Below are 51049 nucleotides of genomic sequence, written 5' to 3' on the forward strand. Positions count from 1 at the left end.
CACCGCATGGACGAGGTCGAGGCCGCCGAACTGATCGTCGACCTCACCTACACCCTGCCCAAACGCGCCTACAAACTCGATCAACGGCCCGCCTGGGCAAGGCCGGTTGTCGCCAAGACTTCACCTTAGCTTGACGCTCAATATTCAAACTATAAGATACTATTTCAGAATGTGAGACTTAAGATCTCACCGGAGGGGACGACGCCATGACACCCAACCCGCTGCTCGGCGTGCTCTTCCACTGGCTGGGCGGCCTGTCGTCCGCCAGCTTCTACGTGCCCTATCGCGGCGTGCGCCGCTGGTCGTGGGAGATCTTCTGGCTGACCGGCGGTCTGTTCTCGTGGCTGCTGGCCCCCTGGCTGTTCGCCGGCCTGCAGACCAACGACCTGCTGGGCGTGATGGCCCAGGTCCCACCCAAGGTCGCGGGCCTGTGCATCCTGTTCGGCGTGCTCTGGGGCTTCGGCGGACTGACCTACGGCCTGACCATGCGCTATCTGGGCCTGTCGCTGGGCATGGCCGTGGTGCTGGGCCTGTGCACGGTGTTCGGCACCCTGATCCCGCCGATCTTCCGGGGTCAGTTCGGCGAGACCCTGCTGGGCACGCTGTCGGGGCGGATCATCCTGGCCGGCCTGCTGGTCACCCTGGCGGGCATCGTGGTCGTCGCCTGGGCGGGGGCCAAGAAGGACGCCGATCTGTCGGCCGAGCAGAAGAAGGCCGCGGTCGCCGAGTTCGACTTCAGGAAGGGCGTCGCCGTGGCGGTGTTCTCCGGGATCATGTCGGCCTGTTTCGCCTTCGGGCTGTCGGCCGGCGAGCCGATCAAAGCGCTGTCGGCCGCCGCCGGCACCGGCCCGCTGTGGACTGGCCTGCCGACCCTGTGCCTGGTGATGTTCGGCGGCCTGATCACCAACGGCCTGTGGTGCGCCTGGCTGATCGTCAAGAACCGCAGCGCCGGCCAGTGGCTGGGCGCGGTCAGCCCGGCCGAGGCGGCGGACAAGCCGGAGACCGCGGCGCTGAAGCGCTCGCCGTTGGCGGCCAACTATCTGCTGTGCGCGGTGGCCGGCACCGCCTGGTACTTCCAGTTCTTCTTCTACACGATGGGCGAAAGCCAGATGGGCCGGTTCGGCTTTTCCAGCTGGACCCTGCACATGGCCTCGATCATCATCTTCGGCACGCTGTGGGGCTTCGCCTTCCGCGAATGGAAGGACGCCCGCCCCGGGGTCAAGGCCATGGTCTGGACCGGCGTCGCCCTGCTGGTCGGGGCCACGGTGATCATCGGCTACGGCAACCGGCTGGGGGCCTAACCCCCGGCCTCCAGGCTCAGCCTGGCGGGGTTGAAGCCCAGGGCCATGCCGATCTCCAGGGCGGCCTCGACCACCTGGGGCGCCAGCTCGGCCATCCGCGCCTCGTCCATGTATTGCGGGACGCTGGACAGGCTGATGGCGGCGACGATCGCGCCGCTGGCGTCGCGGATCGGAGCGGCGATGCAGCGGATGCTGTCGCCGCCGTCCTCCAGGTGCAGGGCGTGGCCCCGCCGCCGGGCCGCCTCCATGTCGCGCCGGAAGGCGGCCGCCTCGGGCGCGTTCGGATCGTCGGAAAACAGCGCAGCCCACCGCGCCGGCGGCGTGTCGATCAGCAGGGCGCGGCCCAGGGCGGTGTCGCGGATGCGGTTGCGGTCGCCGACCCGGTGGCGGATCTCCAGGCGCCGCCGCCCGGGGGCCTGGGCGACATAGAGCACATCGTCGCCGGCCGCGGTTCCCAGATTGGTCGCATCCTGGGTCTCGGCCGACAGCGCCGCCAGCACCGGCCGCGCCACGTCGCCCAGGCCCAGGCGCTCGCTCGCTTGATGACCCAGCTGCACCAGCCGGCCGCCCAGCCGGTAGTCGCGCCCAACCGCCGACAGCAGGCCGCGATCGACAAGGGCCGAGGCCAGGCGATGGGTGGTGCTGCGGGTCAGCCCGACCCGTTCCTCGAACGCCTTGAGGCTATGGGCGCCCTCGGCGACGGCCTCGAGAATGTCCAGGGCTCGGTGCAGGGTCTGACTGGCGCGATCCGCGGCGGCGGACGCTTGAGGCGCGGCTGTATCCGACAAGGCGGCATCCTATCCCGATCACGCCTCTAGATAGCATTGGAATGCCGATTCCAACGATGCCTCCTGGCCGATCCCGGACCGAAATCGTCTGAACTTCGGTCCGGAGGCGTCAGGTCAGCGCGACGCCGCGTCCCAGGCCGCGACGCGATAGCCGTTGGCGTCCAGGCAGCGATTCATGGCCGCCTTGTGGGCCTCGTCCTGGGCTGTGCGCGCGGCGCGCGATCCGCCCTTGGCCTTGTCGTAGGGGACCTTGAGAACCAGGCCCGTGGCGCCCGGATCGAGGTTGCGCGCCGTGGCGCTGGACGAGGAGACGTCGAACTTGTCGGTCTTGCCGGCCCGAACCTGGTCGCGGCACGCGGCGAAGGTGGTGGCGAAGGCCTTCTCGTCGGACGCCTTGGACTCCAGGCGCGGCGAATAGCCGGTCTCGCCGCCGCCCATCGCCGAGCAGGCGCCCAGGGACGCGGCGCAGATCGAGGCGGCGACGAGCGCCGACATCTTGGAATGGGTCATGAACTTGTCCTCCCAAAGCTTCGAAAGCCCCGAAGCTGAAGGAGCGCGGCGCGACCGTTCCGGTTCCGCTTGGCGGGCGGCCGGGAAGCTGCGCGCTAGGAACGCCCGTCCCGCCGATCGGTTTGAACGGGGCAGACATGGAGGAAACCAATGTCCAAAGCCCCGCCCATTCCGCCGGAACAACGCGCCTTCAAGGGCCAGAAGCCGGAGATCGAGGGCCAGTCCGGCCAGGACGACCTGCAGTCGCCCGATCCCGGCAACGCCGATGTGAATCTCAAGGAGCAGGGCCGCCACGGCAACCTGCGCCAGAACACCTCCCGCTCCGGCAACGTGCAGGACCGCTGACATGCCCGACAAGAACCCCGCCGCCGACCGCTGGGGAGGCCCCGGCGCCAGCCATGAGAACGCCAAGCGGCCGCGTCCCGACCCCACGGTCAAGGATCCGGACGATCCCGATCGCTACAGCCGCCACAGCAAGATCTCGGGCGGCGGCGGCGAGTCCGACGTCCACCACGCCCACGACCCGGACCGCAAGGCGGACTTCCAGGCGAACGACGCGCAGAAACGGAAGTCCTGAACGCCCGAAAGCCGCGCGTCCCGGCGACCACCAGGACGCGCGGCCTCATCTGAGGGTCACGCCGCGCGGCACATGGCGTCGAGGGCCTGGGGCGCGAAGTCGGGATAGTAGCCGGCCATCATCCGCTCGGCGTAGGCCACAAGATTGGGCAGGCTTTCGGCCCGGCGGCGCAGCGGGGAGTCGAAGAACGGCGTCAGGATCTGGGCCAGCATGGCGAAGACGATGGCGTCGACGCTGGTGGGCCGGTGGCCCATCATGAACGAGGTGCTCCCCAGCATCTCCGACAGGGCCGTCAGCGACCAGGCGCCCAATTCGACGATCTCGTCGGGCGAATGGCGGCCGAGGCCGACGGCCTTGAGGTTGGTCTGGACCGCGCCCAGCAGGCCGTCGATGGCGTCGGCCCGCGCCTCGCCCGGCAAGCCGTCGAACCAGCGGGCCGGGCCCTTGGCGAAGTTGTCGTCGTCGAAGAACCGGAAATGGCAGCTGGCCCAGCCCAGATGGTTCTCGACCATCCGCTCGATCGCCCAGGCCTGGCCGCGCTGGGCCTTGCTGAGGCCGGCGTCCAGATCGACGCCGTAGCTGCGCTCGATATAGGCGCGGATGAAGGTGGAGTCGGCGACCTTGATCCCGTCGTCGTCGATCCACGGCAGTTGGCCCTTGGGCGAGGTCTCCGGATGGGCCGGGACCTTCTCGTACCAGAGGCCCGCCATCTTCAGATGGATCTCGGTCTTGGTGACATAGGGGCTGCCCTCGGGGAGGCCATAGGCGGGTCCGGCGGCGTAGAGCGTGATCATGATGGTCTCTCCCTGCTGAGCCGCCTTCCGGTGTCCGTCCCAGAACCCGTATTGCGACAATCGGACGCTACCGCCATCCTGCTGCCAGCATGCTGTCAGCATCGACCGCGCAGAGTGATCCCATGAGACGCGCCGAACGCCTTTTCCAGATCATCCAGATCCTTCGCCGCAACCGGCAGCCAGTCACGGCCGACGCCATGGCGTGCGAACTGGAGACCTCCAAACGCAGCGTTTATCGCGACATCGCCGCCTTGATCGGCCAGAGGGCGCCCATCCGCGGCGAGGCGGGCGTCGGCTACGTGCTGGAGGCCGGATACGACATGCCGCCCCTGATGCTGACACCCGACGAGATCGAGGCCGCCGTGCTGGGGGCCCAGTGGGTCGCCGGACGCGGCGACCCGGTTCTGGCCACCGCCGCCAACGACCTGATCGCCAAGATCGCCGCCGCCGTCCCCGAACAGCTGCGCCCCTATGTGCTGACCCCAGCCACCGGCGCCTCGCCGGCCTGGAACCAGCTGCCGGACGGGATCGACATCGCCCAGACCCGGGCCTGGATCCACGCCGGCCGCAAGATCCGCCTGGACTATCGCGACGAGAAGGGCGCGGTCAGCCAGCGCGTCGTCTGGCCGGTGACGGTCGGCTATCGCGAGACCGTCCGGATGCTGATCGCCTGGTGCGAGCTGCGCAACGACTTCCGCAACTTCCGCACCGACCGGATCGAGGGCGCCGAGTTCCTCGACGAGCGCCACGGCCAGCGGCCCGGCGTCCTTCGGACGCGCTGGCAGCGGGCGCTGGAGGAGGAGCGCAAGCGGTGGGCGGCCAAGGGCGAGGGCTGCGCGCCCTAGCGAGGGTGGATGCTCCGCTTCGGGATACGAAAACCCCGTCCTTCGACAAGCTCAGGATGAGGTTTTCGAATGCCCGGGCCTGCAATGGTCCTCATCCTGAGCTTGTCGAAGGACGAGGGCCACGCACGGCGATTGGAGGTCGATAGCCCCTAGACCCCGTGCCGCTTGGCGAACGTCTCGAACAGGGAGGGCCAGGCGGCGACCGGCTTGTCGACGATCCCGCGCAGGCCGAAACCGTGGCCGCCCTCCTCGAAGATGTGCATCTCGGTCGGGATCGCCTTGGCCTTCAGGGCCGTGAACATCATCAGGCTGTTGGCCACCGGCACGGTCTTGTCGTCGGCGGCGTGGACCAGGAACACCGGCGGCGCACGGTCGGTGACGTTCTGCTCGGGCGAATAGAGGGCGATCTGCTCCGGGGTGGGCGACGGGCCCAGCAGTTGCTTGCGTGAACCGCCGTGGGCCGGCCCGTCGACCATGGTCACCACCGGATACATCAGGCACGACAGGTCGGGCCGGGCCGACAAGTCGTCGGCGGCGTCGACCCGGTCATAGACCTTGGCGTCGAAGCGGGTGGTCAGGCTGGCGGCCAGATGTCCCCCGGCCGAGAAACCCATGATCGAGACCCGCGCGGGATCGAACTTCATCGCCGCCGCCTTCGCGCGGACCAGCCGCACGGCGCGCTGGGCGTCCTGCAGCGGGGCGTCGGGACCCGCGCCCCAGTGGTCGCCCGGCAGGCGGTAGAGCAGGACGAAACAGGTGTAGCCGCGGTCGGCCAGCCAGCGGGCGGTCTCGAAGCCCTCCTTGTCGCTGACCACGCGCTCGTAACCGCCGCCGGGCATCAGCACCACCGCCGCGCCGTTGGCCTGGGCCGGGCGGAAGACGGTCAGGGTCGGCTTGCGGGTGTGGGTCGTGGCGCGGTCGCGCAGACCGCCGGCGACGGTGCGATCGACGACGGTCTCGACGACCGTGACGCCGGCCGAGCCGGGCGGGTCGCCGGGCCACAGGGGAAGGACTTCGGTCGGATCCATCGGGGCCTTCGCGGCTTGAGCGAGCTGGTCCGGCTTGGCTTGAGCGGCGCCCGCCAGCAGCGATGTCAGCAGGCCGCCCGTCAAGGCGCCCAGGGTTCCCCGGCGATTGAACATGCGACCTCCCTAAGCGACGCGAACGGACCCTAGGGCGGGCTTCCGGTCCCGACAAGTCACCGGTGTCAATCCTCGCGGATCAGGGCGTCGCGAACCTCAGGTGATGCAGCACGATCCCGCTGGTGGTGGCCACGTTCAGCGAGTCGAAACCGCCCGCCATCGGGATGCCGATGGTCCGCGCCCGGTCCATGACGGCCTGGGACAGCCCCGGTCCCTCCGCCCCCAGCAGCACCGCCGCGCGGGCCGGCGGGTCGAGCCGCGCCAGGGTCTCGCCGGCCGCCGGGCTCAGGGCCAGGCCCTGGAAGCCGTGGCGCTCCAGCAGGCCGACCACGTCCTCGCCCGGCGTCAGCCAGGCGGTCGGCACGCTGAGCGTCGCGCCGATCGAGACCCGGATGGCCTTGCGATAGAAGGGGTCGCAGCAGTCGCCGTCCAGGATCACCCCGTCGACCCCGAACGCCGCGGCGTTGCGGAAGACGCCGCCCAGATTGTCGTGATTGGCGATGCCCATCAGCACCAGCACCACCGCGCGCCGCGCCGCCTTTTCCGGGACCTGGGCCAGCAGCGCCTCGGCGGACAACGGCTCGGGCTTGGCGCCCACGGCCAGCACGCCGCGATGGAGGTGGAAGCCGGCGATCGCGTCCAGCACGGCCTGGCCGACGACATAGACCGGAACGCCGCGCGGCAGGCCCTCGAACACCTCGCCCAGCTTGTCGGCGCGCTTGCCGTCGATCAGCAGCGACCGGACCCGTTCGGGCGCGTCGCGGACGAAGGCCCGCAGCACCGTCTCGCCCTCGGCGATGAACAGCCCCTGGCGGCCGACCAAGTCGCGCTCCTTGATGTCCCGGTAGGCCGCGACGCGCGGGTCGTTCGGATCGTCGATGGGGATCAGGTCGGGCACGGGTCCCTCGGGGAAACGGGTTTAGCGCACGCCCCGTATCGGAAGGATGGCCAGACCGCCAGCCGCCGCCAGTCCCGCGGCCACCAGATAGAGGGCGTGATAGTTGACGTGGGCCGGACCCAGCACCCACATCGCCAGGATCGGCGCCATGGCCTGGGGCAAGGTGTTGGCCAGGTTGATCACCCCCAGGTCCTTGCCCGCGTCCTTCTGCGAGGGCAGCACCTGGCTGACCAGGGCGATGTCGACGGCGTAGTAGCAGCCCACCGCGCAGCCGAAGATCACGAAGCCGGCCACCACCACCGGCCAGCTGGGCACCAGCGAGAAGACGACCATCGCTCCAGCCAGCACCAGGGCCGCGCCGGCCGCGAACAGCTTGCGGCGCTTGAGGCGGTCGGACAGCATCCCGCCCAGCATGCCGCAGGCGACGTTGGTGCAGGTGGCCACCGTGGTCAGCAGCGCCATGCCCTGCTCGGCGCGACGACCGGGAAACAGATCCGAATAGTGCAGCGCGTCCTGCAGGTAGAACAGCATGTAGCACTGGGTCAGGGTGATCGCGACCAGCACCATGAAGCGGCTGACCCAGGCCAGGGCGAAGTCGGGATGGGCCCGCGGATTGATCCAGAACCCCGACAGGAAGTCGCGCCACTTGAACGGCGGCCGCTCGCCGGCGGGCAGCGGCGTGTCGTTCAGGCCCAGGGCGAACGGGGCGATGGCCACCAGAAGCACCACACCGATGGCGAAATAGCGCGAGGCCTCGCCGACCAGCAGCCCGCCGACCAGGATCACCCCGGCCATGGCGCCGATCGGGTGGCCCAGGCTGAGAAAGGCCGCCACCCTGCCCTTCTGGTCGTCGGGCACCCGGTCGGGCAGCACCGCCAGCAGGGCCGAGAACAGCACGTTGAAGGCCAGCTGGAAGCAGACGATTCCCGCCATCAGGTGGACCGTGCTCTTGGCCATCATGATCAGGAAGTACGAGGCCACCGTGCCCAGCGCGCCGATCACCATCCAGGGACGCCGGCGACCGAAACGCGACGTCGTCCGATCGCTGATGGCGCCCGCCACCAGGTTGGCGATGCTGGCGGTGACCGCGCCGAGGACGGCGACCTGGCTCAGCACCACGGCCTTGTTCGCCGAATCGATGGCCTCGGCCTTCAGCGGCAACAGCACCTGGAACAGGGGCATGAAACTGACATAGGCCCCGATCTGGGCCAGGGTGAAGGCGGCGATGAAGCTGGGCTTCACGGGAATTGTCGGTCTTGCCCTGTCGATTCCCACCGCCTCCGCCGTCGTCATCACGCCTCCCCGACAAGACGCGGTCTGCGCCGCGATTGGCTCGGACACTGGCCCCCCGCGCCAGGGGACACAAGCCGCCAGCGACGACAAAGCAGGCGTCACGGCTTGGGAACGCGCTTTTTTGAATCGGGAGCGTCGCCTTATGCCGCGCAGTTGCTCTAGGTTGGCGGGATGAAGATGAGTCCAAGCAACCAGGACCGAAGCAACCGGGCGGGCCCATGGCGTCGGTGACGATCTATGACGTTGCGGCGCGGGCCGACGTGTCGATCAAGACCGTCTCTCGCGTGATGAACAACGAGCCCAACGTGCGGCCGCAGATGCGCGAGCGCGTGCTCGAGGCGGCCGGAGCCCTGGGCTATGCGCCGAACCTGTCGGCCCGCAGCCTGGCCGGCTCGCGCTCGTTCGTGATCGCCGTCTTCGTCGACGCCTCCCTGACCCTGGACCACTGGCGCAGCGAGCGCGGTTCGGACTACCTGCAACGCATCCAGCTGGGCGCGACCGTCGAGACCCGCGCGGCCGGCTATCACCTGCTGGTGGAGTTGATCGACCACGACGGCCCGCGCGTGCGCCAGGAGGTCGGCGCCCTGCTGGCCGCCCTCAAGCCCGACGGCGTGATCCTGACTCCGCCCTCCTGCGACAACGAGGTGGTGCTGGAGCTGCTCGACAAGGCCGGCACGCCCTATGTGCGCCTGGGTCCGGAAAAGCCCGAGGGCGCGGGCCCCCGCGTGCACATGGACGACGTCGCCGCCGCGCGCGAGATGACCGAGCACCTGATCGACCTGGGCCACACCCGGATCGGCTTCATGGCCGGCGACCAGCGCTACGGCGCCAGCCAGGCCCGCCGCGAAGGCTACCTCGCAGCCATGAAGGCGCGCGGGCTGAAGGTCGACAAGGCGTGGGTCCGCGAGGGCGACTTCACGTTCGAGTCCGGGCACAAGGCCGCGACCGCCCTGATCGCCCTGCCCGAGCGGCCGACAGCGATCTTCGCGTCCAATGACGACATGGCCCTGGGGGCCCTGGCGGCGGCGGCCGAGGCCGACCTCTCGTGCCCCGGCGACCTGTCGGTGGCCGGCTTCGATGACAGCCCTGTCTCGCGCCTCAGCCGTCCGCAACTGACCACCGTCCGCCAGCCGCTGGTGGAGATGTCGACCCTGGCGACCAAGATGCTGATCAACGGCGGGGCCCGCAATTCGGAACCCGGACAGCGGCCCCGCGACGAACTCCTGCCCTTCACCCTGATCCACCGGGCTTCGACGGCGCCGCCGAGGGGGTGAGGTGAATCGCGGTTTCATGACCGTCCTGCGCCAGACCGCTAGAGGTACGAGCGAGTTCGCCCCCCAGGGACCTAGCCAGCCGGATCTGCGCAGACTTCCCGCACGCGCCCGCGCAACCAGCGATGAGCTGGATCGGCGTCCATGCGTGGGTGCCAGAGCAACGACACCGAAAACTCGGGGACAGGCATGGGCAGTTCAAAGCTGACGAGACCGTCTCTCAGTCCCTGCGTATGACGCTCAGGCACGGTGGCGACCAAGCCCGCCGACCTCGCCAGTGAGATCGCGGTGGCGAAGCCGCCCACGACCGTGGCCACTTCGCGGACGACGCCGATACGCGCCAGAGCGTCGTCGATGAGGCCCTTGGCGAGCGCATCTCGCGATACGGCCACATGGGGCGCGGCCGCATAGCGCGCCGGCGTCATCGCGCCCGTCGTTATCTCATGCCCCTGGCGCACCATCCCGACGTAACGATCGCGAAACAGGACCTGGGTGCGAAGTTCGGGTCCCGTATCGCCTTCCACCACGCCCGTCTCGAGGTCGATAAGACCGTCGCGCAGCGGCTTGCTGTCCTTGTCGGGCTTCTGGACGAAACGCAGCTGGACGCCCGGCGCCTCGACAGCCAGGCGCCCGATCAGCGCCGGGCCGAAGGTTTCCACGAAGCCTTCGCTGGTGCGCAGGGTGAAGGCGCGCCGCATCTGCCGGAGGTCCAGCGCTTCGACCGGTCGAAGCACGGCCTGCGCGTCCTGGACAAGTTGGGCGACGCGGTCACGAAGCTCAATCGCCCTGGGCGTGGGGACCAGCTCCCGCCCAGCCCGCACCAACAGGGGATCGCCCGTCACCTCGCGCAAGCGCGCCAAGGCGCGGCTCATGGCCGAGGGACTGAGCCGCAGGCGCGAGGCCGCTCGCGTGACGCTGCCCTCGGCCAGCAGCACGTCCAGCGCCACCAGAAGGTTGAGGTCCGGAATCTGCATTCGCGCACAGTAACACCCGCCCATGACATGGCGTCAAACGCAATGAATCAGTGAAATTCGTGCGCGTTCCGCCACACCTTGGCCAGCGCTAGCTTTCATCGAACGCCGCTCTCGGCGCGAGAGGAAAGCCGATGCACAGGAACTCGCTTCAAACTTTTATCGCCGATGTCCGGGCCAGCTGGGGTCCGCTTTCGAGCGACCTGATCGCCGATTGCCGGGGCCATCTGCGGGCCCTGCTGCACGCCGCCCCGACCGAGGACTGGCTTGCCGCGCTGCTCAACGAAAAGCCGGCCAGTCAGGAGCTTTATCGCGATCCCGACCATGGCTTTGTGCTCCTGGCTCATACCGAGCAGGAGGGCCTCTATCGCCAGCCTCATGACCATGGGCGTAGTTGGGTGCTGTACGGCGTCCAAAGCGGCGACGTCGAGATGGGCAGCTACGGCCGGACCGCGGATCCGGACGGACAGGTACGCCTTGTCAAACGGGACACGACCCTGGTTCGGCCTGGAACGGCCATGACCTACCTGCCGAGCGATATCCACGACACGCACTGCAGGACCGGCCCCGCCCTGCTCTTCCGCTTCACCGAGCGCGACCTGCAGGTCGAAGACAAGCAAGAGGGCCGGATCACCCGCTACGCCGATCAGGACGGCGTGTTCCGGATCGCCCGTCCATGACAGGGCGCGGTCGCTCGACGCTGGCGATCGCCTCGGTGTTGACGGCGCTGATGCTCGTGGTGCTGGACGCCTCGATCGTCAACGTGGCGCTGCCGACCCTGGCTCGCGACCTGCGCGTCTCGCCCGCCGCGGCGGTGTTGGTCGTCACGGCCTACCAGACTGGCCTCGTCATGGCGCTCCTGCCCTGCGCGGCGCTCGGCGAAAGCCTGGGCCACCGCCGGGTTTTCATCGGCGGCGTGGCGCTGTTCACCGTGGCTTCCGGCCTCTGCGCGATCGCGCCGAACCTGGCGTGGTTGGTGGTGGCCCGCCTGGCCCAAGGCCTGGGCGCCGCGGCGGTCATGTCGCTCGGCGTGGCGCTGCTGCGGACCGTCGTCCCAGCGCACAGGCTGGGCGTGGCGATCGGCTGGAACGCCTTGGTGGTCGCCCTGACATCCGCGGCGGGTCCGACGGTCGGCGCGCTCGTCCTGTCCCTGGCGAGTTGGCCCTGGCTCTTCGCCATCAATCTGCCGCTGGGTTTCTTGGTGCTTGCAGCGGCCAACGCCCTCCCGCTCGCGCCCGGCTCGGCGCGTCGCCTGGAGCGGGTGAGCCTGGCCCTGAGCATGAGCGCGTTCGGCCTGCTGATCGTCGGCGCGGAAATGATCGTGAAGGCGCCGGCCATAGCCGTGGTCGCTTTCGCCGGGGGCGTACTGGGCCTGACGACGCTGATCCGGCGCGAAGCGTCCCACGCCGCTCCGCTCCTGCCGCTCGATCTCCTTCGCGCGCCATCGTTCCGCCGATCCGTCATCGCGTCGGCCTGCTGCTTCATCGGCCAGGGCGCGGGGCTCATCGCCCTTCCCTTCTACCTCCAGCACGGCCTTGGTCTCAGCCCCCTGGATGCTGGCCTCTACATCACGCCGTGGCCGCTGATGGCCGCTGTGTCCGCGACGCTGGCCGGGCGCATGGCAAAGCCCTCCACGACGGCTCTGCTGTGCGCCACCGGCTGCGCCTTGCTATCCGCCGGCCTCCTCGCGGCGTCCGCCTGGCCGCTGGCCGAGGCGCCTGTCACGATCGTGCCCATCGTCATGCTCTGCGGGCTCGGCTTTGGACTTTTCCAGGTAACCAACAACCGCAACATGTTCCTTTCGGCGCCGATGGAGCGCAGCGGTGCGGCGGGTGGTCTGCAATCCATGGCGCGTCTGACCGGCCAGACAGCGGGGGTTGTCGTCATGACGCTGCTGTTCAGCCGGCTCACGCTCGACGCCGCCCCGCGCATCGGGCTAGCCATTGGCGCCCTCCTGACCCTGGCGGCCGGCCTGCTCAGCACACTTCATAAAACAGAGCGCGAGGCGCACCCGGCCTGAAGCGATGCGCTGCTGGAAAAGGCGTGAAGGCCATAAAGCTTCCTTCAGGGGGCCGCCACTTAGCGCCAGGAGCGGACGTTTGGGTCGGAGCGGAAAGCTGACTTTCCGTTCGCGCCGTCATTTGGCGATCTCTAGTGCCGCGCGCCGTCCTCGCGGCCGTACTCCATCCCCAGCCAAGCCAAGCGCGCCGTTTCGGGGCCATAACGGTGGGTCATTTCGGCCAAGGTCCAATCCAACACCGCGGCGGAGCCGCCGGCGGGGGTTGTGAGCACGATGGCATCGGCCTTGTGCGGCGCGTCCGGCAGGATCGTCAGGCCGTGGCGAGACCGGACCGGGCCAGAGCCGGCGACGACGACCTTCGTGCGCAGGCCGCGACGCCATGCATCAGCCTGGAGCGCCAGCGCGATCTCGTCGACGCCGGCCTGGAGCGGAGCTTCGACCGTTTCGTGTTTCCAGACGGCGGCGAGATTGGCCACGCCCACGAAATAGTCGGATCGCTCGACCTTGAACTCGGCGGTGCGATGGCGCGGGCTCCAGTCACCGGCTCCCAGTCGCGCCGCCGTCGCCTCGGCCGCCTGGCGGCCAGCGATCGCCTCGATCAAGGCCAACGAAGCGGGGATGGACGCCGAGACGCCGGTGGTGCTGATGACGCGGCCGTCCTGCACCCAGCGGCGGTCGCGCACCCAGGTGGTCTTTGGATAGGCCTTTTCGAGCTGTTCAAGCGCGGCGAAGTGGGTCGTCGCCCGCTTGCCGTCGAGGAGGCCCGCCGCCGCCACGACCCGGGCGCCCTCGCAGATCGAGACGATGACCGCGCCCTGGGCGGCCTGTTTTCGGATCCAGTCGACCAGCGCCGGGCTCTTGGGATGAAGTTGAGCGGGCACGATGACAATGTCGGCGCCCGCCGGCTGCGCGACGTCGAACCGCGCCGTCGTCTGATCGGGTTGAATCTTCACGGCCATCTTCAACTGCAGCGGCCCATCGGCGGTGGAGAGGCCCACCACATCGGCGACGCCGGAGTCCTTCAAGACGCCGTAGGGGATCAGGAAGTCAGTGGTCTCCGCCCCGGCCGAGTCCGCGATCACGGCTACCAGGGGCCGTGTCCGCCCGGCCTTGGGCGCGGGCAACACGATCACGGATCGAACCGCATCGGCCTGGACGGCGAGCGGGGCGGCCGCGGCGGGCGCTGTGGGCATGCCGGAGGAGGCTGAAGCAAGAAGGGCCGCGAAGGCGACGGAGAGGACAGGTTTGCGCATCGAAGACTCCGGGGGACTATGAGGCGCGAACCATAGGCTGGCGACAAATGGCGGAAATGTCATTTCCGTCGCGAATTCGGCCATCTCAATCATGCTCCGCATCGACGCGGACACATCCGTTCCGGCTAGGGACGAGCCTCCAGACGCGACAGCGACGGCGATAGCAGCCGCGCGGCGAGATAGCCGCCGGCCGCGACGTCGTAGGCGAGACAGAACATCGGCCACCAAGCCGGCGCGCCCGGATTTTCGACGAGCGTGGGATGCACGAGATCGAACATCCCGTGGCCCAGCAGCGCGGCCACGACCAGCCACAGGTTCGACTTGAAACCGACCACGGCCAGGGCGACGAACACGGCCAGGATCGCGGTCTCGGCGGGAAGCGCCTGAGCGCCGCCCATCACGGCGAAGAGGTCGTAGTAAGACGCGATCACCATCAGGACGACCGGATAGAACGCCCGACCGCGATCGAAACCGACAACGGTGGCGAAGACGCCCGCGCCCAGGGCCAGGCCTGCTCCGAAGAGATATTCCATGAGCGCTCCCTCGACCTTTGCCGAAAGCGGCGGAGCCCGCGAATGAGCCCCGGGACGGAGGTTCGAAGCTCGGGAACTTCGAACCTCGCGCTTCGGCTAGGCGGACTGGTCAGCGGTCGCGGGCGCACCGCAGGCGCAGCTTTCGCCGCACTTGCAGTTGGAACCGCATCCGCAGGCGCAATTTTCGCAGCCGCAGGGCTCGCAGGGGCATTGGGCAGGCATCTTGAATACTCCTTGTTCGGTTGTGGACGCCATCACCCTAGCCCGCGCCCCGCTTGGCTTAAATGTCAGATGAGCCGCATTTTCCGCCACGCCATTTCCGACCAAGCCAAGGGCCTGCTGTTTGGCGAAAATCGCGACAGTCTTGTCATTTAGGACAGGAACGCTCCGTGATCCGCTGCATCCCACACTCGATGTCGGGAGACCCAGATGCCCCAATTCGCTCGCATAAACCGTCGATCTCTCGCCTATCGCGTCCTTGGAGGCGTGGCTCTGCTGGCCGTCGTGCTCGCGGGTGGTGTGGCGGCGGCGAAACCCAGGGATCTGAACATATCGTTGGATCGCCCCAGTGACCGGGGCGTCTTCCGCGTTCGGATCCAAAGCCAGGTCGCGCCGATCCCGTTGTCGCGCGTGCATCCGTGGACGGTTCACCTGACCGATCAGGCCGGCCTTCCCGTCAGCGGCGCGGTCATCGCCATCGACGGCGGCATGCCCGAGCATCACCACGGCCTGCCGACCGCGCCGCGCGCCGCGTCCGCCGCCACGCCCGGCGACTACCTGATCAGCGGCATGAAGTTCTCGATGACGGGTTGGTGGGTGCTGAATCTGTCGATCAAGGCGCCGGATGGGCGGACGGACCGCATCACCTTCAATATGGTCCTGTGAGCCGCCCCTGGATCATGATGGGCGCGACCCTGGCGACGGCGCTGGCGCTCGTCGCGGCGGCCGAGCCGACCTGGTCCGCGGCGGACCTCAAGACGCTGCGGGGCCTCTGGATCGGCGCATTGAAGCCGCCTCCCCCCGATCCCTCGAACAAGGTCGCCGACAATGCCAAGGCCGCTGACCTGGGCCGTGCGCTCTTTTCCGATACGGGCCTGAGCGCCAATGGCCAGGTCTCGTGCGCCAGCTGCCATCAGCCCGGCCACGCCTTCACCGACGCCCTGCCCACCGGACATGGCGTCGGAACGGGAAACCGCCGCACCATGCCGATCGCTCCGGCCGTCTATTCGCCCTGGCAATTCTGGGATGGGCGCGCCGACAGCCTGTGGGCCCAGGCCCTGGGGCCGGTGGAGAACCCGGCTGAGCATGGCTTTTCCCGCACCGAGGTCGCGCGGGTTCTCGCCGCGCGCTATTCCGACGCCTACGAGCGCCTCTTTGGGCCGCTGCCGGACTTGGCGGATCGCAACCGATTTCCTCTCCGGGCCGCTCCGGGCGGCGATCCAGCGGCCAAGGCGGCCTGGGAGGGAATGTCGGACGCCGACCAGATCCTGATCAACCGCGTCTACGCCAATTTTGGCAAGGCCGTCGCCGCCTATGAGAGGACCTTGAAGATTCGCCCCAGCCGGTTCGACGCCTATCTGGCCGGTGTCTTCGGCGCGCCCGATCCGCATGCGCGGCTGTCACCCGACGAGTTGGCCGGCCTGCGGCTCTTCATCGGAAAGGGCCAATGCGCGAACTGCCACAACGGTCCCCTGCTCTCCAACCACGGCTTCGCCAACACCGGCGTCCCGGCCCATCCGGATCTGCCTCGCGATCTGGGGCGCGCCGCCGGCGTGCGCGCGGCGGTCGCCGATCCCTTCAACTGCAAGGGCGTCTACAGCGACGCCCCCGCGGGTTGCGAGGAACTGGAGTTCGCGGTCATCGACAATCCCGGCCAGGTTCGAGCCTACAAGGTCCCTTCGTTGCGCGGGGTGGGACAGCGCGCGCCCTACATGCATGCCGGGCAGTTCTCCTCCCTGGAGCAGGTTGTCGACCACTATAGCCGCGCGCCGCGCGCGCCCGACGGCGCGTCGGAGATCAAACCGCTCCGGCTCAGCGCCGATGAACGTCGGCAGATCGTCGCATTCCTTCGCACGCTGGACGAACAGCCCGCCCCCTCCCCGCACGGTTGATCATGGCGCCGACCTTTCGAGCGAGCCCCAAATCCCGTCCGCGCCCTACTGACGCTGATGGCGGCCGAACCTGGCGCGATAGTCGCCCGGGGTCGCGCCGACCCGCTTGTGAAAGGCCCGGTGCAGGGCGTCGAGGCTGCCAAAGCCCGAGCGATCCGCCACACGCGCCAGCGGCCAATCGGAGGTTTCCAGCAAGGCCTTGGCGCGGTTGACCCGGGCCATTTCCACGAACGCCGCCGGCGTTGTTCCGGTCTCCTTGTGGAAGACGCGGCTGAAGGTCCGCTCGGTCATGCCGGCCTTGTCGGCGAGGCTTGGCAGTGTCCGGTCCCCGCTCGGATCGGCGCTGATCTCGGCGATCAGGGTGCGCAGTTTCGGCGTGGCCGCGACCTGCACATTGAGGCCGGTGCTATACTGGGTCTGCCCGCCTGGCCGGCGCATGAAGAGGACGAGATTGCGGGCGATCGCCAGCGCCAGCTCGGGTCCGCAGTCCTCCTCCACGAAAGACAGACAAAGATCGATGCCGGCGGTCACGCCGGCGGACGTGTAGTACGGCGGATCGGCCACGAAGATCGCATCCGGCTCCAGCCTAACGGCCGGTCGAAAAGCGCGCATCTCGTCGCAGACTTCCCAGTGGGTCGTCGCGCGCCGACCGTCCAGCATCCCCGCCGCGGCCAGAACGAACGCGCCGGAGCAGACACTGCCTATGCGTCGCGTGAACCGTGCCCGGTCCGTCAGCCATTCGAGCACGCCAGCGTCGCGCATCCCCAGCAGACCGTCCTCGTCCCCGCCCGCGACCAGGATCGTGTCGAGGTCGGCGGGAAGATCGGCGAAGGCTACCGAACCGGTGATGCTGAGTCCGGAATTGCAGACGATCTCGCCGCCGTGAGGCGAGGCTAGGATCGGCTCGTAAGCGGTGACATCGCCGAACCGGTTGGCCATGGCGAAGACCTCGAAAGGTCCGTTGAGATCGAGCGATTGCGCGCCGCGATAGCCGACGATGGCGATCTTGCGTGGAGGGGTTGGGAAGGCAGGCATGGCGGAAAGTGCGGCTCATGCGACGTTTGCGCAAGCTCGTTGGGCTCCTCGGCGCCAGGAGCGGACTCTGAGGCCGCTCCGGCATCCGGACGTTCAGCCGAGACCGCGCCGCGGGGGCCCAGCCCCTTCCCGCGGTGTGATCATGTAACGCGTTCTCAAGTTCGCCGCCCGAAGCTATAGAACGACCATGCGTCGAACGATGACATGGTGGCGGAACCTGGGTGGCCTTATGGCCGCCTGCGTCCTCGCGCTGCTCGTCGTCGCCCCCACGGTCAGCATGGCGACTTGCCTGTGCGCGAATGACGCCGCCATCGTCAGTGTCGAGACGGGCGCGGTCATCGTCCAGGCCGTCCAGGGCGCTCCTCAGGATCACGGCGCGCCTTGTGAGGCGGCCTGCTGCGTGAGCGGCCACTGCCACCACGGCGGGGCCATGCTCGACGCACCGGTCGCGACGGTTCCTGCCCTGGCTCCCGTCGCCCCCCAGCACGCGATGACATCTGCCCACGCGCTCGCCTCGCGAACCATTTCCGGCCCCGACCGACCGCCTCGCGCCTGACGGCCTGCGCGCATTTCGCGCGCTGTCGTCCATCCTTCGCGAGGAATCCTCATGTCATCGAACCGATGGTCGCTGCGCGCGGCCTTGGCCTGCGTCGCTTCCAGCCTGTTTTGCGCGTCCGTCGCGGCTCAGACAGCACCGACGTTCCACGCCCTGTTGAAACAGACCCAGGCCTCCGCGCCGCGCCTGGCGCTAGGGGCCGCCGAGACGCGGGTGGCCGAGGGCCAGGCCGCGCAGGCCGCCGCTCGCCCCAACCCGACCCTTGGCCTGATGGTCGAGAACGCCGCCGGGTCCGGTCCCTACAAGGACTTCGACAGCGCCGAGACCACCCTGTCGATCGAGCAGCCGCTGGAACTGGGTGGCAAGCGCGCGGCGCGGATCTCGGCGGCTCAGGCTGATCTCGCCGTCGCCCAGGCGCGCGCCGCCTTGGGGCAGGTCGATTTTGCTCGTGATCTGGCGCTCGCCTACGCCAACGCCGAGGCGGCTCAGCAACGCCTCGCCATCGCCAGGGACAGCGTTGATCTGGCCCAGGCCGATGCCAGGGCCGCCCGCCTCCTCGTGGACAATGGAAAGGAGGCCCAGGTTCGGGCCGTCCAGGCCGACGCCGGGCTGGCCACGGCGCGCGCCGATCTGGCCACCGCCCAGGCTGAAGCCGAGACGACCCTGGCCCGCCTGAGCGCGCTGACCGGCTCCCCCGAGACCTACACCGCCGTCACCGGCGGTCTGCTGGACGCCGCACCAGCGACACCGCCAACGGGGGCGGCTTTCAGCCCGGCCATCGCGGCCGCCCGCGCCGAGCGGGACGCCGCCGAGCGTCGTATCGCCATGGAGCGCGCCCGTCGCGTTCCCGACCTGGCCGTCAGCTTCGGGGTCCGCCAGTTCCAGGGCGACGATTCCACGGCGGCCGTCTTCGGCATCTCCGCCCCGTTGCCGTTGTTCGACCGCAACCGAGGGGCGGTCGCGGCCGCCACCGCCAACGCGCAGGCCGCCCAGGCTCGGCTGGCCGTGGCGCAGGCTGAGCAGGATGGCGACCGCCGCGCCTCGACCGCCCAGGTCGCCGCCGCGGGTCAGACTTTGGAAGCCTCCCGGCAGGCGGAGAACGCGGCGTCCGAGGCCTATCGCCTGGACCGCATCGGCTACGACGCCGGCCGCCTTCCGCTATCCGAACTGCTCGCCGCCCGCCGCGACCTGATCGCCGCGCGCGGCCGGGTCATCGACACCAAGCTGGCGCGCGTCAAGGCGCTCGCCGACCTCGCCCGCACCCAGGGCGCTATTCCCTTCGGAGATCAACCGTGATCGCTCGTCGCTCCGTCATCGCCTCGGCGGTCGCCCTTATCGCCGCCGCCGGCCTCGGCTACGGCGCCTCCCAATTCGTCGAGAGCCGTTCGGCCGCGCCCGCCCATGAAGAGGAGGGCGCGGAGCACGAGGAGCACGGCGCAACGGACCTGGTGCCGCTGAAGCTCGCCGACGCGGCCGCGGCCGGGGTCTCCGTTGTCACGCCAGGACGCGGCGGCGGCGCGGATATCCTGTTGCCCGGGCGCGTGACCCTGGCCGCCAACGCCCTGGCCGCCCTGGGCGCGCCGGTGTCGGGCACGGTGGAGCGGGTTCACGTCTCGGCCGGCTCCAACGTCGCCGCCGGATCGCCCATCGCCACCTTGCGCAGCGCCGACGCCGCCTCTGGCCGCGCGAGCCTCGACGCCGCCGGAGCCGGGGTAAGGGCCGCCCAGGCCGCCGCCAGCCGCGATCACCGCCTGTTCGACGCCGGTGTCGTCGCCCGCCAGGATTGGGAAGCCAGCCAAGCCGCCGCCGACAAGGCGCGGGCCGACTATCGCGCCGCCCAGGCCCAGGTTCGCGCCATGGGCCAGCCGGGAGCCGACGGCGTCACTGTCCTGCGCAGCCCCATCGCCGGGGTCGTGACGCGGATCGAGGCCCAGGTCGGCGGCTTCCTCACCCAGGGCGCGCTTGTCGCCGAGGTCGCCGACCAGAGCCGTGCCGAATACGTCTTCGACGCCCCCGCCGCCGCCGCCCGCTCTATCCGGCTCGGCCAGATGATCCACGTCCAGACCCCTGACGGCCAGGAAGCCCCGGCGACCATCAGCGCCGTGGCTCCCGGTGCGTCCGGGGGCAACACCGCCACCGTCCGGGCGACGCCGTCGAGCAGGACCGCACCCGCCGGGTCGGTCGTTTCCGCGCGGGTGATGATGGGGGCAAGCGCTAGTTCGGAGGGAGGCGGCGCGATCATCGTGCCCAGCGAGGCCATCCAGACGGTCGAGGGCCGCCCGGTCGTCTTCGTGGTCGAGGCCGGCGGCTTCCGCGCCAAGCCCGTGACCCCCGGCCGCGTCGCCGCCGGTTCCACCGAGATCCTGCGCGGCCTGACCGGCGCCGAGCGCATCGCCGGCAAAGGCGCTTTCCTGCTCAAGGCCGAACTCGGCAAGGGCGAAGCGGGACACGAGGACTGACCATGCTCGCCCGCCTGATCGACCTCTCCGTCCGCTTCCGCTGGATCGTGGCCCTGCTGGCCGCGGCCTTGCTGGCCTATGGCGGCGCGCAACTCTCCGGTCTGCCCATCGACGCTGTTCCGGACATCACCAACCGTCAGGTGCAGATCAACACCATCGCGCCCGCCCTCGGCCCGGAGGAGGTCGAGCGCCAGGTCACCTTCCCGGTCGAGACCGCGCTGGCCGGCATCCCTGGCCACGTCGAGACCCGCTCGCTGTCGCGTCACGGCTTCTCGCAGATCACCGCCGTCTTCACCGACGCCACCGACCTCTATTTCGCGCGCAACCTGATCAACGAGCGCCTCCAGGCCGCCCGCGCCACCCTGCCTGACGGACTGGAGCCCAGCATGGGGCCGCCGGTCACGGGGCTCGGCGAGGTCTATATCTGGACGGTCGAACTGTCGGGTCCAGCGGCGCGCCCTGGCGCGGTCTATGTCACCCCGGAGGGCGACCGCCTGACCTCCGACATCGAGAAGGCCACCTATCTGCGCACGGTGCAGGACTGGATCGTCGCACCGCAGCTGAAGACGCTGAAGGGCGTGGCCGGCGTCGATGTGCTTGGCGGCTACGTGAAGCAGTATGTCGTCCAACCCGATCCGGCCAAGCTGTCGGCCTTGGGCATCAGCCTGCCCCAACTGATCGACGCCTTGGAGCACGCCAACCGCGTCGAAGGCGCGGGCTACGTCCAACGCGGCGGCGAGGCCTATATCGTTCGCGCCGATGCCCGAGTGAAGACCCTGGGCGAACTGGCCGAGACCCCCGTCGGGCGGCGCGGCTCGGCGGTGGTCCGCGTCTCCGACGTCGCCACCGTCGTCGTCGGCCAGGCCCCGCGCCTGGGTTCGGCCAGCGAGGCGGGCCGCGAGGTCGTCATCGGCACGGCCTTGATGTTGGCCGGCGAGAACAGCCGCACCGTCGCCGCGCGGGTGGGCGAGCGCCTGAAGGACATCCACGCCAGCCTCCCAGCGGGCGTGGTCGTCAAGCCGGTGCTGGACCGCACCGACCTGGTAGACGCCACCATCCGCACGGTCGAGCACAACCTGGCCTTCGGCGCGCTGCTGGTCATCGCCGTGCTGTTCGTGGCCCTGGGCGACATCCGGGCGGCGATCATCACCGCCCTGATCATCCCGCTGTCGTTCCTGTTCGCAGCCATCGCCATGCGGCGGTTCGGGATCAGCGGAAACTTGATGAGCCTGGGAGCCTTGGACTTCGGCCTGATCGTCGATGGCGCGGTGGTGGTGATCGAGAACACCTTGGGCCGCCTGACGCTCCGGCGGAGCGAACTGGGGCGGTCTCTGGACGCCCGCGAGCGGATCGAGATAGCCGCGTCCTCGGCTCGCGAGATGGCGCGGCCCGCCGCCTTCGGCCAGGCCATCATCCTGATGGTCTACGCCCCGTTGCTGGCCTTCGAGGGGGTCGAGGGCAAGATGTTCGGCCCCATGGCCGCGACGGTGATGTTCGCCCTGGCCGGAGCCTTCCTGCTATCCCTGACTTTCGTGCCGGCGATGGCGGCCTTGCTGATCGGCGACCCGAAGGGGCATAGCGAGACCCGCCTCATGACAGCCGCCCGCGCACGGTTCGAACCTGCGTTGCGCCGCCTTGTCGCTCGGCCCGTCGCGGTGGCGGCGGGCGCGGGCGTGGCGCTTCTGATCGGCGTCGTCGCCTTTCTGAGCCTAGGCCGCGAGTTCATTCCCACGCTCGACGAAGGCGACCTGATGGTTCAGGCCTCGCGCGTGCCGTCGATCTCGCTGGAGCAGAGCCAGGCCATGCAGTTCCGGGTCGAGAAGACCCTGGCGGCCATGCCGGAGGTCGCCCTGGTGTTCACCCGCACGGGCACCGCCGAGATCGCCTCGGACCCGATGCCGCCCAGCGCCTCGGACACCTTCGTCATCCTCAAGCCACGCAAGGACTGGCCCGATCCGCGCCTGCCCAAGGCCGAGCTGGTCGAGCGCATGGAGAGCGCGCTGGGCCAGCACCTGGGCAACGCCTACGAGTTCACCCAGCCCATCCAGATGCGGTTCAACGAGTTGATCGCGGGAGTCCGTTCGGACGTGGCCGTCAGCGTCTATGGCGACGACTTCGCCGTCATGGATCAGACCGCCCAGAAGATCGCCAAGACGCTGCGCGGCGTGCGGGGCGCGGCCGACGTGAAGGTCGAGCAGGTCTCCGGTCAGCCGACCATCACGGCCACGGTGGACCGCACCGCCGCCGCCGCCCTCGGCGTTCACGCCAGCGACGCCGCCGACGCCCTGGCCATCGGCCTTGGCGGACGTGAGGCCGGGCATATCCTTGAAGGTGACCGGCGGTTCGATGTCGTCGTCCGCCTGGACGAGCAGCGGCGCAACGATCCGGCTGTCATGGGCCAGCTGCCGGTCATGCCCGAGGGCGCGCCGCCCGGCACGGCGGCGATCCCGCTCTCGAGCCTGGCCCGATTTGACGCCACCGAAGGCCCCAACCAGATCAGTCGCGAGAACGGCAAGCGCCGCATCGTCGTCCAGGCCAATGTCCGAGGCCGTGACCTGGGCGGCTTCGTCGCCGACGCCAAGACCGCCGTGCGCGAAGAGGTTCCGCTTCCCGCCGGCTCATGGCTCGACTGGGGCGGCCAGTTCGAGAACCTGGAGCGGGCCTCCGCGCGCCTGGCGGTGATCGTGCCGGTCGTCTTCCTGGTGATCGTGATCCTGCTCTACTTCGCCCTCGGCTCGGCGGCGGAGGCGGCCCTGGTCTTCGCCTGCGTTCCCCTGGCCCTGGTCGGCGGTGCGGTGGCCCTAGCCCTGCGCGGCACGCCGTTCTCGATCTCCGCCGCTGTCGGCTTCATCGCGGTGTCGGGCGTGGCGACGCTGAACGGCCTGGTGCTGATGCAGAGCATCAAGCAACGGCTGGCGATCGGGTTGGAGCCGGTCGAGGCGGTGGTCACCGGCACTGTCAGCCGCCTTCGGGCGGTTCTGACGACCGCTCTCGTCGCCATGCTCGGCTTCCTGCCCATGGCGGTCGCGATCGGTTCAGGGGCCGAGGTGCAGAAACCGCTGGCCACCGTCGTCATCGGCGGCCTGCTGACCTCGACCGCGCTGACCTTGCTTGCCCTGCCGGTCTTCGCGGTGTGGCTGGCGGCGCGAGGGTGGATGCGGGGCGACCACGTCGCACAGTGTAGCCGATCACCTCAGCCATAAGCGAAAACGCGCCAAACCCAGTCGATTGACTTCATCAGCGCCAAGTCGACTCCCCCTCACCCCCGCACGAAGATGTTCCGCAGCCACTGCGACCCCGCCTTCGCCGCCAGGCCCCAGTCTTCGCTGTCGTCCACGGCCTCGGGCTTGTAGCCCCAGGGATTGAACAGCTTCAGCCGGTTGACCTTGAAGGCCGAAAGGTCGCGGGTGACCAGGGTCAGGCCGTGCTCCAGGGCGGTGGCCGCCAGCAGGGCGTCGCGGGTGTCGGTCAGGTGCAGCCGGGCGCGCCCGCGCACCACGGCCGCGTCGACCGGCAGGACCCGCCCTTCGAAGGCGCCGGCGACCTGATCGTTCAGCCAGGTCCGCAGGGCCAGGCCCGCGGTCTTGTCCTTGCGCTCGACCCGCGCCGCGCCGGTCTCCAGCTCCAGCAGGGTGATCGCCGAAATGAACAGGCTGGACCGGGCCACGCCGGCGGCCCAGCCGGCCAGGCCCGCGTCGGTCCCGCCGGTCTTGGCGTTGCGCAGCTCGAAGACGATATCGGTGTCGAGCAGGTACATCAGCTTCGCCGACCCATGGGCCGATCCCAGGCTTCGTCCGACCGGACCTCGGCGACGTCCAGGGCGACCGGCGCGGCCATGGCCAGCAGGTCGACGATCGTCTCGCTCTGGCCCGACAGCTTGCGATAGGTCTCGATGCTCATCAGCACGTGGGTGGTCTTGCCGCGGTCGGTGACGAACACCGGCTCGATCCGCGCCGCCCGCTTGGCCTGGCTGACATCCTGATTGAAGTCACGGCTCGAGATGACTTTCATGTGCCTACGTACCTACATTGACAAGGCTGTCTTGTAGGCACGTTACTACATTGTGGCGTTCGGGCAACAGGAAATTAGCTAGCAAAAACAATCTTCTGCGCGCCGGTGTCAAAAACGCTTTTTGGCCTTGTCTCGAAAACCCAACTCTGCGCGGCTTGAGCTCAACGGCGGTCAACGCCGAAGGGATTCAACAGGGGGGACACGCGTGTCCGACATCATTTCGAGCCTCATCGCCACGGCGGGGGGCATTCTCTCGCCGCATGGCCCGGCCACCAAGGTCGCCGCGCACAGCTACACGCCCGGCGACTTCAGCGTGCACTTCTTCCTGCAACTGGCCGTCATCATACTGGCCTGCCGCGTGGTCGGCTGGCTGGGCCAGAAGGTCCTTAAGCAGCCGCAAGTCGTGGGCGAGATGATCGCCGGCGTGGTGCTGGGCCCGTCCCTGCTGGGCCTGCTGTTCCCCGACTTCCAGACGATGCTGTTCCCCAAGGAAACCAAGAACATCCTGTATGTCGGCGCCCAGCTGGGCGTGGGCCTCTACATGTTCATGGTCGGCACCAGCTTCCAGGCCGACCACTTCAAGGCCAAGGCCAAGAGCGCGATGAGCGTGTCGTTCGCCGGCATCGCCGCGCCGTTCCTGATCGCCGCCCTGATCACGCCGTTCCTGCTGAAGGTTCCAGGCTTGTTCGCCCCGACCATCGGTCAGGGCGCGGCGACGCTGTTCATGGGCGCCTGCATCGCCCTGACGGCCTTCCCGATGCTGGCCCGGATCATCAATGAGCGCGGCCTGGCCAAGACCTCGCTGGGCACGCTGTCTCTGACCGCCGGCGCCTTCGACGACGCGGTGTCCTGGTGCGTGCTGGCCGTGGTGCTGGCCACCTTCGGCGGCGGCCCCGGCGTGGCCTTCCTCGCGATCGGCGGCGGCCTCGCCTGGGTCGCGTTCGTCACGACCTTCGGCCCGAGGATCCTGGCGCCTCTGGGCCGCATGGTCGAACGCGAAGGCGAGATGAGCACCACGGTGCTGGCCCTGGTCATGCTGGCCTTCTGCGTCTCGGCCTTCCTGATGGACGCCGTGGGCATCCACGCCATCTTCGGCGGCTTCATCCTCGGCGTGGTCATCCCCCGCGGCAAGCTGGTCGAGGAACTGAAGAAGAAGGTCGAGCCGCTGGCGGTGATCCTGCTGCTGCCGATGTTCTTCACTTATTCGGGCCTGAACACCCGGATGGACATGGTCAACTCGCCCACCCTGCTGCTGATCGCCCTGGGCATCCTGGCCTGCTCGATCCTGGCCAAGTGGGGCGCCTGCTACGCCGCCGCCCGCCTGACCGGCGAGAACCACGCCACCGCCATGGGCATCGGCGCCCTGATGAACTCGCGCGGCCTGATGGAGCTGATCATCATCAACATCGGCCTGCAGAAGGGCATCATCGGCCCGACGCTGTTCTCGATGCTGGTGCTGATGGCCATCATCACCACGGTCATGGCCAGCCCGCTGTTCGAGATGGTCTACGGCAAGAAGGCCCGAGAATCCGGCGAGCTGGACGCCGTCGACGGCGTGATCGCGAAAGCCGCCGCCTAAACCTCCGAAGTCGCCTCCCTAGGCCCTCGCTCCCCTGCCGGAGCGAGGGCTTTTTTTTGGGGGGGCGTGAAGGCTACCGGCCGAGTGCGGACATTTTCTGGCGCCATGCAGTCGCTGAGCACCTTCCCTCTGATGTCCGCTCCTCACCACGACGGCCTTTCAGGACCCGTGAACGCGCCCCTTCAGGCCGGTTCCAGCGAACGGTCGAAGCCGAAGCGGTTGATCTGGGCGATCAGGTCGCGGTGGCTGGGCAGGTCGTGGGTGGCGCGTTCGCCGAAGCTCTTGATCTTGGCGAACAGCTTGTCGGCCGCCGCCACGTCCGGAAACTCGCTGCGCCCCGGCGACAGGTCGGTTTTGAAGCCCATGCCGTACAGGATGTACTGGTAGTTGAAGAAGGCGAAGGTCTCCAGATCCAGGATGAAGTCGTAGCGGGTGGGCGGACGCCACCGCCACTGCTCCAGCAGGTCGACCAGCCGCTCCGGCATCGAGGCCGGGTCGGCGTTTTCCCGCCAGAACGGCTCGGTCCGCTGACTCAGGCAGTAGTGCAGCTTCAGGAAGGTGATGATGTTGTCAAAGCGGGCCGTCATCAGTTCGTTGAAGCGGAAGGCCGGGGCGCTGATCGGACCGTTGTGCGGGAACAGCTCGGCGATGATCGCCACCGCCGCCTCGATCAGCACCACGCCGGTCGATTCCAGCGGTTCCAGGAACCCCGCCGACAGGCCCACGGCCACGCAGTTCTTGACCCACTGCTTGGTGCGATAGCCGGCCTCGAACGACAGGGCCCGGGGCGCGATCTCCACGCCCTCCCCCACATAGCCGCGCAGGATCGCCTGCGCCCGGTCGTCGTCGATGTGGTCGCTGGAATAGACCGTGCCGACGCCGCGCGCGCCGTTCAGGCCGATGTCCCAGGTCCAGCCGGCCTCGTGGGCGGTGGCGATCGTGAAGCTCTGGATCGGCGCGTCGGGACGGTCGTAGGGGATCTTGCAGGCCAGGGCCCGGTCGGCGAACAGGATCGGCCGCGCCGACTTGAACGGAGCCTTCAGGGCCTGGCCGATCAGCTCGGCGTGGAAGCCGGTGCAGTCGATATAGAGGTCGGCGTCCAGGCGGCCGTGCTCGGCGCAGATCACGTGGTCGATGGCCCCGGTCGCGTCCAGCTCGACGCCGGTCAGCAGGCCCTGCAGGTGGCGCACCCCCAGCTCGCGGGCCCGCTCGGCCAGCACCTGGGCGAGCTTGGCGGCGTCGAAGTGGTAGGCGTAGTTCAGGGGCCCGGAGAAGTTGCCCTCGTGCGGCCGCTTGGGCGCGCGCTGGGCGTCGGCGACCCGGGCCTGGATGGTCATGGCCTCGGCGAACGGCGCGCGCGTCGCCTCGTTCTGCAGCAGCCAGTAGGGCGCCAGGCTCGCGCCGTCGGTCGAGAACGGGGCCTCGAACGGGTGGAAGTACTGGTGGCGTTCACCCCCGTCCCCTCCCTTGCCTTCTCGGGGCGCCCAGGCCCAGTCGTTGAAGCGGATGCCCTGCTTGAAGGTGGCCGAGGTCTCGCGGATGAACCGGGCTTCGTCGATCCCGAGGAACCGCAGGGTGGTGCGGATGGTCGGGAACGTGGCCTCGCCGACGCCGATGATGCCGACATCGGGCGATTCCAGCAGGGTGATCTCCAGGTGCGCCTGCTCAGCCACCCGCAGGGACTTGGCCAGATAGGCCGCGGTCAGCCACCCGGCCGTGCCGCCCCCGACGATCAGGAGTCTTCGTCTACGATCCATGCCGCCTTGATAGCGCCCTCAGCGGCAAAAACGGAAAGCAAAGTTCAACGGACGAGGACAGGCGCGTGCGCCCGCCCCCGATCGATGTTCGGCGCCCCTACCGACCCGGTCGCCCGGAAGCCGCCACGCGTTCGCGGACCTGGTGCACCGGGCTTTCGCGCATCGAACCCGTGCGGAAGCCGCCCACGTGGTTGGACAGGTCCGCCGCCTCGGCGCGCAGGGCGTGGGCGGCCTCGGTCGATTGCTGGACCATGGCGCTGTTGCGCTGGGTCACCTGGTCGAGCTGGTTGACCGCCACATTGACCTGGCCCAGGGCCGAGGCCTGCTCATTGGCCGAGGCGGCGATCTCGTCGACCAGCGTGTCGATCACGCCGACCTTCTCGACGATGCCGCGCAGGGCCGCGCCGGTCTTGCCGACCAGATCGACGCCCTCGCCCACCTGGCGGCTGGAATCGACGATCAGGGTCTTGATCTCCTTGGCCGCTTCGGCCGAGCGCTGGGCCAGGGCCCGCACTTCCTGAGCCACCACGGCGAAGCCGCGGCCGGCGTCGCCGGCCCGGGCCGCCTCGACCCCGGCGTTCAGGGCCAGAAGATTGGTCTGGAAGGCGATCTCGTCGATCACGCCCAGAATCTGCGAGACCTTGGCCGAAGAGCTCTCGATCTGGGTCATGGCCTCGGCGGCGCGGGTCACCACCACGCCCGAGGCCTGGGCGTCGTCGGCCGCCTCCCTGACCTGGGCCGAGACGGCCTTGGCGCTCTTGGCGGTCTGCTCGACCGTGGCGGTCAGCTGCTCGACCGCGGCGGCGGTCTGCTGCAGCGTCGCGGCCTGCTGCTCGGTGCGCTCGGCCATGTCGTCGGCGGCGCGGGCGATGTCGTCGGTTCCGGTCCGGATGCCCATGGCGCCGCGCGACACCGCGCTCATGGTCTTGTCGAGCGCCGCGGCGGCGTTGTCGAAATCGGTCTTCAGGCGCTCGAACTCGGGCGACAGCGCGCCCTCGATGCGCACCGACAGATCGCCCGCCGCCAGTCGCGACAGGGCCACGCCCAGGGCGGCGACGGCGGCGGCCTGCTGCTGCTCGGCCGCCTGACGCCCGGCCTCCAGGCGGTCGCGCTCTTCCAGCAGGACCGAGAAATAGGCCGAGACGGCCAGGTCCATGTCGAGGAACACCGCCTTGGCCAGGGCCGAGACCTGATCGGCCGCCGCGCTGTCGGCCTTGCCGCCGCCGAACGGACCGCTCTTGACCCGCTTGCCCAGCACCGCGTGGATCAGCTTGTCCAACACCAGGGCGTAGCCGCCGATCGACCAGCGCGGCTCGAGACCGGCGCGCGCGTTGGACTGGCCGATGCGCTCCACCGCCGCCACGTAGTCCGCGCCCTGGTCGCCCGACAGCATCCGCCGCCAGTGCGCCACCTGCCGGGCCTGGGCGCCGTCGCCCCGTCCGTCCTTGAACAGGGCGCGCGTTTCGGCGAAGCCGCGCAATTGTTCGTAGAAGCTGTCCAGCGCCCCCGGGATGGCCTCTTCCAGCGCCGGCTTGGCCGCCTGCAGCGCCGATCGCGACCGCTGGTCGAACCGCATGAAGCTCAAACGTTGGTCGAGCTGGTGTTTGTCGCTCATGCGGCGGGCCCCGAGTCACAGAAAACCATTAGGCCAACAGCCGTGACGGGAATTTGTTAACCGAGATTGAAGCGCGGCCCCGGACCGGCGCGCGGCATTTGCGCATAGGGCGAATCTTATATAAGATGCGACTTATATAAAAACCCAACCGATCCGGAGGACATCGCATGACATTCGACGCTCACCGTCTTGTCGGCGCCGTGCGGCGCAAGGTCGAAAGCCGCGAATGGAAAGGCAAGACCGCCCGCGTGGTGATCGCCGACCGCACCTATCCCACCGACGTCGACGACGTCTGGGACGCCCTGACCAACCCCGAGCGGATCCCGCGCTGGTTCATGCCGATCAGCGGCGACCTGCGCCTGGGCGGCCGCTACCAGCTGCAGGGCAACGCCGGCGGCGTCATCGAAGACTGCGACGCGCCCAGACGCCTGGCGGTGACCTGGGAAATGCGCGGGCAGACCAGCTGGGTGATCGTCGTCCTGACCGCCGAAGGCGAAGGCGAAACCAGGCTGCGGCTCGAACACATCGCCCACGAGGACGAGCAGTTCCTGGGCTTCTGGGACCAGTTCGGCCCTGGCGCGGTGGGCGTCGGCTGGGACCTGTCGCTGCTGGGCCTGGCCGAGCATCTGGAGACCGGCGGCGCCCCGGCGACGGCCCGCGACGCCGCCGTCTGGCTGACCCAGGGCGACGGCAAGACCCTCGGCGCGGCGGCCAGCAACGCCTGGGCCGAGGCCGCGATCGCGTTCGGCACGGACCCCGAGGCCGCCCGCGCCGCCGCCGACCGCACCACCGCCTTCTACACCGGCGGCGGCGAGGGCCAGGGCAAGCGCGACTGATGCACGCCTTCGACGTCCTCGGCGACCCGGTCCGCCGCCGCATCCTGGAACTGCTGTCGGCGGGCGAGCTGGCCTCGGGCGACATCGTCGCGGTCGTCCAGAAGGAGTTCGCGATCAGCCAGCCCGCCGTCTCCCAGCATCTGAAGGTGCTGCGCGACAGCGGCTTCGCCACCGTGCGCGCCGACGCCCAGCGACGAATCTACGCCATGGACGCCGCGCCGCTGCAGGAGGTCGACGCCTGGCTGGACCCGTTCCGCCGCTTCTGGGACCACAAGCTGGACGCCCTGGCCACGGAGATCGCGCGCGGAAAGCGGGATCGGAAATAAACAGGCTCGCCTGACGAAGTCGGGGCGCCGCTTTTCAACGGCGCCCCGCGCTGGCCTCGATGGCGGTTTCGGGACCAATCGTCAGTTCAGATCCAGGCGATCGGCGTTCATGACCTTGTTCCAGGCCTTCACGAAATCCTTGACGAACTTCTCGCCCGAGTCCGCGCAGGCATAGACCTCGGCGAAGGCCCGCAGTTCGGCGTGCGAGCCGAAGATCAGGTCGACGCGCGTGGCGGTCCAGCGCGACTCGCTGCTCTTGCGGTCATGGCCCGCGAAGGCGTTGACGGCCGTGGGGCTCCACGTGGTGCCCATGTTGAGCAGGTTCACGAAGAAGTCGTTGGTGAGCACTCCCGGGCGATCGGTGAACACGCCGGCCTTGGAGCCGCCGGCGTTGGCGCCCAGCACCCGCAGGCCGCCGACCAGCACCGTCAGCTCCGGTCCGGACAGACGCAGCAGCTGCGCCCGATCGACCAGGGCCTCCTCGGGCGCCATGAACTGCGTGACGTCGCGGCGATAGTTGCGGAAGCCGTCGGACAGGGGTTCGAGCGGCGCGAAGGAGTCGGCGTCGGTCTGCTCGGCCGAGGCGTCCATGCGTCCCGGCGTGAAGGGAACATCCACCGGCGTGCCGGCGTCCTTGGCGGCCTTCTCGACCGCCGCGGCGCCGCCGAGCACGATCAGGTCGGCCAGGGAGATCTTCTTGCCGCCCGCGGCCGAGGCGTTGAAGTCCTTCTGGACGCCCTCCAGCGTGCTCAGCACCTTGGCCAGGACGGGCGGATCGTTGACCTCCCAGTCCTTCTGCGGGGCGAGACGGATCCGCGCGCCGTTGGCGCCGCCGCGCTTGTCCGAGCCGCGCCAGGTCGAGGCCGAGGCCCAGGCGGCCCTGACCAGCTCGGACACCGAAAGGCCCGAGGCCAGGATCTTGGCCTTCAGCGCGGCGATGTCCTGGGCGTCGACCAGCGGGTGGTCCACGGCCGGGATCGGGTCCTGCCAGATCAGATCTTCCCGCGGCACCAGGGGACCCAGGTAACGCGGCTTGGGACCCATGTCGCGGTGGGTGAGCTTGAACCAGGCGCGGGCGTAGGCGTCGGCGAACTGGTCGGGATGCTCGAGGAAGCGGCGCGAGATCTTCTCGTACGCCGGGTCGAACCGCAGGGCCAGGTCCGTGGTCAGCATCCGCGGCACGTGCTTCCTGGAAGCGTCATAGGCGTCGGGAATGTCGGCCGGAGCGTTCTTGGCCCGCCACTGCTTGGCGCCGGCCGGGCTCTCATGCAGCTCCCATTCGAACTTGAAGAGGTTCTCGAAGAAGTGGTTGCTCCAACGGGTCGGCGTCTGGGTCCAGATGACTTCCGGGCCGCCGGTGATGGCGTCCGGACCGATCCCGGTCCCGTGCTTGCTGCGCCAGCCCAGGCCCTGGTCCTCGATCTCGCCGCCCTGCGGTTCGGGTCCGACGAACGAAGGATCGCCGGCGCCGTGGGTCTTGCCGAAGCTATGGCCGCCCGCGATCAGGGCGACGGTCTCCTCGTCGTTCATGGCCATGCGCGCGAAGGTCTCGCGGATGTCGCGCGCCGAGGCCACCGGGTCGGGATTGCCGTTCGGGCCTTCGGGATTGACGTAGATCAGCCCCATCTGCACGGCGCCCAGCGCCGGGTGCAGCTGGCGCTCGCCGCTGTAGCGCTCGTCGCCGAGCCAGCTGCCCTCCGGCCCCCAATACAGCTCCTCAGGCTCCCAGGTGTCGGCCCGGCCGCCGCCGAAGCCGAAGGTCTTGAAGCCCATCGACTCCAGGGCGACGTTGCCGACCAGCACGTAGAGGTCGGCCCAGGAGATCTTGCGGCCGTACTTCTGCTTGATCGGCCAGAGCAGCCGGCGCGCCTTGTCGAGGTTGGCGTTGTCGGGCCAGCTGTTGAGCGGCGCGAAGCGCTGCTGCCCGCCGCCCGCGCCGCCGCGCCCGTCGCTGATGCGGTAGGTGCCGGCGCTGTGCCAGGCCAGACGGATGAAAAGACCGCCGTAGTGGCCGAAGTCGGCGGGCCACCAATCCTGAGAGTCGGTCATCAGGGCGTTCAGGTCGGCGATCAGGGCTTTGAGGTCGAGGCTCTTGAATTCCTCGGCGTAGTTGAACGCCTCGCCCATCGGGTCGGATCGCGGCGAATGCTGGTTGAGGCTTTCGAGACTAAGGTTCTGGGGCCACCAATCGCGGTTGCCTCTGCCGCGGCCGTGTCCCACGGGGCACTGACCTTGAACGCCGCCCTCGACATTCCCATCCATCGCTGTTCCTCCGGTTGGCTTATGGCTGCTCGAACCCGACGCGGCCTAGTCAACCTCGATCCACCGATAGGTAAAATTGATTGTTCCTATCATCACGATAGGCGCCGCCACTCAGGGCGGGGGCGAGGCGCCGATCGGGTCGCCGGCTAAGGTCAGCGCACGGCGCAAACTGGACTTGGGCGGGGGAACGAAAACCTCGTCCTTCGACAAGCCCGGGATGAGGTTTTCTAGCGCCGCCGCCTGCACTTGGTTCTCATCCTGTAGCTTGTCGAAGGACGAGGACCACGCACCAGACTTGAAAATCGATAGGCCCTAGGCCGTCCAGAGATACCGCCAGGTCTCCGAGATCGCCTGGTCGCCGCGGGTCAGGCGCAGGGACAGGTCCATGCTCGCCGCCTTGGGCCGCACGCCGAACGCGACGCGGGCCGAGGCCTCGTCCGGATAGGGCGACAGGTCGCGCCAGACGATCTCGCCGCCCTGGGCCTGGAGGTCCATCGCCACCCCGTCCAGCCCCTCGGCCAGGGCCCCGCCCTGCAGATCGACGGTGAACAGCCGCAGGCCGGCCTGGGCGTCGGCCCCGGTGCGGGTGCGGAACACCCGAGCGTCGGGGCTGGCGAAGCGCTCCTGGCCCCAGTGCAGCCGATAGCGCAGGTCGACCTGGGTCCCGGCCGTCCACGGCGCCTTGGGCCGCCAGAACATGGCGATGTTGTCGTCGCTCTCCTTGGTGGTGGCCAGCTCGGCCAGGTGCACCGCGCCCTCGCCCCAGGCGTCCAGGGGCTCGACCCACAGGCTGGGCCGCAGGTCGTAGCGGGCCTGCAGGTCGCCGAAGTCCTCCAGCGCCCGGGCGCGCTGCACCAGGCCGAAGCCCTTGGGGTTCTCGTCCGGAAAGTTGCTCAGGCGGTGGGCCTTGGGGTTCTGCAGCACGCGCCAGATGTGCTCGCCCCGCCCCGTCCAGATCGCCAGGCCGTCGCTGTCGTGCACGGCGGTGCGATAGTCCTGGAGCGGCGACGGATCCGCCACGTTGAACAGGAACATGCTGCTCATCGCCGCCACGCCCGCCTTGGTCACGGCCGTGCGCGGGAAGACGCTGGCGGCGACGTCGAACGTCACGTCCTCGCCCGGGCGGATCGTGAAGCTGTAGACGCCCGCGCAGCTGGGACTGTCCATCAGGGCGTGGACCAGCACCGCATCGCCATCAATGGCAGGACGTTCCAGCCAGAAGGCGGTGAAGTCGGGGAATTCCTCGTTCGGCTCGCCGGCCCCGATCGCCAGGCCGCGCGCCGACAGGCCGTAGCGCTGGCCCCGGCCCAGGCTGCGGAAATAGCTGGCGCCCTGGAACACCGCCACCTCGTCCATCTTGTCGGCCTCGTTCAGCGGCCACAGCAGGCGAAAGCCGGAGAAGCCGCTCCAGCTCTTGGCGACGTCGGCGTGCTCGCCGGGGATGTCGAACATCGCCGGGTCGAAGACGATCGGCCGCGCCAGGCCGGCGGCGACCTCGTAGATCGGCAGCGGACGCGGATACAGCCACGCGGGCGGAAAGAACTCGGCCCGGAACGCCGGCCGACGGTCCTTCCAGAGGTCGGCTTCCTGCCGGAAGCGGATGCGGAAGTAGTCGTCGTAGGACAGGCCGGTCATGGTCGGCGGCGCGGGCGGCTTGGCGTAGGGCGCGGCGGCCAGGCTCCGGGCCCGGTCGCGCAGCCCCTCGACCGAGAACGGCTGGCTGACGGCGTCGTCGACGGCGGGCGTCTGCGCCGCCGCGGCCAGGCGCGGCGCCAGGGCGAGGACCGCCGACAGCGAAAGACCGCGCAGCGCCGCGCGGCGGTTGACCAAACTTGAGACCATGCGGGCCTTCTAGAGCAACGCCCCCGTTGCGCGCCATAGAACGCACCTTTAGCGACAAGGGTTCGCGGTTTCGCCCCGATCTGGACATGCCCGCTGGCGCGACGCGGCGCGCCCGCCTATTTCTAACGCTGCAAGCGTTGCAACAAGCCTGGCCTTGGCACGTTTGGGCTTGGTCGGGCGACTTGATAAGGTTCGGCGGCGGACAGAGGGACCGACAAGACTTCATGGGCGCTCCGGCTGATTTCACCCTCAAGGAGACCGCCGGCCACAAGACGGCCGTGCTCTCGGGGGACTGGACCGCCCGCGGCATGGTCGACGCCGGCGAGCGCCTGGTCCAGGCCATGGAGGGCTCCAAGGCCGTCGACCTGGACCTCAGCGACATCAGCCGCTGCGACACCGCCGGCGCCTACGCCATCATCCGCGCCGCCGACGGCCGGATCAGCGCGGGCAGAATCAAGGCCGGTCCCCGGGTCCTGCGGCTGCTGCAGCTGGTCGACGACGCCATCCAGGTCGAGCCCGAGGCCGCGCCGGCGCGCAAGGGCTTCACCGCCCTGCTGGAGCGTATCGGGCGCGGCGTCTACGGTCTGGGCGACGATCTCTACGGCACCCTGGCCTTCCTGGGCCACCTGCTGGTCGCCATCGGCCGCTGCATCGTCAAGCCAAGCCGGATCCGCTGGGCGCCGGTCGTGGCCCTGTCCGAGCGCGCCGGCCTGGACGCCATTCCGATCGTCGCCACCACCACCTTCTTCATCGGCGCGGTCGTCGCCCTGCTGGGGGCCAACCTGCTGACCCAGTTCGGGGCCCAGGTGTTCGCCGTCGAGCTGATCGGCATCTCGGTGCTGCGCGAGTTCAACATCCTGATCACCGCCATCCTGCTGGCCGGCCGATCGGCCTCCAGCTTCGCGGCCGAGATCGGCTCGATGAAGATGAACCAGGAAATCGACGCCATGCAGGTGATGGGGGTCGATCCCTACGAGGCCCTGGTCCTGCCGCGCTTCGCCGCCCTGCTGCTGACCATTCCGCTGCTGACCTTCGTGGCCACCCTGGCGGGCCTGGCCGGCGGCATGCTGGTCACCTGGGCCGTGCTCGACCTGTCGCCGACCTTCTTCCTGCAGCGCATGCAGGACTCCGTCGGCGTGCAGCACTACTGGATCGGCCTGTCGAAGGCGCCGGTGATGGCCATGGTCATCGCCGCCATCGGCTGCCGCCAGGGCATGGAGGTCGGCAACGACGTCGAGTCGCTGGGCCGGCGGGTCACCGCCGCCGTGGTCCACGCCATCTTCGCGATCATCGCCATCGATGCGGTGTTCGCCCTGATCTACATGGAACTGGACCTGTGAGCGCGGCCAAATCGTCCCAATCCAAGGCTCTGGCCAAGGCCCAGTCGACGGCCGCCCCCCAGGGCGAGGACGAGACCGCGTCGACGGCCGAGGCGCCGCCGATCCGGGTCACGGGCCTGGTGTCGCGGTTCGGCGACAACGTCATCCACGACGGCCTGGACCTGACCGCCAATCGCGGCGAGGTGCTCGGGGTGGTCGGCGGCTCGGGCTCGGGCAAGTCGGTGCTGCTCAACACCATCATCGGCCTGAAGATCCCCGACGGCGGCTCGGTCAAGCTGTTCGGCCAGGACATGGCCGACGCCTCGCGCAAGCGCTGGAACATCATCGAGCGCCGCTGGGGCGTGCTGTTCCAGCAGGGGGCGCTGTTCTCGAACCTGACCGTGCGCGAGAACGTGGCCGCGCCGCTGCACGAGCACACTCGCCTGCCCAAGGGCGAGATCGAGCACCTGGCCGACCTGAAGATCGCCCTGGTCGGCCTGCCCGCCCGGGCCGGCAACCTCAAGCCCGCCGAGCTGTCGGGCGGCATGCGCAAGCGCGCGGGCCTGGCCCGCGCCCTGGCCATGGACCCCGAGCTGCTGTTCCTGGACGAGCCCACCGCCGGCCTCGACCCGATCAGCGCCGCGGCCTTCGACACCCTGATCAAGGACCTGTCCGACAGCCTGGACCTGACGGTGTTCATGATCACCCACGACCTGGACACCCTGTACGAGATCACCGACCGCATCGCGGTCATCGCCGACAAGAAGGTCGTCGCCACCGGCTCCGTCCACGAGCTGGAGAAGAACGACCACCCCTGGATCCAGGAATACTTCATGGGGCCGCGCGGTCGCGCGGCCGCCAGCCATTCGACGCCCCGAGCCCCTACCGAGCCGGCGCCCCAGGCGACACCGAGGACGAGCTGATGGAAAGAAACGCCAACTACGCCTTGGTGGGCGCGGCCACCCTGATCCTGTTCATGGGGCTGCTGATCTTCGCCGTCTGGCTGGCCAAGCTGAGCTTCAACCAGGAATACGACCTGTATGACGTCCTGTTCGTCGGGCCCGTGCGGGGCCTGTCGGACGGCGGCGAGGTGCACTTCAACGGCATCAAGGTCGGCGAGGTCACCAAGATCGCCCTGGACAAGTCCGACCCCAACCGCGTCATCGCCCGGGTCCGCGTCACCTCGGACGTGCCGATCAAGACCGACAGCTTCGCCACGCTGGAGCCCCAGGGCATCACCGGCGTGAACTACGTGCAGATCACCGCCGGCGCGCCGGCCAAGCCGCTGCTGAAAAGCACCGTCAAGAAGGACGAGGTGCCGGTGATCCGCAGCCAGCGCAGCGCCCTGTCCGACCTGCTGGAAGGCGGCGGCACGGTGCTGACCCGCACCATCGAGGCCCTGGACCGCGTCAACCGCGTGCTGTCGGACGACAACGTCAAGACCTTCAGCGCCTCGCTCAGCGACATCCAGTCGGTCACCGCCGAGCTGCGCGAGCGCAAGGCGATCATCGCCGACGCGCAGAAGGCCCTGCAGAGCATCGAGACCACCTCGACCAAGATCGGCGAACTGTCGGACTCCGTCAACGGCCTGGCCAACGGCGACGCCAAGCGCACGCTCAACAACCTGGCCGAAGCCGCCGACGAGCTGAAGGCCACGGCCAAGGACGTGCGCGGCATGGTCGGCAAGCTGGAAGGCCCAACCAGCGATTTCGCCACCACCGGTCTGCCGCAGCTGTCGTCGGCCGTCGTCACCCTGCAATCGGCCGCCGAGTCCCTGGACCGACTGGTCAGCGAAGTCGAACAGAACCCGCGCGCCCTGGTCGGCAAGGCGCCGGCCAAGGAACTGGAGGTCAAGCCGTGAGCACTCTTCCCATGAGCCTTCCTCCTGTTGGTCGCCCTCCCGCGAGCATCGGGCGCGCCGTCCTGCGGTCGCTGGCGGTCGCCGTCGTCGCCGTGGCGCTGACCGGCTGCATCAGCCTGTTCCCCAAGACCAAGCCCGCCGGTCTCTACCGCTTCGGCCATGTCGCGGCGGAGAGCTCCAGGCCCGCGACCGAGAAGAGCTTCGGGGTCTTCAAGACCCCGACCGTCTTCAACCGCGCGGCGATGAGCGACCGCCTGCTGTCGGTGACCGACGGCGAGGCCGCCTATATCTCGGACGCCCGCTGGGTCTCGCCGGCCATCGTGCTGTTCGACGAGGCCGTGGCCCGGGCCTTCGAGGGCGACAACAGCCGCGCCCGGCTGGTCACGCGCGGCGAGGCCCTCAAGGCGGCCATGGCCCTGCGCCTGGAAGTCCGCTCGTTCGAGACCGTCTATGTCGACGGCCCCAAGGCCCCGCCCGAGGTGCTGGTCGAGATCCGCGCCGTGATGACCCGCAGCAACGACCGCGCCCTGCTCGGCGACCAGGTGTTCGTGGCCCGGGTCAAGGCCGCCGACAATCGCCTCGGCGCCATCGTGCCGGCCTATGACCAGGCCGTCACCCAGGTGCTGGCGGAGATCGTGACCTGGGTCAGCGACGCGGGCGGAAAGCTCCCGCCGGGCTGAGCAAGATCGACCTTCACGCTGGTTCTCCAATTTGCTCGTCATTCCCGCCCTTGTGGCGGGAACCCCTTTCTCCGCCGCACGAGCGTTGATGTGGCGCGCCAGCGCGCCAAGGCGCTTCACCGTCAGCTGAACGAGGGGTTCCCGCCACAAGGGCGGGAATGACGGTTGAAGGATGGTTCAAAGTTGGTCGAGCGGCCTGAAACGCTGAATGTCGATGCGCTCTAGACGTCCCTAGGCTTAGGACTCCGGATCCTGCCCGGCGCGGTCGACCGCGATCCTGACCGCGGGCGCGGGCGCCGTCGCCGGATCACGGCGAAAGCGCACCGTGATCTCCACGCTGTCCGGCCGCTTGGCCAGGGCGTCGCGGACCATGGCCAACAGGGTGTCGGCCGAGACGTGCAGGTCCACGACCTGCCCCGACTCTTCGTAGACGAGGTGGGAATGCGGCTCGGGCACGGTGTCGAACGCCAGCTCCGTCGTCGTCGTGGGCAACCGGCCGACCAGCCCGTGGTCGGCGAGCAGCTCCAGCTGGCGGGCCAGTTCGCCCGAGGTGATCGCCAGGCCCGCCTCGGCGACCAGGTCGGCCACCTCCGCCAGGGTCAGATGCACCTCCGGCGAGGCGCGCAACAGGGCCAGCAGACGCGGCAAGGCGCCGTGCCCGGCCAGGCCGGCGCGGCGCAGCTCCTCCCGCAGCACGGCTTCCACCGTATGGGGCATCCTAGCGTCCTCCCAAGGCGCCGGGGATTATCACGGTCGCGCGTCGCCGCGATCTTGCAGACTGGAACTCAGGCGCCGTCGAAACGATCCGGATCCGCCGCCGGATCGGGCCGCCGCGAAAACCTCGACAAGGGCTTCCACGATGGCCTGGCTCCCAATTTGCCCATGATCGTGATAAAGAGAAGCAACAAATCTCAATCGATCCTATAGGCCAGGCCTATGAACCTTCGAGATCTCAGCTACCTGTTGGCCGTGGTCGAGCATGAGCATTTCGGGCGGGCCGCCCGGGCCTGCGGCGTCAGCCAGCCGACCCTGTCGGTGCAGATCCGCAAGCTCGAGGACCTGATGGGCGTGGCGCTGTTCGAGCGCACCAGCAAGACCGCCGCCCCGACCGCCGCCTGCCTGCAGCTGGTCGGCCACGCCCGCGACGCGGTGACCTCGGCCGAGGCCATCCTGGCCACCGCGCGCAACCTGCGCGACCCGCTGTCGGGGCGCTTCCGCCTGGGCATCATTCCGACCCTGGCGCCCTATCTGCTGCCGCTGATCTTCGCGCCGCTGCGCCAGGCGCTGCCGATGCTGGAGCTGGAGCCGTGGGAAGACCAGACCGACGCCCTGCTCGAGCGGCTGCGCGCCCACGAGCTGGACGCCGCCCTGCTGGCGACCGAGGTGGACGGACCCGACCTGGTCAGCCGGCCGCTGTTCGCCGAACCCTTCCTGGCCGCCCTGCCCCCCGAGCATCCGCTGGCGGGGCGCTCGGTGATCCGGGAGACCGACCTGGCGCGCGACATCCTGGTGCTGGCCGACGGCCACTGCCTGCGCGACCAGACCGTGGAGGCCTGCGGCGGCGACGCGGCGCTGGGCGGCCCCCTGCGGGCGGCCAGCCTGCCGACCCTGCTCAACATGGTGGCGGCCGGTTACGGGACGACGCTGATCCCCGGGCTGGCGGCCGGCGCGGCCCAGGACGCCGGCATCGTACTGCGGCCCCTGGCGGCCCGGGCCGGCCGCACCGTGCGCATCGCCTGGCGCGCCCACTTCCCGCGCCGCGCGGCGGTCGAGGCGGTGGGCGAGGTCATCGCCACACGCCTGCGCGGCTTCGCCGAGGGCGCGGCGGCGGGGGCGGTTTAGGGGGGGGTCCGAAGTCGGCTTTTCGCTTCAACGCGGACATCCGTCGCGCTGGGTTGGATGTCTGCCTCTGGCGCGACTCGGCCTGATGCAGACCTTCGGATCGGCGGAGAAGGGTGTTTGCGAGGAGCGGAACTACTCTGCGGCGACCGCCTCGCTTGGACCCTCCGACGCCTTCGCCTCAGCCGGCACGTACTGCACCTTCATGGTATGGATCGCGCCGTTGAACGCAAACGGCGCGCGGTCGTAATAGTCCTCCGATACCGGCGACCCTAGGCACAGGCCAACGTCCAGGCAGTCGTTGGCTGTGAACAACAGCGGCGCGCTCATCGGCACGACGCCTTCGCCGACAATCACGTCGTTGACCTTGATCGTGACGTTCAGCGGCCCGGCGGGACGGGCTTCCACATAGGACGTCTCAATCTGGATCTTGGTGCGCCCGGTCGGAAGCGGGCCGATGGACCTGATCTTGGTCCGCTGGATGATGAAGAGGTTGTACTCGTAAGTGATCTGACCGTTGTCGATATAGCAGGTGAGCCCACCTGAACCGCTGCCCAGGGCATAGAGAACGCCCTTCGGATCAGCGGGCAGATCGGCGTCAATGGTCACGATGTTTGGCTTGTTGCCCAAGGTGGGCGCGGCGACTTCCGGAATGCGGTTGATGTCGCCGGTGAACGTCCATTCGTGATACGGCGAAGCGATCCTAAGTTCGGGATGCAGGAAGGGCACCCACAGTCCTCCGCCGACCGGGTAGACCTTGTTCCTCGCCGCCTCCATGGCGAAGAGCTCCTTCATTTGGGCCAGCTTGGCGGGCATCTCCTGGGCCAGGTCCTTGGCCTGGGACCAGTCCTTGGTCAGGTCGTAAAGCTCCCAGGCATCGTCGTCAGGGCTCCAGTTGGGGCCGCCCTTGGGCGCGCCCGAGGCCCAGGGCTCACGCGGTCCGAACGCCGAGGCCATCCAGCCGTCGTGATAAATCGAGCGGCTGCCCATGATCTCGAAATACTGGGTCAGGAGCCGACCGGGCGCAGCACCATCGTTGAACGAATAGGCCAGGCTCACGCCGTGAATTGGGTCCTGGGGGAAGCCGTTGACGACGCGTGGCGGTGTGATGCCGACCACCTCGTAGATCGTCGGAACGATGTCGTTGACGTGATGAAACTGGCTGCGCGGCGTAGCGTCAGGCTTGATCTTGCTGGGCCAACGGACGGCCAGCGGGTTGCGGGTGCCGCCCAGATGCGAGGCCACCAGCTTCATGCCCTTGTAGGGCGTGCTGCCCGCCCAGGCCCAGGCCGCATGATACTGGTTGTCGGTCTTGGGAGACCCCAGCATATCGAGCCCGCCCAGTTCGTCGAGCGCCCGAATATGGTCCGACACCTTGGTCGGGATCATGTTCTGGGCCAGCAGCTCGCTGATGGTGCCCAGCTGCCCCTCGCCGGACGAGCCGTTGTCACCCCACATGTAGAAGACCAGGGTGTTGTCGTCGTAGCCCAAAGCTTCGAGTTCATCGAGCAGACGGCCGACCTGATGGTCGACGTGCTCGGCGAAGCCGGCCGCGACTTCCATCAGCCGGCGCTGGAAAGGCTTCTCGTCCTCGGGAATCTCGTCCCACCCCTGAAGGGTTTCGGCCCGGGCGGTCAGTTCGGCGTCGGCCGGGATCCAGCCGCTATCCTTGGCTCGTTGATGGACGCGTTCACGATAGGCGTCCCAGCCATCATCGAACTTACCGGCGTACTTGTCGGCCCACTCCTTCATGACCTGATGCGGGCCGTGGATGGCGCCGCTGGCCCAGTACATCATGAACGGCTTGTCCGGCCGAAGGGCCTTGTGCTGGCGCAGCCAGTGGATGGAGTCGTCAGCCAGGTCTTCGCTGAGGTGATAGCCTTCTTCCGCCGTTTTCGGCGGCGGGACCACGGTTGTGTTGCGGACCAGATGCGGCTCGTACTGCGACGCCTCACCGGCCAGGAAGCCGTAGAAATACTCGAACCCGAGCCCCGTGGGCCAGTTGTGGAACGGGCCGGCGGCGGTTGTCTCCAGCGCGGGGGTGTTGTGCCATTTGCCGAAGGCGGAGGTGGCGTAGCCGTAGTTCTTCAGCACCTCCGCCACCGTGGCGCAGCTCATCGGGATGGTGCCCGCGTAGCCGTCCCAGTCATTGGCGAGCTCGGCGATCTGGCCGTTGCCGATGTGATGGTGATTGCGACCGGTGAGCAGGGAGCCCCGCGTTGGCGAACACATGGCAGTCGAATGGAAGCGGTTGTAGGCCACACCGCCGTTCATCACCCGCGCCAGGTTCGGCGTGGCGACTTCCCCGCCCAACGGTGTGGGCAGCCCCGGGCCGGCATCGTCGATCAGCACGAACAGGATGTTCGGCGCGTCCGCCGGCAGCCGGGACGCAACAGGCTTGGGGCTGTACACGGACTCCTGCATCGTCCGCCCGGCTATGCTGCCCGACAGCGGCGACGGAAACGGCAGAACGTCTTGCGCGGCCATGCGCGGATGGGTTTCGTCGGTCATGGTCGGGCTCCGCGTGTTGGCGCTCATCGACGCTCAGCCATCCTGCCTCGGCCGACAGCGGGCGCGATAAGGGTTGTCGAAGGAAGCTGCGCGGGACGACCTTCTCCGCTTCGGACTGAGCTGGAAATCGGGGAGAACCCTATGTCCGGGGCCCAGACACCCTGCCTCTGGAGCGAAACCGCCGGCTCTCGGAGCGGCTTCCACCGCGTAGTTCCGCTTTTTGCGGAAGACACCAGTTATCGATGCCAACTTTGTTGGCTGAGCACAGCCCGCTTCGGGTCGTTCAGTGCCTTGGCGGGGAGTGGCTGAATGTCGAGTTTCTGGAGCGATGCTCGAGTCCGCTTCTGGCGCTCGGCAGCCGCTTAGGTCAGCCGCCCCTCACCGCCCGCCTACAGCGCCGTCAGCGGCTCCGCCACCGCCCCATAGCCCGCGTCCGGCTGGATGCGCAGCGACGGCCCGTCGACCCACGGCTCCACCGTCACCAGGGGCCGCGCCCGCGCCGTTTCGATCGCCGCCGCCGCGTGCGGGCTCTCGGCCAGCAGCTGCAGGTTCATGCGCGTGGGGAAGATCACCTTGCGCTGGCCCGAGGCCGCCAGCGCCAGGGCCTCGCCCGGCGCGATCCATTCGGCGTCGACCGCCTCGTGGCCGTCGCAGATGGCCAATTGGGCCAGGGGCGCGTGGGCGACGTAGAACCAGGTGTCGAAGCGCTTGGCCATCAGCGGCGGGGTGATCCAGCGGGCGAAGATGGTCAGGGCCGCCAGGTCCAGCTTCAGGCCCAGCTCACGGACCACGTCGAGGAAGGGCATGCGGTCCTCGGCGACCGCCGCCCGCACGTCGATCGCCGCCTCGCCGGCATAGATCTCGCCCGCCGCGTCGCGGGCCAGCAGCACGCCGGCCTCCTCATAGGCTTCGCGGATGGCGGCGATGCGCAGCGGCGCGCCGTCGGTCTCGACGCTTTCCCAGCCCGTGGCGTGGTCGGTCCAGGCCGGGTCATGGTCGCCGGCGTGGCTCTTGCCGCCCGGGAAGACCAGGGCGCCGGCCGCGAAGTCGATCTGATGGTGCCGCTTGACCATCAGCACCTCGAAGGCCGGCTCGTCGCGCAGCATCAGGATGGTGGCGGCGGGGCGGATCGGATCTTCGACGGGCTCTGACATCGGACGAGGTTGGCGCCGATGCGCCGCGTTGCCCAGATGATTTCGAACGCGCGTTTAGCTCTCAACCCGCTCATCCCGGCGAACGCCGGGACCCAGATCCCATAGCGGTGTGGATGATTGGAGAAGCTCGGAGCCTTTGGCGTCAGCCTCAAAGCCATTCCATCTGGGTCCCGGCATTCGCCGGGATGAGCGGAATGATGGGGAGATCTACCCCGCCACCGCGGTCCGGGCCCGTTCGGCCAGGCGATCGGCGCGGTCCAGCAGATAGTCGGAATCCTCGCGCGACACGGCCGGCGAGGCGGTCAGGAAGCGCTGGATCATGTGCTCCTGGAACCGTTCGCGGTCGCCGGGGCGGCCGTCGTATTCCAGGGCGTGGAAGGCGTCGACGCCGGCCCGGAAGGCCGGGAACAGGCGCGGCGGCAGGCCCGCCCGCTCGCAGATCGCCTTCAGGCCCAGGATCCCGGCGTCGTGGATCATCAGCCAGGTGCGGTGATGCGGCACGCCGGACAGCTCGGCCACGCCCCACTCGAAGAAGGTCATGTGGCCATGGGCCAGGGCCCGCAGCAGCAGGGACGGCGAGAGCCGGTCCACGCCGTGGAGGTGGGCGGCGAAGGCCTTGACGTCGGTGGCGCGGCCGGCCTGGTCGACCAGGTCGATCGTCGCCCGCTCCTTGGTGTCGAGGATCAGTTCAAGCGTGCGCTCGGCCGACAGCGGGTGCGTGGCCAGGATGTGGTCGCGCAGCTGGTCGCCGACCATGTCGATCAGGCGCTCGGTCACCGACAGCGGCAGGACCGAGCGGTAGGCGACGGCGGTCAGCACCTTCTCGGACTTGGCGAAGCGTTCCAGGACCCGCTGCAGGGCGCTCTCGGACATCCGCGCGCTGTCGTTGGCGCAGAGCGCGACGACGACGTCCTCGCCGCCCTCCTCGACCAGCAGCGCCGCCACCTTGCGCGACAGCCTGGGGCGTTTGGCCACGGCCAGCTGGCGCACCGGACCGCCCAGGCGGATGATCTCGGCCAGGTCGGCGTCGCTGAACACCGGCGAGAAGCTGATCACCGGCAGCGACACGCTCTCGACGTCGCGGGCCAGGCGGTTGGCGACGTCGGGCGGCAGGGTCGGCGAATTGCGCAGGGTCACGGCCATGGCGCGGCGGACCAGTTCGGCGGCGTCGGCGGCCATCACCCGCAGGATCTCGCCCGCCAGGACGCGCTGCTCGTCGTCCAGTTCGGCGCGGTCGATGGTGCGGCACAGCTTGTGGGCGGCCAGGGCCCGCTCGTCGGGCGTCGCGCCCTTCACCAGCATGCGGATGTCGTGTTCGGTCAGGGCGGCGCGGGTGGTGGCCATCGATCTCCCCCAAGGCCCACGGAACGGCGGGGAATCGGATCATCTCCCGTTATGCTTAACGATTGTTTGCCCTCAAAGGTGTGGAGATTAACGATAAGCCGTAACTCGGCGCAAACCGTGATCCCCTAGGGTTCCGGCTCACCAGCCGAGGAATCAGTCCTTGTTCGCCGAGCGCCGACAAAACATCCCCGCGGACGGCGGCGCCGACGCCCGCCTGGCGCTCGACGCCCAGACCGCGCTGCTGCCCTACGCGCTGGCCGTCTTCGCCGTCAGCCTGCCGATCTATGTCTGGGCCTGCTCGTTCGCGCGCAACGCCGGCTGGATGGCGATCAGCTTCGCGGTGTTCGCGATCAACTGGGGCGTCTTCTACGCCGTGGTCGCCTGGCTGCGCACCGACGCGGCCCGGGACCTGACGCGCCGCGCGCGGGTGCACGTGCTGTCGGGCCTGCTGTGGGCGCTGGCCGTCTGCCAGATGGCCGCCTTCGCCAACGGGGCGGGCGGCGTGCGCGAGACCCTGCTGCTGCTGTCGGCCGGCGCGGCCGTGGTCTGCATCTTCTTCGCCGCCCCCTGCCTGCTGGCCCTGCTGCTGACCGCTCCGCTGGCGGCGGTCGGGCCGCTGTACCTGCTGTTCTCGCGGCCGCAGAGCGAGCGGGCCGGCGTCATGGCGTTCGGGGCGATCGCCCTGGCCATGGCCCTGTCGCTGGTCCTCAACCGCATGCTGCGCCGCCAGCACGCCCTGGCCCTGGCCCACGAGGCCCTGCTGGAGGACCGGCTGATCGTGCTGGAGGCCGCCGAGCGCTCGGCCCGTTCGAAGTCCGACATCGTCGCCACCCTCAGCCACGAGATCCGCAACGGCCTGACCGGCGTGACCCATGTGCTGGCCGCCGCCGCCGGCAAAGGCGGCCGCGCCGCGCCGTCGCGCGAGCAGCTCAACGCCGCCCTCGACGCCGCCCAGGACCTGGTCGCCGTGCTCAACGCCACCCTGGATTCCGAGACCGCCGAGTCCGGCCGCCTGGCCGTCGAGAGCGTGGCCTTCGAGCCCGTGCGCCTGATCCGCGACCTGGTGCTGCTGGACCGCCCGCACGCCGTGGCCAAGGGCCTGGAGCTGGTCGTCCACGTCGAGCCGGACCTGGAGCACCGCCAGCTGGGCGCGGCGATCGGCGATCCCCTGCGGACCCGCCAGATCATCGCCAACATCGTCGGCAACGCCGTCAAGTACACCGTCCGCGGCCGGGTCGAGGTCCGGGTCGAGCGCCGCGACAACCTGATCGCCATCGAGGTGGCCGACACCGGTCCTGGCCTGTCGCGCGAAGAGATGGACCAGGCCTTCCAGGCGTTCCAGCGCGTCGAGCGCACCGGGGCGGGCGTCAACGGCGCGGGCCTGGGCCTGTCGCTGTCGCGCCAACTGGCCAAGCTGATGGGCGGCGCGCTGGAGGCCACCAGCGCCGTCGGCGTCGGCAGTTGCTTCACCCTGACCCTGCCCTTCGACGAGAACGCCCCGAGCGCGGTCGAACCCGACACCGGCGAGCCCCCGCAGCCGGTCGAGGCCGCCGGCGCCCCGCCCCGCAACCTGCGGATCCTGATCGCCGAGGACGACGCCCTCAACGCCGCCATGCTGCGCGCCATCCTCGAGCAGCTGGGCCACCAGGTGGTCCACGCCCAGAACGGCCGCCGCGCCCTGGACCTGGCCCGGGTCTGCGACTTCGACCTGGTGATGCTGGACGGCCGCATGCCGATCCTGGACGGTCCGCAGACCGCCGCGGCCCTGCGCGCCCTGGACGGCGGCAATCGCGACGTGGCCATCGTGGCGGTGATCGGCGGCGACGCCGACGAGGCTCGCGAGTGCCTGGACGCCGGCGCCGACACGGTGCTGCGCAAGCCCGTCAGCGTCGCGGCCGTGGCCCGCGCCGTGGCCGACGCGGCGACGCTCGAGCGCAAGAGCGTCTCCAGCCAGGCGGCCGTCGCCTAAACCGCTTCCCAACAGCCGTTTGACTCGTCCACACTCCGCTCAACGATAAGAAGCGGGAGGACGGGATGCTGCGCGGTCTGCGGGTCATCGAGTTGGCCACCTACATCGCCGCCCCGGGCGCGGCCGGGATCATGGCCGACTGGGGCGCCGACGTGATCAAGATCGAGTCGCCCGACGGCGACCCGATGCGGGGCTTCTTCGACACCCTGGGCTCGGACCAGGCCGCCAACCCGATCTTCGAGCTGGACAACCGCGGCAAGCGCTCGGTCGTGCTCGACATCCGCACCCCGGCCGGCCGCGACGCCGCCAAGGCCCTGGTCAAGGACGCCGACATCTTCCTGACCAATGTCCGCCCCGCCGGTCTGGCGCGAGCGGGCCTCGACTACGATGCCCTCAAGGCGGTCAACCCGCGCCTGATCTATTGCAGCCTGACCGGCTATGGCCTGGAGGGTCCCGACGCCGACCGGCCGGGCATGGACGTGGCGGCCTTCTGGTCGCGGGCGGGCGTGGGCGCGATCACCGGCCCCAAGGGCGCCGAGCCCTTCCCGCTGCGCACCGGCATGGGCGACCACGTGACCTCGCTGGCGACGGTGTCCGCCATCCTGGCGGCCGTCCACGAACGCCACCGCACGGGTGTCGGCCGCCTGGTCGAGACCTCGCTGCTGCGGGCCGGCGTCTATGCGATCGGCTCGGACATGGCCATCCAGCTGCGGTTCGGAAAGCTGGCCTCCACCCGGCCCCGGCGCGAGGCGATCCAGCCCCTGGCCAACTTCTTCCAGACCCGCGACGGCCGCTGGATCTGCCTGCTGGCCCGCCAGGGCTCCAGCGACTGGGCGCGGATCGCGACGGCGGCCGGCCGCCCCGAGCTGACCGAGGATCCTCGCTTCACCAGCGCCCGCCTGCGCCGCGAGAACGGCGGGGCCCTGGTCGACATCCTGGACGCGGCGTTCGGGGCCATGGATTACGCCGAAGCGGCGAAGGCCCTCGACGCCGGCGACCTGACCTGGGCCCCCTGGCAGACGCCGCGCGACCTGGTCACCGATCCGCAGGCGGCGGCGGCCGGCTGTTTCGTGGAGACGCCGGACGGCAAGGGCGCGACCTTCCCCGCCCCGGCCGGACCGGCGCGGTTCCCGGGCGCGGAGGACGGCCCGCGCGGCCCGGCGCCGGGCCTGGGCGAGCACACGGCGGCGGTGCTGGCGGAGATCGGGTGGTCGGAGGACGAGATTGAACGCGTCATGAGCGCCCCTTCCTAGCTCCCCTTTTCAGCCGTCATTCCGGGCCTTGTGCCCGGAACCCCTCTGTCCGCCGCAAGTGCGGGGGTGTGGCGCGCTGGCGCGCCATTTCGCTTCACCGTCGGCTGAACCAGGGGTTCCGGGCACAAGGCCCGGAATGACGGTGCTATTTGGGAAATGGTGGTGGAGGGAAAGCCCCTACCGCTTGCTCTTCGATCCATCACTCGCGTCGGACAACACGCGCAGCATTTCCGACGAGAACATCGAACTGGTCATTCGCGAGGCCGACGAGCCGCCGCTCGAGACGAGACTGAAGCCGTCGTCGGCGTCCTGCGAGCCGCGCAGGATCAGGCTGACCAGCGCCTGCTGCTGCTGGATGCGCTCCAGCCGGCGGCCGGTGGCGTACTGGACGAAGCCCTGGTCGGTGTCCGACGACGCGGTCGCCGGCATGGAGGGAACCTCGCCGCCGCCCCCCGTCCGGGTCAGGTTGGCGTAGACCTCGCTGACCGTGGCCGGTCGGCCCTCGCGATAAAAGATCGACCGGTTGGCGGCCGCGGCGTCCGGGAACATGGCCGCGGCGCTGGCGCCGGGCGAATTGCCGACGGCCTCGATCAGCCGGGCCGAGCCCTGGGGGCCCAGGAAATGGGCGGCGTAGAGTTCGCCGGACGTGGGCGTGCGGCCCACCCGGCCGCGCAGATACGAGGCGTGGTCGCTGGCCAGTTCGCCGGCCATCAGCGAGGCGGCGTGCGGGTCCAGCTTCAGGCCCAGCACCGCCTTGCGGGCCTCGTCGCCGCTGACCCGGTACTTGCCGTCCGCGCCCTGCTGGATCAGGTCGGCGTAGCGGGCGTAGCCGTACTTGGCGCCGTGCTTCTTCAGGGTCGACAGCCAGGTCTGGTCCACGAACTGGAACAGGCCCGAGGCCGACGAGGTCCGGGCCCGGGCGGCGGGATTGTAGCCGCTCTCGCGCTTGGCCGTGCCCATCAGGAACGTGAAGTCCACGCCCGTCGCGCTGGACGCGCGCTGGATCGCCGACTCGACGACGCTGCGGATGGAGGTGACGTTGGCCATGCCCGAAGATGTGAACGCGCATGGTTAATCGCGCCTTAACCAAGCCGGAAGGCTCGGCAGAATTTGCCTGTGGCGGCTCGCCGCATATCCCCCTCCACCGTGGGAGAAGGCGCAGACCTAACTTCAGAAAGCTACACGCGTAAAAAATCTACGCCCGTAATATTTACAAACGTAATTCGACGTGACAGGCTTCCTCCATCGACCCCGGTTTCATCAAGCGGTCGGTGCTGAAGGAGGTTGTCATGGTTGCGTACGAAGGCGCGGTCGGTTCCTACATCCCTGGCTTGGACGCCCCGCGCGGCAAGCCGTCCAAGGCCCTGTTCGCGGCCCTGGTCGTGGTCTCGGCCGCCCATGCGGGCCTGTTCGCCTACCTGGCGTACCAGAAGTGGGTCGAGCCGACCAAGATCGAGTACATCGACCCGACGCCGATCCTGATCGATCCGGTGACTCCCGATCCCCCCAAGCCCGACAAGCCGGTCCCGCCCAAGGCGACGTCGAACCCGCCGCTGATCCACAGGCCGACGCTGGTCACGACCCCAACGGTCGATCCGCTTCCCGTCAAGCCGGTGGAAGGCCCACGCGATCCGCCCGGACCGGGCCCGGTGGACCTCAAAACTGACCTGCCGCCCGGACCTCCTGCCGTGGTCGAGCCTCCCCAGCCCAGGGTGGTCACCCGCCCCAACTGGCTGAAGAAACCGGGGGCCTCGGAGTTCAGCCGTTTCTATCCGGAAAGCGCCATGCGGCGCGGCGTCGGCGGCATGGCGACCCTGAACTGCACGGTGGCCGCCAACGGCTCGATCCAGGCCTGCAGCGTGCTGGACGAGACCCCGTCCGAGGAAGGCTTCGGCAAGGCGGCGATCAAGCTGTCGCGGTTCTTCAAGATGAGCCCGCAGATGGAGAACGGCCAGGCCGTCGACGGGGCCAGCGTCCGCATCCCGATCCGCTTCAACGCGGCCGAAGGCTAGGAACGCGTACGCCGGCCGGGCGTACATGACGGCTGGCGATGTCTCTTCGGTCACGGGGGAGCCCCGGGTCGCCGCGCGCCTTCCAGCGCGGCGGCCCGGGGTTTTTGTTTGGAGGCGGCGCGTTCTTCACCCTCTCCCGGAGGGGAGAGGGAGGGACCCGCGCCGCAGGCGTGGGAGGGAGAGGTGTGACGCCCTCTCTGGTTTCACGCGGGCGCTCTGCCGGCACGCCGGTTGGTTCAGAACCCCCTCACCCTCCCACCGCTGCGCGGCGGGCCCCGCCCTCTCCCTCTGGGAGAGGGTTTCGAGCACTTACGCTCGGCGGATAGCGAATGAAGTCCAAGGATTTCAACGCCCTGAACTTTCTCGACCCGATTTGGTCCTCACCCTCCAAACCGCCCGTATCCTTGTCCCACCTCGTCGCAGGGAAAGGGCGCATGGCCAGCGACCGATGCGGCGGCGGGGGGCGATCGAGCGGGAAGCTCTGTCGGCGGCGGGATCCGCGTGCGTAGGGACCTCGTCAAA

Annotated in this window: 46 protein-coding genes and 1 pseudogene; 25 read left to right on the forward strand and 22 right to left on the reverse strand. The window is 69.3% G+C overall.

What is annotated here, in order from left to right; translation table 11 throughout:
- Positions 1-129, forward strand: a 129-nt coding sequence (locus tag ASD38_RS24510; RefSeq protein ID WP_235523786.1) for a hypothetical protein, incomplete at its 5' end; no start/stop codon positions are given.
- Between the two features lie 77 nt (positions 130-206).
- The gene (rhaT, locus tag ASD38_RS06780) at positions 207-1301 is read left to right on the forward strand and encodes an L-rhamnose/proton symporter RhaT (RefSeq protein WP_056458765.1); all 1095 of its coding nucleotides are present in this window, start codon (positions 207-209) and stop codon (positions 1299-1301) included.
- Here the strand turns inward: rhaT and ASD38_RS06785 are convergent.
- Both ASD38_RS06785 and ASD38_RS06790 read right to left on the reverse strand, forming a co-directional pair.
- Complete coding sequence (locus ASD38_RS06785) at positions 1298-2089, reverse strand: IclR family transcriptional regulator (protein ID WP_056458768.1); 792 nt, start codon at positions 2087-2089, stop codon at positions 1298-1300. The genes rhaT and ASD38_RS06785 overlap by 4 nt on opposite strands.
- Before the next feature lie 114 nt (positions 2090-2203).
- Positions 2204-2599, reverse strand: coding sequence for a hypothetical protein (locus ASD38_RS06790; RefSeq protein WP_056438892.1), 396 nt, complete (start codon positions 2597-2599; stop codon positions 2204-2206).
- 150 nt (positions 2600-2749) lie between these two features.
- On the opposite strand from ASD38_RS06790, the gene ASD38_RS06795 reads away from it, so the two are divergent.
- Both ASD38_RS06795 and ASD38_RS06800 read left to right on the forward strand, forming a co-directional pair.
- Complete coding sequence (locus ASD38_RS06795) at positions 2750-2944, forward strand: hypothetical protein (RefSeq protein WP_056438889.1); 195 nt, start codon at positions 2750-2752, stop codon at positions 2942-2944.
- Between the two features lies 1 nt (position 2945).
- A complete protein-coding gene (locus tag ASD38_RS06800; RefSeq protein WP_056438886.1) occupies positions 2946-3176 on the forward strand; it encodes a hypothetical protein in 231 nt (76 codons plus the stop codon).
- A 56-nt stretch (positions 3177-3232) separates the two neighbouring features.
- Here ASD38_RS06800 and ASD38_RS06805 read toward each other — a convergent pair whose 3' ends face one another.
- A complete protein-coding gene (locus tag ASD38_RS06805; RefSeq protein WP_056458771.1) occupies positions 3233-3970 on the reverse strand; it encodes a glutathione S-transferase family protein in 738 nt (245 codons plus the stop codon).
- A gap of 122 nt (positions 3971-4092) precedes the next feature.
- On the opposite strand from ASD38_RS06805, the gene ASD38_RS06810 reads away from it, so the two are divergent.
- Positions 4093-4815, forward strand: a complete 723-nt coding sequence (locus ASD38_RS06810) for a helix-turn-helix transcriptional regulator (RefSeq protein WP_056438880.1) — start codon at positions 4093-4095, stop codon at positions 4813-4815.
- 149 nt (positions 4816-4964) lie between these two features.
- On the opposite strand, the gene ASD38_RS06815 is transcribed toward ASD38_RS06810, so the two are convergent.
- From ASD38_RS06815 to ASD38_RS06825, 3 genes are all read right to left on the reverse strand, one after another.
- A complete protein-coding gene (locus tag ASD38_RS06815) occupies positions 4965-5957 on the reverse strand; it encodes an alpha/beta hydrolase (RefSeq protein WP_056458774.1) in 993 nt (330 codons plus the stop codon).
- 79 nt (positions 5958-6036) lie between these two features.
- Positions 6037-6855 carry a TrmH family RNA methyltransferase gene (locus tag ASD38_RS06820; protein ID WP_056438874.1) on the reverse strand — a complete coding sequence of 273 codons (819 nt, stop codon included), beginning with the start codon at positions 6853-6855 and terminating at the stop codon, positions 6037-6039.
- A gap of 21 nt (positions 6856-6876) precedes the next feature.
- Complete coding sequence (locus ASD38_RS06825) at positions 6877-8148, reverse strand: MFS transporter (RefSeq protein ID WP_056458777.1); 1272 nt, start codon at positions 8146-8148, stop codon at positions 6877-6879.
- Between the two features lie 218 nt (positions 8149-8366).
- Here ASD38_RS06825 and ASD38_RS06830 point away from each other — a divergent pair, with 218 nt between their 5' ends.
- Complete coding sequence (locus tag ASD38_RS06830; protein ID WP_056438868.1) at positions 8367-9422, forward strand: LacI family DNA-binding transcriptional regulator; 1056 nt, start codon at positions 8367-8369, stop codon at positions 9420-9422.
- Between the two features lie 71 nt (positions 9423-9493).
- Here the strand turns inward: ASD38_RS06830 and ASD38_RS06835 are convergent, their stop codons facing one another.
- Positions 9494-10393, reverse strand: a complete 900-nt coding sequence (locus ASD38_RS06835) for a LysR family transcriptional regulator (RefSeq protein WP_056458780.1) — start codon at positions 10391-10393, stop codon at positions 9494-9496.
- Between the two features lie 131 nt (positions 10394-10524).
- Here ASD38_RS06835 and ASD38_RS06840 point away from each other — a divergent pair, with 131 nt between their 5' ends.
- Positions 10525-11070, forward strand: coding sequence for a hypothetical protein (locus ASD38_RS06840; RefSeq protein WP_056458784.1), 546 nt, complete (start codon positions 10525-10527; stop codon positions 11068-11070).
- Positions 11067-12410, forward strand: coding sequence for an MFS transporter (locus tag ASD38_RS06845; RefSeq protein ID WP_056458785.1), 1344 nt, complete (start codon positions 11067-11069; stop codon positions 12408-12410). Before ASD38_RS06840 ends, ASD38_RS06845 begins: the two co-directional genes overlap by 4 nt.
- Before the next feature lie 131 nt (positions 12411-12541).
- Here ASD38_RS06845 and ASD38_RS06850 read toward each other — a convergent pair whose 3' ends face one another.
- Positions 12542-13756: a DJ-1/PfpI family protein gene (locus ASD38_RS06850; protein WP_162252127.1), complete on the reverse strand. Its 1215-nt coding sequence runs from the start codon at positions 13754-13756 to the stop codon at positions 12542-12544.
- Positions 13757-13788: 32 nt separating this feature from the next.
- Complete coding sequence (locus ASD38_RS06855; RefSeq protein WP_056458792.1) at positions 13789-14196, reverse strand: hypothetical protein; 408 nt, start codon at positions 14194-14196, stop codon at positions 13789-13791.
- A gap of 486 nt (positions 14197-14682) precedes the next feature.
- Between ASD38_RS06855 and ASD38_RS06860 the strand changes: the two genes are divergently transcribed.
- Together ASD38_RS06860 and ASD38_RS06865 are read left to right on the forward strand one after the other, a co-directional pair.
- Complete coding sequence (locus ASD38_RS06860; protein WP_162250216.1) at positions 14683-15081, forward strand: FixH family protein; 399 nt, start codon at positions 14683-14685, stop codon at positions 15079-15081.
- Positions 15082-15095: 14 nt separating this feature from the next.
- Entirely contained in the window at positions 15096-16307 is a 1212-nt protein-coding gene (locus ASD38_RS06865; protein ID WP_056438913.1) for a cytochrome-c peroxidase, read from the forward strand.
- 45 nt (positions 16308-16352) lie between these two features.
- Here ASD38_RS06865 and ASD38_RS06870 read toward each other — a convergent pair whose 3' ends face one another.
- On the reverse strand, positions 16353-17342 hold the full coding sequence (locus ASD38_RS06870; RefSeq protein ID WP_056438842.1) for a GlxA family transcriptional regulator: 990 nt from the start codon (positions 17340-17342) through the stop codon (positions 16353-16355).
- Between the two features lie 229 nt (positions 17343-17571).
- Between ASD38_RS06870 and ASD38_RS06875 the strand changes: the two genes are divergently transcribed.
- From ASD38_RS06875 to ASD38_RS06890, 4 genes are read left to right on the forward strand one after another with little or no spacing between them, the layout of a single operon-like run.
- Positions 17572-17898 carry a hypothetical protein gene (locus ASD38_RS06875; protein WP_056458795.1) on the forward strand — a complete coding sequence of 109 codons (327 nt, stop codon included), beginning with the start codon at positions 17572-17574 and terminating at the stop codon, positions 17896-17898.
- Positions 17899-17949: 51 nt separating this feature from the next.
- Positions 17950-19194 (forward strand): TolC family protein, encoded by a 1245-nt coding sequence (locus tag ASD38_RS06880; protein ID WP_056438837.1) that lies wholly within the window; start codon positions 17950-17952, stop codon positions 19192-19194.
- Positions 19191-20357, forward strand: coding sequence for an efflux RND transporter periplasmic adaptor subunit (locus tag ASD38_RS06885; protein ID WP_156390606.1), 1167 nt, complete (start codon positions 19191-19193; stop codon positions 20355-20357). The genes ASD38_RS06880 and ASD38_RS06885 overlap by 4 nt, the downstream gene beginning before the upstream one ends.
- A 2-nt stretch (positions 20358-20359) precedes the next feature.
- Entirely contained in the window at positions 20360-23560 is a 3201-nt protein-coding gene (locus ASD38_RS06890) for an efflux RND transporter permease subunit (RefSeq protein WP_056458801.1), read from the forward strand.
- A 56-nt stretch (positions 23561-23616) separates the two neighbouring features.
- Here the strand turns inward: ASD38_RS06890 and ASD38_RS06895 are convergent, their stop codons facing one another.
- On the reverse strand, positions 23617-24114 hold the full coding sequence (locus tag ASD38_RS06895) for a type II toxin-antitoxin system VapC family toxin (protein WP_056438830.1): 498 nt from the start codon (positions 24112-24114) through the stop codon (positions 23617-23619).
- On the reverse strand, positions 24114-24368 hold the full coding sequence (locus tag ASD38_RS06900) for a type II toxin-antitoxin system Phd/YefM family antitoxin (RefSeq protein ID WP_056438827.1): 255 nt from the start codon (positions 24366-24368) through the stop codon (positions 24114-24116). The genes ASD38_RS06895 and ASD38_RS06900 overlap by 1 nt, the downstream gene beginning before the upstream one ends.
- Before the next feature lie 205 nt (positions 24369-24573).
- Between ASD38_RS06900 and ASD38_RS06905 the strand changes: the two genes are divergently transcribed.
- Positions 24574-25947, forward strand: a complete 1374-nt coding sequence (locus ASD38_RS06905) for a cation:proton antiporter (RefSeq protein ID WP_056438825.1) — start codon at positions 24574-24576, stop codon at positions 25945-25947.
- Positions 25948-26129: 182 nt separating this feature from the next.
- On the opposite strand, the gene ASD38_RS06910 is transcribed toward ASD38_RS06905, so the two are convergent.
- Positions 26130-27704, reverse strand: coding sequence for a tryptophan halogenase family protein (locus ASD38_RS06910; protein ID WP_056458804.1), 1575 nt, complete (start codon positions 27702-27704; stop codon positions 26130-26132).
- A 97-nt stretch (positions 27705-27801) separates the two neighbouring features.
- The gene (locus ASD38_RS06915) at positions 27802-29319 is read right to left on the reverse strand and encodes a globin-coupled sensor protein (protein ID WP_056458806.1); all 1518 of its coding nucleotides are present in this window, start codon (positions 29317-29319) and stop codon (positions 27802-27804) included.
- Positions 29320-29486: 167 nt separating this feature from the next.
- On the opposite strand from ASD38_RS06915, the gene ASD38_RS06920 reads away from it, so the two are divergent.
- Both ASD38_RS06920 and ASD38_RS06925 read left to right on the forward strand, forming a co-directional pair.
- Positions 29487-30155 carry an SRPBCC family protein gene (locus tag ASD38_RS06920; protein ID WP_056438818.1) on the forward strand — a complete coding sequence of 223 codons (669 nt, stop codon included), beginning with the start codon at positions 29487-29489 and terminating at the stop codon, positions 30153-30155.
- Complete coding sequence (locus tag ASD38_RS06925) at positions 30155-30481, forward strand: ArsR/SmtB family transcription factor (protein WP_056438815.1); 327 nt, start codon at positions 30155-30157, stop codon at positions 30479-30481. The genes ASD38_RS06920 and ASD38_RS06925 overlap by 1 nt, the downstream gene beginning before the upstream one ends.
- 81 nt (positions 30482-30562) lie before the next feature.
- Here the strand turns inward: ASD38_RS06925 and katG are convergent, their stop codons facing one another.
- Both katG and ASD38_RS06935 read right to left on the reverse strand, forming a co-directional pair.
- Entirely contained in the window at positions 30563-32743 is a 2181-nt protein-coding gene (gene katG, locus ASD38_RS06930) for a catalase/peroxidase HPI (RefSeq protein WP_056458810.1), read from the reverse strand.
- Between the two features lie 312 nt (positions 32744-33055).
- Complete coding sequence (locus ASD38_RS06935) at positions 33056-34585, reverse strand: glucan biosynthesis protein G (protein ID WP_056438808.1); 1530 nt, start codon at positions 34583-34585, stop codon at positions 33056-33058.
- Between the two features lie 224 nt (positions 34586-34809).
- On the opposite strand from ASD38_RS06935, the gene ASD38_RS06940 reads away from it, so the two are divergent.
- The 4 genes from ASD38_RS06940 to ASD38_RS06955 are packed head-to-tail and all read left to right on the forward strand — an operon-like array spanning position 34810 to position 38445.
- Positions 34810-35925, forward strand: coding sequence for an ABC transporter permease (locus tag ASD38_RS06940; protein WP_056458811.1), 1116 nt, complete (start codon positions 34810-34812; stop codon positions 35923-35925).
- Positions 35926-35954: 29 nt separating this feature from the next.
- Positions 35955-36827, forward strand: a complete 873-nt coding sequence (locus ASD38_RS06945; protein WP_056438908.1) for an ABC transporter ATP-binding protein — start codon at positions 35955-35957, stop codon at positions 36825-36827.
- On the forward strand, positions 36827-37765 hold the full coding sequence (locus ASD38_RS06950) for an MlaD family protein (RefSeq protein WP_056438801.1): 939 nt from the start codon (positions 36827-36829) through the stop codon (positions 37763-37765). Before ASD38_RS06945 ends, ASD38_RS06950 begins: the two co-directional genes overlap by 1 nt.
- Complete coding sequence (locus ASD38_RS06955) at positions 37762-38445, forward strand: ABC-type transport auxiliary lipoprotein family protein (protein ID WP_327020095.1); 684 nt, start codon at positions 37762-37764, stop codon at positions 38443-38445. The genes ASD38_RS06950 and ASD38_RS06955 overlap by 4 nt, the downstream gene beginning before the upstream one ends.
- 237 nt (positions 38446-38682) lie before the next feature.
- Here the strand turns inward: ASD38_RS06955 and ASD38_RS06960 are convergent, their stop codons facing one another.
- Positions 38683-39162, reverse strand: a complete 480-nt coding sequence (locus ASD38_RS06960; RefSeq protein WP_056458815.1) for a transcriptional repressor — start codon at positions 39160-39162, stop codon at positions 38683-38685.
- 219 nt (positions 39163-39381) lie between these two features.
- Here ASD38_RS06960 and ASD38_RS06965 point away from each other — a divergent pair, with 219 nt between their 5' ends.
- Positions 39382-40287 carry a LysR substrate-binding domain-containing protein gene (locus tag ASD38_RS06965; protein WP_056438792.1) on the forward strand — a complete coding sequence of 302 codons (906 nt, stop codon included), beginning with the start codon at positions 39382-39384 and terminating at the stop codon, positions 40285-40287.
- Positions 40288-40419: 132 nt separating this feature from the next.
- On the opposite strand, the gene ASD38_RS06970 is transcribed toward ASD38_RS06965, so the two are convergent.
- From ASD38_RS06970 to spbR, 3 genes are all read right to left on the reverse strand, one after another.
- Complete coding sequence (locus ASD38_RS06970; protein ID WP_056458912.1) at positions 40420-42795, reverse strand: arylsulfatase; 2376 nt, start codon at positions 42793-42795, stop codon at positions 40420-40422.
- Between the two features lie 389 nt (positions 42796-43184).
- Entirely contained in the window at positions 43185-43949 is a 765-nt protein-coding gene (locus ASD38_RS06975) for an NUDIX hydrolase (RefSeq protein ID WP_056438791.1), read from the reverse strand.
- A 207-nt stretch (positions 43950-44156) separates the two neighbouring features.
- Positions 44157-45293 (reverse strand): pole-localized protein SpbR, encoded by a 1137-nt coding sequence (gene spbR, locus ASD38_RS06980; RefSeq protein ID WP_056438788.1) that lies wholly within the window; start codon positions 45291-45293, stop codon positions 44157-44159.
- A gap of 160 nt (positions 45294-45453) precedes the next feature.
- On the opposite strand from spbR, the gene ASD38_RS06985 reads away from it, so the two are divergent.
- On the forward strand, positions 45454-47262 hold the full coding sequence (locus tag ASD38_RS06985; RefSeq protein WP_056458817.1) for an ATP-binding protein: 1809 nt from the start codon (positions 45454-45456) through the stop codon (positions 47260-47262).
- Positions 47263-47327: 65 nt separating this feature from the next.
- Complete coding sequence (locus tag ASD38_RS06990) at positions 47328-48515, forward strand: CaiB/BaiF CoA transferase family protein (RefSeq protein WP_056458820.1); 1188 nt, start codon at positions 47328-47330, stop codon at positions 48513-48515.
- A 177-nt stretch (positions 48516-48692) separates the two neighbouring features.
- Here ASD38_RS06990 and ASD38_RS06995 read toward each other — a convergent pair whose 3' ends face one another.
- Positions 48693-49562 carry a transglycosylase SLT domain-containing protein gene (locus tag ASD38_RS06995; RefSeq protein WP_056438778.1) on the reverse strand — a complete coding sequence of 290 codons (870 nt, stop codon included), beginning with the start codon at positions 49560-49562 and terminating at the stop codon, positions 48693-48695.
- 242 nt (positions 49563-49804) lie between these two features.
- On the opposite strand from ASD38_RS06995, the gene ASD38_RS07000 reads away from it, so the two are divergent.
- Positions 49805-50527, forward strand: coding sequence for an energy transducer TonB family protein (locus ASD38_RS07000; protein WP_056458915.1), 723 nt, complete (start codon positions 49805-49807; stop codon positions 50525-50527).
- A 345-nt stretch (positions 50528-50872) separates the two neighbouring features.
- Here ASD38_RS07000 and ASD38_RS25075 read toward each other — a convergent pair.
- Positions 50873-51049: pseudogene (locus tag ASD38_RS25075) on the reverse strand (hypothetical protein); the annotation flags it as partial.

The sequence above is a fragment of the Caulobacter sp. Root487D2Y genome (genome assembly GCF_001427165.1).
Taxonomy (GTDB): domain Bacteria; phylum Pseudomonadota; class Alphaproteobacteria; order Caulobacterales; family Caulobacteraceae; genus Caulobacter.

What these genes read in the sequence shown, in the direction of transcription:
- ASD38_RS06830 (WP_056438868.1), top strand. Translation starts at nt 8,367, where the DNA reads ATGGCGTCGGTGACGATCTATGACGTTGCGGCGCGGGCCGACGTGTCG.
- ASD38_RS06890 (WP_056458801.1), top strand. Translation starts at nt 20,360, where the DNA reads ATGCTCGCCCGCCTGATCGACCTCTCCGTCCGCTTCCGCTGGATCGTG.
- ASD38_RS07000 (WP_056458915.1), top strand. Translation starts at nt 49,805, where the DNA reads ATGGTTGCGTACGAAGGCGCGGTCGGTTCCTACATCCCTGGCTTGGAC.
- ASD38_RS06825 (WP_056458777.1), bottom strand. Translation starts at nt 8,148, where the DNA reads ATGACGACGGCGGAGGCGGTGGGAATCGACAGGGCAAGACCGACAATT.
- spbR (WP_056438788.1), bottom strand. Translation starts at nt 45,293, where the DNA reads ATGGCCACCACCCGCGCCGCCCTGACCGAACACGACATCCGCATGCTG.
- ASD38_RS06995 (WP_056438778.1), bottom strand. Translation starts at nt 49,562, where the DNA reads ATGGCCAACGTCACCTCCATCCGCAGCGTCGTCGAGTCGGCGATCCAG.
- ASD38_RS06990 (WP_056458820.1), top strand. Translation starts at nt 47,328, where the DNA reads ATGCTGCGCGGTCTGCGGGTCATCGAGTTGGCCACCTACATCGCCGCC.
- ASD38_RS06805 (WP_056458771.1), bottom strand. Translation starts at nt 3,970, where the DNA reads ATGATCACGCTCTACGCCGCCGGACCCGCCTATGGCCTCCCCGAGGGC.
- ASD38_RS06935 (WP_056438808.1), bottom strand. Translation starts at nt 34,585, where the DNA reads ATGGTCTCAAGTTTGGTCAACCGCCGCGCGGCGCTGCGCGGTCTTTCG.
- ASD38_RS06900 (WP_056438827.1), bottom strand. Translation starts at nt 24,368, where the DNA reads ATGAAAGTCATCTCGAGCCGTGACTTCAATCAGGATGTCAGCCAGGCC.
- ASD38_RS06875 (WP_056458795.1), top strand. Translation starts at nt 17,572, where the DNA reads ATGGCCGCCTGCGTCCTCGCGCTGCTCGTCGTCGCCCCCACGGTCAGC.
- katG (WP_056458810.1), bottom strand. Translation starts at nt 32,743, where the DNA reads ATGGATGGGAATGTCGAGGGCGGCGTTCAAGGTCAGTGCCCCGTGGGA.
- ASD38_RS06795 (WP_056438889.1), top strand. Translation starts at nt 2,750, where the DNA reads ATGTCCAAAGCCCCGCCCATTCCGCCGGAACAACGCGCCTTCAAGGGC.
- ASD38_RS06865 (WP_056438913.1), top strand. Translation starts at nt 15,096, where the DNA reads ATGATGGGCGCGACCCTGGCGACGGCGCTGGCGCTCGTCGCGGCGGCC.
- ASD38_RS06910 (WP_056458804.1), bottom strand. Translation starts at nt 27,704, where the DNA reads ATGGATCGTAGACGAAGACTCCTGATCGTCGGGGGCGGCACGGCCGGG.
- ASD38_RS06965 (WP_056438792.1), top strand. Translation starts at nt 39,382, where the DNA reads ATGAACCTTCGAGATCTCAGCTACCTGTTGGCCGTGGTCGAGCATGAG.
- ASD38_RS06815 (WP_056458774.1), bottom strand. Translation starts at nt 5,957, where the DNA reads ATGTTCAATCGCCGGGGAACCCTGGGCGCCTTGACGGGCGGCCTGCTG.
- ASD38_RS06940 (WP_056458811.1), top strand. Translation starts at nt 34,810, where the DNA reads ATGGGCGCTCCGGCTGATTTCACCCTCAAGGAGACCGCCGGCCACAAG.
- ASD38_RS06960 (WP_056458815.1), bottom strand. Translation starts at nt 39,162, where the DNA reads ATGCCCCATACGGTGGAAGCCGTGCTGCGGGAGGAGCTGCGCCGCGCC.
- rhaT (WP_056458765.1), top strand. Translation starts at nt 207, where the DNA reads ATGACACCCAACCCGCTGCTCGGCGTGCTCTTCCACTGGCTGGGCGGC.
- ASD38_RS06915 (WP_056458806.1), bottom strand. Translation starts at nt 29,319, where the DNA reads ATGAGCGACAAACACCAGCTCGACCAACGTTTGAGCTTCATGCGGTTC.
- ASD38_RS06920 (WP_056438818.1), top strand. Translation starts at nt 29,487, where the DNA reads ATGACATTCGACGCTCACCGTCTTGTCGGCGCCGTGCGGCGCAAGGTC.
- ASD38_RS06950 (WP_056438801.1), top strand. Translation starts at nt 36,827, where the DNA reads ATGGAAAGAAACGCCAACTACGCCTTGGTGGGCGCGGCCACCCTGATC.
- ASD38_RS06880 (WP_056438837.1), top strand. Translation starts at nt 17,950, where the DNA reads ATGTCATCGAACCGATGGTCGCTGCGCGCGGCCTTGGCCTGCGTCGCT.
- ASD38_RS06970 (WP_056458912.1), bottom strand. Translation starts at nt 42,795, where the DNA reads ATGACCGACGAAACCCATCCGCGCATGGCCGCGCAAGACGTTCTGCCG.
- ASD38_RS06975 (WP_056438791.1), bottom strand. Translation starts at nt 43,949, where the DNA reads ATGTCAGAGCCCGTCGAAGATCCGATCCGCCCCGCCGCCACCATCCTG.
- ASD38_RS06810 (WP_056438880.1), top strand. Translation starts at nt 4,093, where the DNA reads ATGAGACGCGCCGAACGCCTTTTCCAGATCATCCAGATCCTTCGCCGC.
- ASD38_RS06790 (WP_056438892.1), bottom strand. Translation starts at nt 2,599, where the DNA reads ATGACCCATTCCAAGATGTCGGCGCTCGTCGCCGCCTCGATCTGCGCC.
- ASD38_RS06925 (WP_056438815.1), top strand. Translation starts at nt 30,155, where the DNA reads ATGCACGCCTTCGACGTCCTCGGCGACCCGGTCCGCCGCCGCATCCTG.
- ASD38_RS06845 (WP_056458785.1), top strand. Translation starts at nt 11,067, where the DNA reads ATGACAGGGCGCGGTCGCTCGACGCTGGCGATCGCCTCGGTGTTGACG.
- ASD38_RS06835 (WP_056458780.1), bottom strand. Translation starts at nt 10,393, where the DNA reads ATGCAGATTCCGGACCTCAACCTTCTGGTGGCGCTGGACGTGCTGCTG.
- ASD38_RS06895 (WP_056438830.1), bottom strand. Translation starts at nt 24,114, where the DNA reads ATGTACCTGCTCGACACCGATATCGTCTTCGAGCTGCGCAACGCCAAG.
- ASD38_RS06840 (WP_056458784.1), top strand. Translation starts at nt 10,525, where the DNA reads ATGCACAGGAACTCGCTTCAAACTTTTATCGCCGATGTCCGGGCCAGC.
- ASD38_RS06800 (WP_056438886.1), top strand. Translation starts at nt 2,946, where the DNA reads ATGCCCGACAAGAACCCCGCCGCCGACCGCTGGGGAGGCCCCGGCGCC.
- ASD38_RS06870 (WP_056438842.1), bottom strand. Translation starts at nt 17,342, where the DNA reads ATGCCTGCCTTCCCAACCCCTCCACGCAAGATCGCCATCGTCGGCTAT.
- ASD38_RS06850 (WP_162252127.1), bottom strand. Translation starts at nt 13,756, where the DNA reads ATGATTGAGATGGCCGAATTCGCGACGGAAATGACATTTCCGCCATTT.
- ASD38_RS06855 (WP_056458792.1), bottom strand. Translation starts at nt 14,196, where the DNA reads ATGGAATATCTCTTCGGAGCAGGCCTGGCCCTGGGCGCGGGCGTCTTC.